General features: G+C 66.8%; 52 protein-coding genes and 1 pseudogene (1 of these 53 only partly in view). 21 read left to right on the top strand and 32 right to left on the bottom strand.

Going from position 1 to position 56348, the window contains the following annotated elements; all coding sequences use genetic code 11:
- Window positions 1-27 precede the first annotated feature (27 nt).
- From ACNA0R_RS07215 to ACNA0R_RS07230, 4 genes are all read left to right on the top strand, one after another.
- A complete protein-coding gene (locus tag ACNA0R_RS07215) occupies window positions 28-1098 on the top strand; it encodes a branched-chain amino acid ABC transporter permease (RefSeq protein WP_415825555.1) in 1071 nt (356 codons plus the stop codon).
- A complete protein-coding gene (locus tag ACNA0R_RS07220) occupies window positions 1091-1870 on the top strand; it encodes an ABC transporter ATP-binding protein (protein ID WP_415825271.1) in 780 nt (259 codons plus the stop codon). The genes ACNA0R_RS07215 and ACNA0R_RS07220 overlap by 8 nt, the downstream gene beginning before the upstream one ends.
- Window positions 1867-2583, top strand: coding sequence for an ABC transporter ATP-binding protein (locus ACNA0R_RS07225; protein ID WP_415825272.1), 717 nt, complete (start codon window positions 1867-1869; stop codon window positions 2581-2583). The genes ACNA0R_RS07220 and ACNA0R_RS07225 overlap by 4 nt, the downstream gene beginning before the upstream one ends.
- 438 nt (window positions 2584-3021) lie before the next feature.
- The gene (locus ACNA0R_RS07230; RefSeq protein ID WP_415825273.1) at window positions 3022-7473 is read left to right on the top strand and encodes an NEL-type E3 ubiquitin ligase domain-containing protein; all 4452 of its coding nucleotides are present in this window, start codon (window positions 3022-3024) and stop codon (window positions 7471-7473) included.
- A gap of 40 nt (window positions 7474-7513) precedes the next feature.
- On the opposite strand, the gene ACNA0R_RS07235 is transcribed toward ACNA0R_RS07230, so the two are convergent.
- From ACNA0R_RS07235 to fba, 8 genes are all read right to left on the bottom strand, one after another.
- Window positions 7514-8536 carry an amino acid ABC transporter substrate-binding protein gene (locus ACNA0R_RS07235; protein ID WP_415825274.1) on the bottom strand — a complete coding sequence of 341 codons (1023 nt, stop codon included), beginning with the start codon at window positions 8534-8536 and terminating at the stop codon, window positions 7514-7516.
- Between the two features lie 240 nt (window positions 8537-8776).
- Complete coding sequence (locus ACNA0R_RS07240) at window positions 8777-9814, bottom strand: L-threonylcarbamoyladenylate synthase (protein WP_415825275.1); 1038 nt, start codon at window positions 9812-9814, stop codon at window positions 8777-8779.
- Window positions 9815-9827: 13 nt separating this feature from the next.
- Entirely contained in the window at window positions 9828-11057 is a 1230-nt protein-coding gene (locus ACNA0R_RS07245) for a 5-(carboxyamino)imidazole ribonucleotide synthase (RefSeq protein WP_415825556.1), read from the bottom strand.
- Window positions 11057-11587 (bottom strand): 5-(carboxyamino)imidazole ribonucleotide mutase, encoded by a 531-nt coding sequence (gene purE, locus ACNA0R_RS07250; protein WP_415825276.1) that lies wholly within the window; start codon window positions 11585-11587, stop codon window positions 11057-11059. The genes ACNA0R_RS07245 and purE overlap by 1 nt, the downstream gene beginning before the upstream one ends.
- 144 nt (window positions 11588-11731) lie before the next feature.
- Window positions 11732-12304 carry a disulfide bond formation protein B gene (locus tag ACNA0R_RS07255; RefSeq protein WP_415825277.1) on the bottom strand — a complete coding sequence of 191 codons (573 nt, stop codon included), beginning with the start codon at window positions 12302-12304 and terminating at the stop codon, window positions 11732-11734.
- Between the two features lie 10 nt (window positions 12305-12314).
- Window positions 12315-12473 carry a DUF5993 family protein gene (locus tag ACNA0R_RS07260; protein WP_415825278.1) on the bottom strand — a complete coding sequence of 53 codons (159 nt, stop codon included), beginning with the start codon at window positions 12471-12473 and terminating at the stop codon, window positions 12315-12317.
- 114 nt (window positions 12474-12587) lie between these two features.
- Complete coding sequence (locus tag ACNA0R_RS07265) at window positions 12588-13469, bottom strand: phosphoribosylaminoimidazolesuccinocarboxamide synthase (protein WP_415825279.1); 882 nt, start codon at window positions 13467-13469, stop codon at window positions 12588-12590.
- A 92-nt stretch (window positions 13470-13561) separates the two neighbouring features.
- A complete protein-coding gene (gene fba, locus ACNA0R_RS07270; RefSeq protein ID WP_415825280.1) occupies window positions 13562-14626 on the bottom strand; it encodes a class II fructose-bisphosphate aldolase in 1065 nt (354 codons plus the stop codon).
- Between the two features lie 352 nt (window positions 14627-14978).
- On the opposite strand from fba, the gene ACNA0R_RS07275 reads away from it, so the two are divergent.
- Both ACNA0R_RS07275 and ACNA0R_RS07280 read left to right on the top strand, forming a co-directional pair.
- Window positions 14979-15290, top strand: a complete 312-nt coding sequence (locus ACNA0R_RS07275; RefSeq protein WP_415825281.1) for a hypothetical protein — start codon at window positions 14979-14981, stop codon at window positions 15288-15290.
- A gap of 154 nt (window positions 15291-15444) precedes the next feature.
- Window positions 15445-15903 (top strand): annotated as a pseudogene (locus tag ACNA0R_RS07280) (hypothetical protein); the annotation flags it as partial.
- 117 nt (window positions 15904-16020) lie between these two features.
- On the opposite strand, the gene ACNA0R_RS07285 reads toward ACNA0R_RS07280, so the two are convergent.
- A complete protein-coding gene (locus ACNA0R_RS07285) occupies window positions 16021-16458 on the bottom strand; it encodes a hypothetical protein (RefSeq protein ID WP_415825282.1) in 438 nt (145 codons plus the stop codon).
- 314 nt (window positions 16459-16772) lie between these two features.
- Here ACNA0R_RS07285 and ACNA0R_RS07290 point away from each other — a divergent pair, with 314 nt between their 5' ends.
- Genes ACNA0R_RS07290 through ACNA0R_RS07300 form a run of 3 tightly spaced genes read left to right on the top strand, consistent with a single transcriptional unit; the run spans window position 16773 to window position 19038 of the window.
- Window positions 16773-17207 carry a regulatory sequestration protein YfiR gene (locus tag ACNA0R_RS07290; RefSeq protein ID WP_415825283.1) on the top strand — a complete coding sequence of 145 codons (435 nt, stop codon included), beginning with the start codon at window positions 16773-16775 and terminating at the stop codon, window positions 17205-17207.
- Window positions 17204-18487: a diguanylate cyclase DgcN/YfiN gene (locus tag ACNA0R_RS07295; RefSeq protein ID WP_415825284.1), complete on the top strand. Its 1284-nt coding sequence runs from the start codon at window positions 17204-17206 to the stop codon at window positions 18485-18487. The genes ACNA0R_RS07290 and ACNA0R_RS07295 overlap by 4 nt, the downstream gene beginning before the upstream one ends.
- 20 nt (window positions 18488-18507) lie before the next feature.
- Window positions 18508-19038: an outer membrane lipoprotein YfiB gene (locus ACNA0R_RS07300; RefSeq protein WP_415825285.1), complete on the top strand. Its 531-nt coding sequence runs from the start codon at window positions 18508-18510 to the stop codon at window positions 19036-19038.
- Window positions 19039-19051: 13 nt separating this feature from the next.
- On the opposite strand, the gene ACNA0R_RS07305 is transcribed toward ACNA0R_RS07300, so the two are convergent.
- The 9 genes from ACNA0R_RS07305 to phnG form a co-directional block, all read right to left on the bottom strand.
- Entirely contained in the window at window positions 19052-22105 is a 3054-nt protein-coding gene (locus tag ACNA0R_RS07305) for a hypothetical protein (protein ID WP_415825286.1), read from the bottom strand.
- A 72-nt stretch (window positions 22106-22177) separates the two neighbouring features.
- The gene (locus tag ACNA0R_RS07310) at window positions 22178-24757 is read right to left on the bottom strand and encodes a hypothetical protein (RefSeq protein WP_415825287.1); all 2580 of its coding nucleotides are present in this window, start codon (window positions 24755-24757) and stop codon (window positions 22178-22180) included.
- Window positions 24758-25030: 273 nt separating this feature from the next.
- Complete coding sequence (locus ACNA0R_RS07315; protein WP_415825288.1) at window positions 25031-26233, bottom strand: alpha-D-ribose 1-methylphosphonate 5-triphosphate diphosphatase; 1203 nt, start codon at window positions 26231-26233, stop codon at window positions 25031-25033.
- 3 nt (window positions 26234-26236) lie between these two features.
- Window positions 26237-26950, bottom strand: coding sequence for a phosphonate C-P lyase system protein PhnL (gene phnL / locus ACNA0R_RS07320; protein ID WP_415825289.1), 714 nt, complete (start codon window positions 26948-26950; stop codon window positions 26237-26239).
- 136 nt (window positions 26951-27086) lie between these two features.
- Window positions 27087-27863, bottom strand: a complete 777-nt coding sequence (gene phnK, locus ACNA0R_RS07325) for a phosphonate C-P lyase system protein PhnK (protein WP_415825557.1) — start codon at window positions 27861-27863, stop codon at window positions 27087-27089.
- Complete coding sequence (locus tag ACNA0R_RS07330; protein WP_415825290.1) at window positions 27863-28783, bottom strand: alpha-D-ribose 1-methylphosphonate 5-phosphate C-P-lyase PhnJ; 921 nt, start codon at window positions 28781-28783, stop codon at window positions 27863-27865. Before ACNA0R_RS07330 ends, phnK begins: the two co-directional genes overlap by 1 nt.
- Window positions 28780-30006, bottom strand: a complete 1227-nt coding sequence (locus ACNA0R_RS07335) for a carbon-phosphorus lyase complex subunit (RefSeq protein WP_415825291.1) — start codon at window positions 30004-30006, stop codon at window positions 28780-28782. Before ACNA0R_RS07335 ends, ACNA0R_RS07330 begins: the two co-directional genes overlap by 4 nt.
- Window position 30007: 1 nt before the next feature.
- Window positions 30008-30697 (bottom strand): phosphonate C-P lyase system protein PhnH, encoded by a 690-nt coding sequence (gene phnH, locus ACNA0R_RS07340; protein WP_415825292.1) that lies wholly within the window; start codon window positions 30695-30697, stop codon window positions 30008-30010.
- A 1-nt stretch (window position 30698) separates the two neighbouring features.
- Window positions 30699-31166, bottom strand: coding sequence for a phosphonate C-P lyase system protein PhnG (phnG, locus tag ACNA0R_RS07345; protein WP_415825293.1), 468 nt, complete (start codon window positions 31164-31166; stop codon window positions 30699-30701).
- 124 nt (window positions 31167-31290) lie between these two features.
- On the opposite strand from phnG, the gene phnF reads away from it, so the two are divergent.
- From phnF to phnN, 4 genes are all read left to right on the top strand, one after another.
- Window positions 31291-32025: a phosphonate metabolism transcriptional regulator PhnF gene (gene phnF / locus ACNA0R_RS07350; RefSeq protein WP_415825294.1), complete on the top strand. Its 735-nt coding sequence runs from the start codon at window positions 31291-31293 to the stop codon at window positions 32023-32025.
- Between the two features lie 57 nt (window positions 32026-32082).
- The gene (locus ACNA0R_RS07355) at window positions 32083-33279 is read left to right on the top strand and encodes an alpha-D-ribose 1-methylphosphonate 5-triphosphate diphosphatase (protein ID WP_415825295.1); all 1197 of its coding nucleotides are present in this window, start codon (window positions 32083-32085) and stop codon (window positions 33277-33279) included.
- A gap of 62 nt (window positions 33280-33341) precedes the next feature.
- On the top strand, window positions 33342-34076 hold the full coding sequence (locus tag ACNA0R_RS07360; protein ID WP_415825296.1) for a DUF1045 domain-containing protein: 735 nt from the start codon (window positions 33342-33344) through the stop codon (window positions 34074-34076).
- The gene (phnN, locus tag ACNA0R_RS07365; protein ID WP_415825297.1) at window positions 34073-34636 is read left to right on the top strand and encodes a phosphonate metabolism protein/1,5-bisphosphokinase (PRPP-forming) PhnN; all 564 of its coding nucleotides are present in this window, start codon (window positions 34073-34075) and stop codon (window positions 34634-34636) included. The genes ACNA0R_RS07360 and phnN overlap by 4 nt, the downstream gene beginning before the upstream one ends.
- Window positions 34637-34742: 106 nt before the next feature.
- Here the strand turns inward: phnN and ACNA0R_RS07370 are convergent, their stop codons facing one another.
- A complete protein-coding gene (locus ACNA0R_RS07370) occupies window positions 34743-35696 on the bottom strand; it encodes a LysR family transcriptional regulator (RefSeq protein WP_415825298.1) in 954 nt (317 codons plus the stop codon).
- 153 nt (window positions 35697-35849) lie between these two features.
- On the opposite strand from ACNA0R_RS07370, the gene ACNA0R_RS07375 reads away from it, so the two are divergent.
- The gene (locus ACNA0R_RS07375) at window positions 35850-36734 is read left to right on the top strand and encodes a TauD/TfdA dioxygenase family protein (protein WP_415825299.1); all 885 of its coding nucleotides are present in this window, start codon (window positions 35850-35852) and stop codon (window positions 36732-36734) included.
- 258 nt (window positions 36735-36992) lie between these two features.
- On the opposite strand, the gene ACNA0R_RS07380 is transcribed toward ACNA0R_RS07375, so the two are convergent.
- Entirely contained in the window at window positions 36993-38492 is a 1500-nt protein-coding gene (locus tag ACNA0R_RS07380) for a S8 family serine peptidase (protein WP_415825558.1), read from the bottom strand.
- A 512-nt stretch (window positions 38493-39004) separates the two neighbouring features.
- Here ACNA0R_RS07380 and ACNA0R_RS07385 point away from each other — a divergent pair.
- Window positions 39005-39883, top strand: a complete 879-nt coding sequence (locus tag ACNA0R_RS07385; protein WP_415825300.1) for a TrmB family transcriptional regulator — start codon at window positions 39005-39007, stop codon at window positions 39881-39883.
- Here the strand turns inward: ACNA0R_RS07385 and ACNA0R_RS07390 are convergent.
- Complete coding sequence (locus tag ACNA0R_RS07390) at window positions 39880-40965, bottom strand: mandelate racemase/muconate lactonizing enzyme family protein (RefSeq protein ID WP_415825301.1); 1086 nt, start codon at window positions 40963-40965, stop codon at window positions 39880-39882. The two genes, ACNA0R_RS07385 and ACNA0R_RS07390, sit on opposite strands and share 4 nt — an antisense overlap.
- A 294-nt stretch (window positions 40966-41259) precedes the next feature.
- Here ACNA0R_RS07390 and ACNA0R_RS07395 point away from each other — a divergent pair, with 294 nt between their 5' ends.
- A complete protein-coding gene (locus tag ACNA0R_RS07395; protein ID WP_415825302.1) occupies window positions 41260-42315 on the top strand; it encodes a Bug family tripartite tricarboxylate transporter substrate binding protein in 1056 nt (351 codons plus the stop codon).
- A gap of 91 nt (window positions 42316-42406) precedes the next feature.
- On the opposite strand, the gene ACNA0R_RS07400 is transcribed toward ACNA0R_RS07395, so the two are convergent.
- The 5 genes from ACNA0R_RS07400 to phnC all read right to left on the bottom strand — a co-directional run bounded on the left by ACNA0R_RS07400 (window position 42407) and on the right by phnC (window position 46363).
- Complete coding sequence (locus ACNA0R_RS07400) at window positions 42407-42844, bottom strand: hypothetical protein (protein ID WP_415825303.1); 438 nt, start codon at window positions 42842-42844, stop codon at window positions 42407-42409.
- Window positions 42845-42976: 132 nt separating this feature from the next.
- Window positions 42977-43528, bottom strand: coding sequence for a phosphonate degradation HD-domain oxygenase (locus ACNA0R_RS07405; RefSeq protein WP_415825305.1), 552 nt, complete (start codon window positions 43526-43528; stop codon window positions 42977-42979).
- 10 nt (window positions 43529-43538) lie between these two features.
- Window positions 43539-44336 (bottom strand): phosphonate ABC transporter, permease protein PhnE, encoded by a 798-nt coding sequence (gene phnE, locus ACNA0R_RS07410; protein ID WP_415825306.1) that lies wholly within the window; start codon window positions 44334-44336, stop codon window positions 43539-43541.
- Between the two features lie 125 nt (window positions 44337-44461).
- Window positions 44462-45454 (bottom strand): phosphonate ABC transporter substrate-binding protein, encoded by a 993-nt coding sequence (gene phnD, locus ACNA0R_RS07415; RefSeq protein WP_415825307.1) that lies wholly within the window; start codon window positions 45452-45454, stop codon window positions 44462-44464.
- 36 nt (window positions 45455-45490) lie between these two features.
- On the bottom strand, window positions 45491-46363 hold the full coding sequence (gene phnC, locus ACNA0R_RS07420) for a phosphonate ABC transporter ATP-binding protein (protein WP_415825308.1): 873 nt from the start codon (window positions 46361-46363) through the stop codon (window positions 45491-45493).
- A 235-nt stretch (window positions 46364-46598) separates the two neighbouring features.
- On the opposite strand from phnC, the gene ACNA0R_RS07425 reads away from it, so the two are divergent.
- Entirely contained in the window at window positions 46599-47693 is a 1095-nt protein-coding gene (locus tag ACNA0R_RS07425; protein WP_415825309.1) for an acyltransferase family protein, read from the top strand.
- Here the strand turns inward: ACNA0R_RS07425 and mctP are convergent.
- Together mctP and ACNA0R_RS07435 are read right to left on the bottom strand one after the other, a co-directional pair.
- Window positions 47661-49163 carry a monocarboxylate uptake permease MctP gene (gene mctP / locus ACNA0R_RS07430; RefSeq protein WP_415825310.1) on the bottom strand — a complete coding sequence of 501 codons (1503 nt, stop codon included), beginning with the start codon at window positions 49161-49163 and terminating at the stop codon, window positions 47661-47663. The two genes, ACNA0R_RS07425 and mctP, sit on opposite strands and share 33 nt — an antisense overlap.
- Entirely contained in the window at window positions 49160-49339 is a 180-nt protein-coding gene (locus tag ACNA0R_RS07435; RefSeq protein WP_415825311.1) for a DUF3311 domain-containing protein, read from the bottom strand. The genes mctP and ACNA0R_RS07435 overlap by 4 nt, the downstream gene beginning before the upstream one ends.
- Before the next feature lie 522 nt (window positions 49340-49861).
- On the opposite strand from ACNA0R_RS07435, the gene infA reads away from it, so the two are divergent.
- Entirely contained in the window at window positions 49862-50125 is a 264-nt protein-coding gene (infA, locus tag ACNA0R_RS07440; RefSeq protein ID WP_415825312.1) for a translation initiation factor IF-1, read from the top strand.
- Between the two features lie 94 nt (window positions 50126-50219).
- Complete coding sequence (locus ACNA0R_RS07445) at window positions 50220-50609, top strand: hypothetical protein (RefSeq protein ID WP_415825313.1); 390 nt, start codon at window positions 50220-50222, stop codon at window positions 50607-50609.
- 20 nt (window positions 50610-50629) lie between these two features.
- Here ACNA0R_RS07445 and ACNA0R_RS07450 read toward each other — a convergent pair whose 3' ends face one another.
- From ACNA0R_RS07450 to ACNA0R_RS07460, 3 genes are all read right to left on the bottom strand, one after another.
- Window positions 50630-50968 carry a hypothetical protein gene (locus ACNA0R_RS07450; RefSeq protein ID WP_415825314.1) on the bottom strand — a complete coding sequence of 113 codons (339 nt, stop codon included), beginning with the start codon at window positions 50966-50968 and terminating at the stop codon, window positions 50630-50632.
- Window positions 50969-51085: 117 nt separating this feature from the next.
- Window positions 51086-51712 carry a molybdopterin adenylyltransferase gene (gene mog, locus ACNA0R_RS07455; protein ID WP_415825315.1) on the bottom strand — a complete coding sequence of 209 codons (627 nt, stop codon included), beginning with the start codon at window positions 51710-51712 and terminating at the stop codon, window positions 51086-51088.
- Between the two features lie 77 nt (window positions 51713-51789).
- The gene (locus ACNA0R_RS07460; RefSeq protein ID WP_415825316.1) at window positions 51790-52719 is read right to left on the bottom strand and encodes a DnaJ C-terminal domain-containing protein; all 930 of its coding nucleotides are present in this window, start codon (window positions 52717-52719) and stop codon (window positions 51790-51792) included.
- Window positions 52720-53002: 283 nt separating this feature from the next.
- On the opposite strand from ACNA0R_RS07460, the gene ACNA0R_RS07465 reads away from it, so the two are divergent.
- Window positions 53003-54706, top strand: coding sequence for a sensor domain-containing diguanylate cyclase (locus tag ACNA0R_RS07465; RefSeq protein ID WP_415825317.1), 1704 nt, complete (start codon window positions 53003-53005; stop codon window positions 54704-54706).
- A gap of 79 nt (window positions 54707-54785) precedes the next feature.
- Complete coding sequence (gene yfcF / locus ACNA0R_RS07470; protein ID WP_415825318.1) at window positions 54786-55415, top strand: glutathione transferase; 630 nt, start codon at window positions 54786-54788, stop codon at window positions 55413-55415.
- 54 nt (window positions 55416-55469) lie between these two features.
- On the opposite strand, the gene ACNA0R_RS07475 is transcribed toward yfcF, so the two are convergent.
- On the bottom strand, window positions 55470-56348 hold the 3' portion of the coding sequence (locus ACNA0R_RS07475; protein WP_415825319.1) for a phosphoglycerate kinase. The gene runs 315 nt beyond the window's last position; 879 of the gene's 1194 nt are visible here — the last part of the coding sequence; its start codon lies off the right edge, out of view; the stop codon is at window positions 55470-55472.

A 56348-nucleotide genomic window follows, 5' to 3' on the forward strand; every position in this document is an offset into this window, starting at 1 on the left:
GTGGATGAATACAGCGGGTGCGAACCGATGAAGATATCGGCTGCAAGCGTGGCCGCCATCGCCGCCCTGCTGGCGCTGGCCCTGCTGCCCTGGATAACGGGCGACTACTACACGGGCCTGGGCGCGCGCATCATGATCTACGCCGTCTTCGCCTTGAGCCTGCAACTGCTGGTGGGCGAAGCGGGACTGGTCAGCCTGGGCCACGCGGCGCCCTTCGGCATCGGCGCCTATGCGGCCGCGCTGCTGTCGCCCGCGTCCGCCGCCGGCCCGCTGCTGCCCCTGCTGGCGGCCGCCGTCGGCGGCGGCGCCCTCTATGCCATGGCGACGGGCGCGCTGGCGCTGCGCACGCGCGGCGTGTACTTCATCATGGTGACACTGGCCTTCGCGCAGATGGCGTACTACGTCTTCCATGACACCAAGCTGGGCGGCGGCAGCGACGGCGCCTACCTGTATTTCCGGCCCGAGCCGCGGCTGGGCGGCTGGATGCTCTTCGACCTGGCCGACGCGACGGTGTTTCATCTTTTCGTCGCCGCGTGCCTGGCGGCGGTGTGGGCGCTGCTGGTCCGGCTGCGCCGTTCGCCGTTCGGCGCCGCGCTGGCCGGCATACGCATCAACGAACAGCGCATGCGGGCGGCGGGCTATTCGACTTTCCCGTACAAGCTGGTGGCGTATACGCTGGGCGGCGGACTGGCGGGACTGGCGGGTTTCCTGTTCGCCTTGAAGGACGGCTTCGTCACGCCGGAACTATTCGCCTGGGAACAATCCGGCGCGGTCTTGCTGATGGTGATCCTGGGCGGCATGGCACGTCCCGGCGGCGCCGTGGCCGGCGCGGCCGCGCTGGTGCTGATGCAGGAACTGTTCCAATCCGAAGCCGTCTTCGGCGACTACGCGCGGCACTGGCATCTGCCCATGGGCATCGCGGTGATACTGCTGGTCGCATTGCTGCCGCGCGGACTCGCCGGCCTGGCGGACGGAGCAGCCGGCGGGCGCGCGCGCCCGCGCGGCGACACGCCGCCGCAAACCGAGGCGACAGGCAGGAGCCCAACGGCGCGATCGGCCGCGGCCGCCCTGGAACCTCGCGGAGAACCTCATGCCTGAGACGCTGATGCGGGCGCGCAACATCAGCCGCCGCTTCGGCGGCCTGACCGCGGTCAACGATGTATCGCTGGACCTGCGCCGCGGCAGCATCCATGCCGTCATCGGCACCAATGGCGCCGGCAAATCCACCCTGATCAATCTGTTGTCCGGCGACTTGCCGGCCAATGCCGGCACCGTGGAACTGGATGGCCGCGACATCAGCGCATGGCCGCAGCCGCGCCGCGCGCGCGCGGGATTGGGCCGCAGCTATCAGCGGTCCACCCTGTTCCCGTCCCTGAGCGTGCACGAAAACTGCCGGCTGGCGGCGCAGGCGGCCCGCCAGCGCTTCTGGCAATGGTGGCGGCACGCCGGCGCCTGCGCCCCGACCCGGGCGCTGGCCGACGATGCGCTGGCGCGCACCGGCCTCTCGGACGACGGCCACCGCCTGGCCGGCACGCTGCCGCATGGCCGCAAGCGCCAGCTGGAGATCGCCATGTGCCTGGCGATACGGCCCTCGGTGTTATTGCTCGATGAACCACTGGCAGGCATGGGCCCCGAGGAAACCGGGCGCATGCTCGAATTGCTGCAGGCGCTGAAATCCGAACACGCCATCCTGCTGGTGGAACACGACATGGACGCGGTGTTCCGTGTCGCCGATACCATTACCGTCATGGTGAACGGCAGCGTGATCGCCAGCGGCGACCCGGGCGCCATCCGCGCCGACGAAGCGGTACAGGCGGCCTATCTGGGCGTGGCCGGGGACGACGGACCTGAACCGGGAGCGCTTGCATGACGAACCAGGCGTGGATAGAGGCGCATGGCGTGCATGCGCACTACGGCGCCAGCCACGTGTTGCGCGGTGTCGACCTGCGCATCGGCCAAGGCGAGGCTGTCGGCCTGCTGGGCCGCAACGGCATGGGCAAGACCACGTTCATACGCGTGCTGACAGGCCACCTGGGATGCAGCGCCGGCCATGTGCGCATCGGCCGCAAGGACGGCACGCGGATGCCGCCGCATGCGCGTGCGCGGCTGGGCATCGCCTACGTACCGGAAGGGCGCGGCATCTTCCCCAACCTGTCCGTGCGCGAAAACCTGCTGGTGGCCGCGCGTGCCGGCCTGTCGGGCCGCCGCGACTGGGACTATGGCCGCATCATGGCGACCTTTCCCCGCCTGCGCGAGCGCGAACGCCATGGCGGCCAGCAGTTGTCCGGCGGCGAGCAGCAGATGCTGGCGATCGGCCGCGCCCTGATGACCAATCCCGAACTGCTCATTCTTGACGAAGCCACCGAGGGGCTGGCGCCGCTCATCGTCGCCGAGCTCTGGCGTGTCATCGCCGGCATACGGCGCACGGGCATATCCACGCTGATCGTCGATCGCAACTACCGCGCGGTCCTGGCGCACACCGACCGCTGCGTGGTCATGGAAAAAGGCATGCTGGCGCACCAGGATGCCAGCGCCGCGCTGGCCGCGCAGCCGCGGCTGCTAGAGCGCTATCTGGGCGTCTAGGCTGACCGGCCATGGCGGCTTGGATATCGATTGAACGTTTTTCCCGGCATTGGGTACTACCGCACATCGCGCGGCCACCCCGATTGCCATACGACCCGGCCGCCACGCAAGCGTGGAGAGAGCTCTATGTCTGTCGGCAGCCTGCCCGTCTTCGCAATCCGGTCCACCCCCATACAGCCAGGCGCCAGCGACGCGCCAGCTCGTGACCATGGCGATGGCCACGATGGCCATGGTCCGGCCATCGCTTGCGGCATGGCGGCCAGGTTCGCGCGCGCCGCCACCGGCGCAAGCGATAGCAGCGCGGCCGCGGCCATCGCGCCGGACCCGGCGGCCATATCGCCGACGTCAATGCCGGCCAAACCACCGCTGGCGCCCTTGCCGCCTATTCAGTCCCTTCAGCAGATGCCGCGGCTTCCGCCGCTTCAGCCGCTTCCCCCTTTGCCACCCCCGCATCCCTTGCCACCGGCCATGGTGGCGGCGCGCGGGCGGCAGAAGCTGGCATACAAGGTCGGTGCCGAAGTCGGCAGGCAACTGGGATGGAAGCGGAACAAGTACACCGTTGCCGAGCTGACCGAACTGGGCACGCAGCTCATCGCGGATCACGCCCTGCACGGCGACCCCGCGGCGCGCCTGCGATTGCTCGCCACGCTGACATCGGCATCCGGGACGCCACAGCCCCCGGCCAGCCCCGGGGCCCAGGCCGGAAGCCAGGGCCAGACCCAAGCAGCCCCGGCTGGCCCCCACGACAAGCTTGCCGGCCAGATCACGGACTTCCTGTTCAACGAGTTCCAGCATGAGTTCGCCGTCTCCCTTGCGGCCGAGGACCTTGCCGCGCTGCGCCGTCCGACCGACCCGGCCGACTTCGACCGCTATGCCCAGGCCGCGACAGACAAGACCGTCGCGCTTGTCGACAGATGGTTGTCCTGGATCGGGGAGAAAGTCGGCAGCGATCTCAAGCACACCCACATCGAGATCCAGGCCGCGAGACTGCAAGTCGTCCGGCGCGAAGTCGTGTTCACGATAAACAATACCTTCGTCAACGATGCCAGCGTGCAGGAGGAAGTCGCGGCGTCGGGCTATATCGCGACGATACGCGCGAACGGCGTCATGCAACGGTATTTCCTGTCCACCCTGGATGGCGGCATCCATCCGATACCCTACCTGGAATCGACGACCGGCTGGGCCGAGCGCTATCCGGACATCGTATTCGGCGTGCCCCGCGAGCACGCTGCACCCGGCGCCAGGACGAGCGCCAGGCGCAGCCGCATCGTGCTGCAGCCCTTCGCGCAGGGCGGGCGCGCCGAACTGCGCGCCTGGCTGACGCCCGAAGTCCTGGCGCGATTCAACCGCCTGCGGCCGGCAGGCGGCGCGCCGCGGGCAGAGGGCATCATCGATACCCTGCTCGACTTCGTGCCCTTCCGCCGCGCGATGCTGGCCATCCGCGATGGCGATTACGAAACCGCGGCGTTGAGCGGCGCGGTCGACATGATCACCCTTGCGATGCCCATGATAGGCGGCGGCTTCCGCGCGGCGGCCGACGCCGCCGCCGGCCTTGCCCCGGCCGTGCAGGCGATCGGCCGCGAACTCGCCGCCGAAGGCCTGGCCCGCGCCGGCGCCGCGGCCCTCTCGCGCCAGGAAATGCGTGCCGGCATCAAGGCCGTGCTGCAATCCCTGCACGGCAGCGGCGCCATGGCGCGCGGCTTGCGGCCGCTGGATATCGACGGCATGGCCGCGGCCTTGCGCGACCGTTGTCCGCGCATCGCCAACGCCTTACGGCGCGAGGCCGCGCGGACGCGCGACGAAGCCACGCAGGCGGGCTGGCGCCTGCCCGACGCGCAGGCGGCCCGCGCGGCAACCGACGACATCGCGCCGCTCAGCCCGATCGCGGCGCGCGGCCCCGACGGCGGCGTCATGACGCTGCTGACCTACGGCAGCGATGCCGCGCGCGCCTATACCCGCGCCCACCCGTCGGGCAAACGGACCGGCGCGGTGCTGCTGGCCGATCGCGACGGATGGCTGCATCCTTCGCTGCCGGCCGATACCCTGCGGCGCTACCGGGTCGCCGATCCGGCGCTGTTGCGATCGCTGGCCGCGTGCCGCGTCGAACCCGACGGCGTCATTTCGTCCGCGGGCAAGACCTACGCGCGCATCGCCGGGGATTACGTCGAGATCGTGCCCGAGCCCGCGTCCACGTCGACGCGGCCCGTGTGGCGTGTCGTGGCGCCCGGCGGTGTCCGGCGCGACATCGTTTTCCATCGGCTTGCCTACGACAGGGATAAGGCACTGTGGCTGCGCGCCGATCCTGGCGGACTGAAGGGCGGACAGGGCGGCGCGCTTTCGCCGGAACAGCCCAAACGCACCAGGCCGGAGGGCGGCGCGCCGCCGGACCAGGCAGGATCCTCCCGGCGGCAGCAGCCGGCTGGCGCGCCAGCCGGTACGCTGCCGGCGGCGGCTGCCATTCCCGCCGCCTTGCCGCCGATGGCGCCCGGGTCGCCGAAGCTGAATGCCTTCAAGCAGACACTGCTCTCCCGCATGACGGACACGTCGCCGGGCGCCACCGATGGCGTGCGGACACTACTGGACCGGATCCAGTCCGACCCGCGCGGCCGTACCTTGCTTGGCGCCATGTGCGCGCATCAGGACCTGATGGGCGGGACGGCGGACATCGTCCTGGTCGACGCCGAGGATCCGTCGCGGCCCAGGCCATCCCTGGCATTCCCGGTACGCGGCACGCGCTGGAACCTGAACCTGACCGCATTGAATGCCGGAACACTGGAAGCGGCCGTGAACGAACTGGCCGCGGTCTACAACAACCTGACCGGCCTGGCCCAGGGCGCCGACCCTTACGCGGCCATGCTGCGCAACGGCGGCCCGCCCTTGAGCGCCGTGGAGGAAGACGCCCTGGCGCGCTGGGTGGGCCGCGACAAGGGCTACTACACCGGAAACCCGGCTGCTTTCATGCCGTCGCCACGGCAGGCTGCCGCCGACAAGCTGCGCTCCCAGCTGCGGATCGCCCGCTGCCACGGCGGCGTCGACAAGACCACGCTGTTGCGCGCCATGCGCAACCATCCCGGTGCGCGGGTCCCCGGGCTAAGCCTGGACCTGTCCGGCCTGCGGCTTACCGAGATTCCCCCGCTGCCCGCCGATGTGCGCGGACTGCGGCTCGACAACAACCCCATCACGGACTGGAGCCGCCTGCCCGCCACGCTGGTATCGCTGAACGCCGCACAGACCAGCGCCACCGTGCTGGACCATTTGCCGCGCGATCTGCGCGATCTGGACATATCGGAGAACGCGCTGGAAACGATACCCGTGCACAAGCTGCCGCGCGGGCTCAAGAGCCTGACAGCCGAGGCCAACACGTTGACGCGGATTCCCGCGGACCTGCCCCACGCCCTGACGCATCTTTCCCTGACGGACAACGCCCTGGCCACCTGGCCGCCGGCATTGCCAGCAGGCTTGCGAGTGCTCAAGCTGTGCGGGAATCACCTGCGGCTGTTGCCCGATAACCTGCCACGCGGCCTGGAAACGCTGGAACTGTCGCAGAACCTTTTCTGGCGTATCCGCGACAACGCATTGCCGCCTCGCCTGAAGACCCTGGGATTGTCCGACAATCCCAACCTGGACCTGTTGCCGGCCCTGCCCGAGACCCTGACGACGCTGCACGTGGATGCCACCGCGCTGACGGCCCTGCCGGAGAATCTGCCGCGCGGCCTGCGGCAGCTCTATGCGAACGAACTGGGCCTGACGCGGCTGCCCGACGATCTGCCGCGCGGAATGACCGTGCTGGCGATCGGGCACAACCGATTGACGCATTTGCCGGCCACCATCACCGAACTCACCCGCTGCGATATCTATCTGGAGGAAAACCCGATAGACCCCGCGAACCTGCCTGCCCTTCCGGCGGGCCAGCACGGCCCCATCTTCCACATTCCCTCCGCCGCGCCCGAACCGCGCGCGGAGGCCTCCCGCACCGTGGCACAGGCCGTGCGGCACTGGCTGGCCGGAAGCCACGAGGATGCTGCCGCACGTTGGGAAATCCTGGGTGAAAGGCTGGAGAATTCGACGGCGCATCGCAGCGGCGCCGCGCAATTCCGCCAGTTGCTGGACAAGCTGCGCCGGACGCCGTTGCATGGCGGCGGCGATTCGCACGCCCATATCTGCGAATGGCTGGAAGAACTCGTCAAGCCCGAGCGCGAAGCGCTGCTGAACAGCACCCTGGCCATGTGCGATGGCGCCACCGAACGATGCGAGGACCGCGTCATGCTCAGCTGGAACGAACTGCGCAAGTCATGGGTGGAAGACGACATCCGCCTGGGCCGCTACGACGGGCGGACAGCCGACGCCTTGGCGGCCATGCTGCAGCTTTTCCGCGAGCAGAAACTGCAGGAGATCGCCCACCGCAAGATCGCCATTCAGACGGCGGCCGGCGAGGATCCCGACGATGTGGAGGTCTACCTGGCCTATATCGTCGGCCTGCGCGAACGGCTGAAGCTGTCCAAGGCCCCTGCGGAAATGGTGTTCTCCAATCTGTCCGGCGTGACCGACGCCGACCTGGCGCAGGCGCTGGACGAAGTGCGCAAGGCGGAAGATCGGGATTTCTACAAGAACCTGGTTGTCGACGACACCTGGAGCACGCTGATCAAGCGGGCGCTGCCCGAACGATATGCGCGGGCCGAAGCCCGCAAAAACGAACAAGCCGGCACGCCCTTGCGGGAAAAAATCCGCGCCGCGCTCCGCGCCGCCGGATTGAATCCCAACGACGAGGACGCCTATGGCAACATCGCGCCCGGTATCTGGCGCGACATGCTGTTCGACATACTGGAACCGCTGACACGCGACTATCTGCTGTCGGCGGGCGTGGCCTTGCCGGCCGGGGCGCGGCCATAGCCGCACCCCGGCGTGGGCTCCCCGGGACCGTGAAGCCGCGTCAGCGTATGGGCCACGGATACATGGCGCCACCCTGGTTCCACAGCGCGTTGACGCCGCGCTTAAGCCCCAGCTTGCTGCCGCCGCCGACGTTGCGCTCGAAGATTTCGCCGTAATTGCCCACGGCCTTGATGGCGTTATAGGCCCACTTTTCATCCAGGCCCATGTTTTTGCCGGCGCCGGGCGTCACGCCCAGGATGCGCAGGACATTGGGATTGCTGCTCTTGAGCATCTGGTCGACATTCTTCTGCGTAATGCCGTATTCCTCCGCTTCCAGCAGCGCGAACAGCGTCCAGCGCACGATGCCCAGCCAGTTTTCGTCGCCTTGCCGCACCATCGGTCCCAGCGGTTCCTTGGAAAGGCGCTCGGGCAGGATGTCGTAGTCATTGGGATTGGCCACTTGCGAGGCGCGCACCGCGGCCAGCTGGGAAGCGTCGTCCGTAAAGGCATCGCAGCGCCCCGATTCGAACGCGCGCACGACTTCGGTCACCTTGTCGATGACCACCGGCGTGAACTTGATATTGTTGGCGCGGAACCAGTCGGACAGATTGAGCTCCGTCGTCGTGCCCGGCTGCACGCATATCGTCGCGCCGTCCAGTTCCTTGGCGCTCTTCACGTTCAGCGACTTGCGTACCAGGATGCCCTGCCCATCGTAGAAGCTGGCCGCCACGGCCGCCAGGCCCAGCGATGTATCGCGCGTCTGCGTCAGCGTGACCGTGCGCAGCAGGACGTCCACTTCGCCCGATTGCAGCGCGGTGAAGCGCTGCTGCGTGGACAGGGCCGTGCCCTTGAACTTGCTGGCATCGCCCAGCGTGGCAGCCGCGATGGCGCGGCAGATGTCCACGTCCATGCCCGCCCATTCGCCCTTGCTGTCGGTCGCGCTGAAGCCGGTGACGCCGTCGCTCAGGCCGCATTGCACGAATCCTTTCTTTTTGACCGCATCCAGGGTCGGCCCCGCGACCGCGACGTGCGCGGCGCCCGCCAGCGCCAGGGCGCCCGCGGTCAAAGCAAGAAACTTCTTCATGGGTGTTCTCCTTGTGGGCGCTCGCCGGCCTTGTGAGCACGGCAAGCCGTATCGCCGGGCTAGCCGCCGGCCGATCTTGCATGTAGGCGGCGCAGCGTAAGCCGCGGCGGAGCGCGCGGCAATTAGGTGGAACACTTAGCGTGGGCGGCGGCGGGCGCCATGCCCCGCGCCGGGGTGCCGGAGTGCCCGAGTACCGGAGTACCGGGGCGCCGGGGCGCCGGGGCGCCGGGGCGCCGGAGATCAGAACTCGAACGCCGCCGCGGCGCGGCCGATGCGGTCGTTCACGGCCGCCCATTCCGGCGTCCGCGGCGGCGCTTCGACCAGAATGTGGCGATAGCCCATGCCGTCCAGTTCGCGCAGCACCGCGTACAGTGCCTGCGCGTAGCGGGCCGGGTCGGCGGCCACGGGCTGCCAGACCAGGCGGGGATCCATCTCCAGGGGCCGCGGCGTATAGGCAACCGCCACGACGCGGCCGTCTTCCGGCAGGCCGATTCCCACCGCGGCTGCTTCCAGCTGTTCCCGCGTAACCAGCGCCAGCGGCGTGTGCGGCGCGTAGTGGGCGCGCAGCGTGCCCGACGCGCGCGGCGCCGCCGCGTCAGGCAGCGCGGGCGGGCTGCCCAGCACACGGGCGATATCGTCGGCCGATATATGGCCGGGCCTGAGCAGCACCGGTCCCATCCCCTGGTCCACACGGGACAAATCCACGATGGTGGACTCGATGCCCACGGCGGAGGCCCCGCCCTGCAGCACCGGCATGCCCCGGGCGACCTCATCGGGAAATTCGGCGCGCACGTGCTCGGCGCGCGTGGGCGATACGTGGCCGAAACGATTGGCCGACGGGCCGGCGACTCCCCCTTGCCCACTGGGATTCAGGGCGGCGAAAGCGCGCAGCAGCCGCTGCGCCACCGGATGCGAGGGGCAGCGTACGCCCACGCTATCCTGGCCGCCGCTGACCGCCGGATCGATGCGCGGCGCGCGCTTAAGGATCAAGGTGAGCGGGCCCGGCCAGAAGGCATCGATCAAGGCCCGCGCCTGCGCGGGAATATCCGCCACCCAATACGACAGATCGGCCTCGGGCGCGAGGTGCACGATGACCGGATGACTGGAAGGACGGCCCTTGGCGGCGTAGATGCGCCCCACCGCCAGCGGGTTTTCCGCATCGGCGCCCAGCCCGTAGACGGTTTCGGTCGGAAACGCCACCAGCTGGCCCGCCGCCAGGACACGCGCGGCGTGCTCGATCTGCTCGTCGCTGGCTTCGATGTCGGTCGGCGGCGTCATGATGGGATCCTGCTCAGGGCGCCGGAATGCCCAGCGCCGACGCCACCCGGGCGGCGTCGCGCTTGGCCTGCGACATGGTGGGAGCGACGATGGTCACATGGCCCATCTTGCGAGCGCGGCGGGCGTCGTGCTTGCCATAGAGATGCAGCTTGGCGGTGGGCACGGACAGTGCCGCGACCCAATCGGGCTCGCGCTGCGCTGCGGCGGCCTGGCCTGGCGCTTCGTTGCCGCCGTCCGCGGGCGCGAACCAGATGTCGCCCAGGATATTCAGCATCACCGACGGCGCCAGCAGGTCCGTGGCGCCCAGCGGCAGGCCGGCCATGGCGCGCGCCTGCTGCTCGAACTGGCTGGTGACGCAGGCATCGATGGTGTAGTGGCCGCTGTTGTGCGGACGCGGCGCGATCTCGTTGACCAGCAGCGCCCCATCGCGCAAGACGAAGAACTCCACGCACAGCACGCCGTGATAATCCAGGCCGGCGGCGATGCGCAGGGCGGCGTCGCCGGCGGCGCGCTCCAGCGCCGCGTCGGGACCGGACAGCGCCGCGCGATCCACCGTCGATACGGCCAGGATGCCATCGCGATGCACGTTGCGGGCCACGGGAAACATGACGGTGGCGCCGTCGAAACCGCGCGCGATCACCACGGAAATCTCGTGGTCCAGCGGCAGCAGGGCTTCCAGCACGCAGGGCACGCGGCCGAAGGCCTCGAACGCCGCCAGCGCCTGCTCGCGGGTCTGCACGCGCGCCTGCCCTTTGCCGTCATAGCCCAGCCGGGCCACCTTCAGGATACCGGGGAACAGCGTATCGGCGGCATCGCGCAGGTCGGCGTCCTGGCGCACCGCGACGTGCGGCGCGACGGCGATGCCCTGCCCGGCGATGAAGGCCTTCTCGGCGATGCGGTCCTGCACCACGGCGACGGCGTCGGCGGACGGACTGACACGGCAGCGCGCCGCCAGGGCGCGCAGGCTGTCGGCGGGCACGTTTTCGAATTCGGTGGTCACGGCGCGGCAGGTACGCGCCAGCTCTTCCAGCCCCGCCGGATCGTCATAAGCGGCGTGGATGTGGCGGTCCGCCACCATCGCGGCCGGGCCGTCGGCGGCCGGATCCAGCACGGCGACCTTGTAGCCCAGGCTTTGCGCGGCATGGCAGAACATGCGGCCCAATTGTCCGCCGCCCAGCAGGCCCAGCCAGCCGCCGGGTTCGACGATCATGCCGGAAGCGGTCTTGGAATCGATCTGTGCCATCATGCCTGCGCTCCCGGGGGAGGTACTTGCATATCGCGGGCGGCCTGCGTCTGGCGCGCCCGGAACGCCACCAGCTTCGCATGCAGGCCATCGTCGGTCGTGGCCAGATTCGCGATGACGTGCAGGGCCGCGTTGGCGGCGCCGGCTTCGCCGATGGCGAATGTGGCCACGGGCACGCCCTTGGGCATTTGCACGATAGAAAGCAGCGAATCTTCGCCGCGCAGATATTTGGACGGCACCGGCACGCCGAACACGGGCACTTCGGTCAGCGCGGCCATCATGCCGGGCAGATGCGCCGCCCCGCCGGCGCCGGCGATGATGGCGCGCAGCCCGCGGCCGCGCGCCGCCGCGCCGTAGTCCGCCATATCCAGCGGCATGCGGTGCGCGGAAATCACGCGTGCTTCGCAGGCAACGCCGAAGTCGTCCAGCATGGCGACGGCGTGCTTCATGACTTCCCAGTCGCTGGAAGAACCCATGATGACGCCGACCAGAGGCGTCGGCGCGGGCGTAGAGGTGGATTTGGCGGTCATAGGGTGGTTAAAGGCAGTGCGGTAAGCAGCGCCGCGCCAATGCGCATGCGCGGCCCCCCGGGGGCCGAACGGCGCCGGCGGCGCGATCGACGCCGCCGGTCCGCGACGAGGAAAGTTCTCGATTTTACCCGCCCTGGCGGGCCGTCATCCGCCGACCGCGGGCAGCCACTGATACGTGGTGGGATTATCCGGACAAGGCCCCAGGCCGCATTCCAGGGTCGTGCTGGCGGCATGCACCAGGACAATCAGGAAAAACAGCCACATGACGGCCCCGGCCACGATGCCGGCGCGCCGCGGCTGGCCGCTGTCTCCCGCCCGGCGGTCCAGGGCCAGCATCACGGCGCAATAGGCGATCAGCGCCACAAAAGCCACCAGCGCCCAGGTATAGAAATGCATGCCGAGCAGTGTCGAGCCGTAGCCCGGATCGCCGGGCGCCTGGTGCAACATCATCTGGCGCGCGGCCACGATGGCGCCGGCCAGCGCCGCGGCGATGACCATGGCGTAATGCGCCGGCGATGCGCCGAAGCGCAGGTTCAGCAGCAGCCCCGCGCCCGCCAGCACCAGCGCCAGCCGTTGCAACAGGCACAGCGGACACGGCAATTCGTTGAAGAAGATCTGCCAGCCGAAGGCCAGGACCAGCGCGCCGGTGATGGCCAGCAGCGCCAGCGCATTCAGCAGGGCCGAGGCGGGATGCGAGGCCCGGGAAGCGAATTGCATGGTCGTCGTCCTAGAGCGACAGCCGCAGGGCGTCGGTCATGTGGTGGTTCGCCCAGGCGGCGAAGACCATCAGGGTCACGATCCAAAGCGCGAAGCAGGCGGATCGCCTGCCCCGGATACCGAACCACACCGCCAGCGTGCCGAGTACAAACGGCAGCATCATGATCATGTCAGCGCCACTCCCTTGCTTGTCGCCCCCCACCCGGGGCGCGGCTGCGCGGCACTATATATGATCCTCGACGGAAAGACGACTTCATGCCGCCCGGCGCGACCGGTCAGGCGGTCAGGCGGTCAGCCGGTCCAGCGCCTCGCGGTACTTTTCCGCGGTCTTGCGGATGACCTCGGCGGGCAGCCGGGGCGCGGGCGGGGTCTTGTCCCAGGGCTGCGTTTCGAGCCAGTCGCGCACGAACTGCTTGTCGAAGGAAGGCGGGCTGATGCCGACGGCATAGCTGTCGGCGGGCCAGAACCGCGACGAATCCGGCGTCAGCACTTCGTCCATCAGATGCAGGGCGCCGTCGCCGTCCAGCCCGAACTCGAACTTGGTATCGGCGATGATGATGCCCTTGGTCGTCGCGAACGCGGACGCCTCGGCGTACAAGGCGAGCGTCACTTCGCGGATGCGCTCGGCCATCTGCCGGCCGACCTCGCGCACCACGTGGTCGAAATCGACGTTTTCGTCGTGGGTCCCGAACTCCGCCTTGGCGGCCGGCGTGAAGATGGGCTGGGGCAGCTTTTCCGCCTGCCGCAGGCCCGCCGGCAGCGCGATGCCGCATACCGCCCCGGTGGCCTGGTAGTCCTTCCAGCCGGAACCGATCAGATACCCGCGCGCGACGGCCTCGACCAGGATGGGCTTGAGCCGCTTGACGACCACCGCCCTGCCCTTGACCTGTTCGACTTCGTCCGGCGCCACCACGTCCTCCGGCGCGATACCGGTGGAATGGTTGGGAATGACGTGCCCGAGCCTGGACAGCCAGAACTCGGTCAGCGCCGTGAGCACCTGGCCCTTGCCGGGGATGGGATCGTCAAGAATGACGTCGAAGGCGGATATACGATCCGTCGCGACGATAAGCAGCTTGTCGTCGCCGACAGCGTACATGTCGCGTACCTTGCCGCGCCCGAGCAGGGGCAGCGATCGGATACTGGATTGATGCAGGGCTGATGTCACGGGAGGCCTATGGCGGAAATGAAACATTCCCGCGGGACGCGCGGTCCGGCGGGAATGTCCGAAGAAAATAAATGCCGACGGATGCGCGCAGTTTACTGCACGACCTGCGCCAGCTTGCCGCCCGCGTACTGCTGGGCCATTTCCTGGAGCGGCACCGCCTTGATCTTGCTGGCGTTGCCGGCGGTCCCGAACTCCGTGTAGCGCTGTACACAGATGGCCTTGGCGGCGGCGCGCGCCGGCTTCAGGTATTCGCGGGGGTCGAACTTGGAGGGATTCTCGGCGAAGAAGCGGCGGATCGCGCCCGTCATGGCCAGGCGGATATCGGTATCGATATTGACCTTGCGCACGCCGTACTTGATGGCTTCCTGGATTTCCTCGACCGGCACGCCGTAGGTTTCCTTCATGTCGCCGCCGAATTCGCGGATTTCGGCCAGCAGGTCCTGCGGCACGCTGGAGCTGCCGTGCATCACCAGATGGGTATTGGGCAGGCGGCGGTGGATTTCCTTGATGCGGGAAATGGACAGGATGTCGCCGGTGGGCTTGCGGGTGAACTTGTAGGCGCCATGGCTGGTACCGATGGCGATGGCCAGGGCGTCCAGCTGGGTCTTGCGGACGAAGTCGGCGGCCTGCTCCGGGTCGGTCAGCAGCTGCTCGCGGGTCATGGTGCCCTCGGCGCCGTGGCCGTCTTCCTTGTCACCCTTCATGGTTTCCAGCGAGCCCAGGCAGCCCAGCTCCCCTTCGACCGTCACGCCCACTTTGTGGGCAATTTCGACGACCTTGCGGGTGACTTCGACGTTGTAGTCGTAGTCGGCGATGGTCTTGCCGTCTTCCTTCAGCGAGCCGTCCATCATGACGCTGGAAAAGCCCAGGTCGATGGCGCCCTGGCAGATCTTGGGCGACTGGCCGTGGTCCTGGTGCATGACCACGGGAATGTGCGGGTAGGACTCGACGGCCGCCTGGATCAGGTACTTCAGGAAGCCTTCGCCGGCGTATTTGCGGGCGCCGGCCGAGGCCTGCATGATCACCGGGCTGTTGGTTTCGTCGGCAGCCTCCATGATGGCCTGGACCTGTTCCAGATTGTTGACGTTGAACGCCGGGATGCCGTAACCGTTTTCGGCGGCGTGATCGAGCAGCTGGCGCATGGAAACTAGGGCCATGAGGTCCTCCTGGTAGGCGATGATTGAGTAATGATGAATTTTGGCGGCGGTCGGCCGAACCGGGCGATTTTAACGGGGCTGAAAGGAAAGGTCTTGGGACGAAGGCCCTAGCCCGCGCGCGCGATTGTTTCCGGGCATTACCCCAGGTCCTGGCCGGCCATACCCGGGCCATGCTCCGGCGCTCCCCGGGGCGATCCATGAACCTGGCGGCGACCACGGTGTCTTACGCCTGTTAAGCTCGGGCAAGACCCTTGCGATACGGTTTACCCTGGCGGGCCGGCCACCGGCCCCACTACGGCCCACCTCGTCCGGCGCATGCCGGCGCATCCCAGAGGACAGCATGAATACACGCGTGAGATCCGCGATCGCAATCGCCCTGATGTGGGCCGCCGCCGGCGCGGCCTCGGCCCAGACCACGCAGGAACAGCAGTTTCCCGGCCATGATGGCAGCCTGTCGCCCCCTTCCACCCTGCGCATGACCGTGACGCCGCAAGCGCCCGCCGTGCCCCCGCCGCCGCCCGTGCGGGACACGCCGGAAAGCCTGCGCCTGTACACCCAATGCCGCAACGACGCCGACCGCGAAGCCACCTCGGCGGAGAAAATGCGGCAGGCGGTCGGCGTCTGCCTGGATCAACTGAACCAGCGCCGCGCGCAAGGGCAATAAGTCCGCGGCGGCGCCGCGGCGGGGGCCACATCGGGGGCCACATCGTAAGCAAGCCGCGACGCCACGCGGGCTCGATCCCGGGTAAACTCCCGCGCGTCCGCGCCGGGAGCACCCGCGCCATCGTGCCCCCTCGGGCCGGCCCTTTTCTTACGCCATGACGCAGAATTTCACATCCGCTCCGCCCACCGTTTTCCTCTACACCGAGGAAAAACGCGGCAACCAATGGGTCGAATCCATCATCGTCGGCCAGTTGGGCGATTTTTCCGGCTCGGAAAAATTCATCGTGATCCAGGATCCCCACACGCAGATCAACTTCGTGTACCGGATCGACAGCATGAGCAACAATCTGGACGCGATATCGATGACCACCCTGACGGAGGCGGACTTCGCCGCGCGGAAGACGACCACCATCAGCGGCGCCACGTTCAAGCTGGGCCCGGCTGAAGACGCCGTCAGGCTGCTGCGCGGCAAGACGCAATGGATTCAGGACAAAGGGGCGATCCTGTCCGTCCTGCTACAGGGGGCCGCCACCAAAAAGGTCGGCTTCGTGTCGTCGCGCATCCAGCGCGACCGCGTCACGCAGGTGAATCCGGGTGTCCCGGTGGAATATCTGCGGGACCGCACCCGACCCAATGCCGAAGAGGAGGCCGCCGGCACATCGCCGGCCGCATCGACCGCGGCGACCGCCGCGACGGGCGGCACGCCGTCCGGCGCCGGGCAGTGACCCCGGCTATTCGTTGATCGTACAGGCGACCGCTTCGCCGCCCTCGAATTCGACGTCGTAGGTATGTTCCTGGTCCCACGGCACCGTGAACCACAGCTCGTAGTCCTCGCCGCTTTCGTCGAAGAGCCATAGCGCCCGCAGCACCGCCACCTCCGCCATGGCCTCCGGCGTGTCCTTGCGCGGCAGCCGCGCCAGGTCTACGCCCATTTTTTCGCATTCCTCGCGCGAGTACTGCTCCAGCAGCAACTCGGCGGCCTCCAGGACTTTCTCGTTCAAACCGTCCAGCAGGGCGAGCAGCACTTTCTGGCACTCGCGGGACGGCGTTTCGCCGTCCGTCTGCACCATAACGTGTATGGGAGGACGATCCACCGCATACATGACGTTTTCCACCGCCCAGAGTTCTGGCTCTTCGGGGTCCTGGCTGAATTTCAGGAGCGCCATCATGCATCCTCCACCGGAATTGAAGTCCGGTCGCCATGGTAACGCGTGATGCCGGACAGGGATACGTCGGCGCGAACCACCGGCAGGCACGCGCGACGTTTTCGCGCATCGTGCCGCCGGCCGGGGCGATCTGACGGCTCTTGACAAAAAATAACCAAACTAATCTACACTCCGACGGTTTACCCGGATCCTCTCCCATTGCCGCTCCCATGAAAGGCCGCCACGCATGGCGCTTCTGGTTGCCTGCGCTGTTGGCGGTCTCACATGCGACCGCGGGCGCCGCCCCCTCGCCGACCGACGCGGATGCTCGCACCGCCATGGTAGGTCAGGTGGTCATGGGGATTCTGGGCTATGCACGCTGGCCTGTGCAGCCTGAAGCGATACGCGTGTGCGTGGCGGGACAGCCGGCGTACGCGGCCGGCCTGTTCGACGAAGAGGCACGGCCGCCCGCGCTGGTTGTACAGGCGCGGCGCATGGCCGCGGACGATCCCGCGCTGGCGCGGGACTGCGACGCGGTCTACATGGGCGGCTTGAGCAATGAGGCGCGGCAGCAGGTTCTGCGGCGTATCGTCGGCCATCCCGTAGTCAGCATCGTCGAGGACGACGCCGAGTGCGCCGTCGGCGGCATGTTCTGTCTGGACGTCCAGTCCGATCAAGTCGGATTCCAGATCAATCTTGATTCTGTGGCGCGCAGCGGTGTTCGCATCAACCCCAGCGTGCTTCAGCTTTCGCGTCGCAGGTCATCTCCATGAAGAAGAACGCGCGCCCCGACTACAACCGCCCTACCCTGCGCCAGGCGCTGCGCAGATTGCACTTCGCCGTGACCCTGTTCGCCGTGGGGCTGGCCGGCATCGTCGTCACCGTGATGGGTCTGTTCGCCCTGCGAACCTATAGCGACCATCACCAGAAGCTGATCGCTCGATCCATCGTATACACCGTGGAGGCGGCCACCGTATTCCACGACCGCCAGGCAGCCACGGAAATCCTGGGCGCCATTGCCGCCAAGGAAGATCTCCAATCCGCCGTCGTCTTCGATGCCCGGGATGAGATCCTGGCCGAATGGCACCACCCGCCGCGGGAAAATCTGCTTTGGGCACGCCAACAGGTGGCGCGGCTGTTCAATCCGCCGCCCGTCTATACGCCCATCGCGCACCAGGGACAGGTCGTGGGGCATCTGCTGCTGGTGGGCCGGGGCGCGAATCTATTCGATTTCCTGTTGAAGGGCCTGGGCGGCGTGCTGGCGTGCGTGCTCGTCACCGGACTGATCGCCAGCTGGCTTTCGCGGCGGACGTCGCGCGAAATCGTGCGGCCGCTACGCGCCCTGGCCGACGTCGCCCACGCCGTACGCAACGAACGCGCCTTCGCCCGCCGGGTGCCGCCGGCGCGCATCCGCGAATTGCACGCGCTGGGCGAGGACTTCAATGCCCTGCTCGACGAACTGGAGGCGTGGCAAACGCAATGGCTGCACGAAAACGCGTCGCTGGCGCACAAGGCGGCGCACGATAGCCTGACGGGTCTGCCGAATCGCGCGCACTTCGAAGAACAGCTGGACCGCGCGATTCACGACGCGGCCGTGCTGAACCGGCGGGTGGCGATCATGTTCCTGGACAGCGACCGCTTCAAGGAAATCAACGACGGCATGGGCCACGCCGCCGGCGATGCCGTCCTGATCAATATCGCCGCGCGCGTGCGCGGCCAGCTGCGCGAAGGCGACGTCGTCGCCCGCCTGGGCGGCGACGAATTCGCCGTCATGCTGTCGCCGCTGCGCGAGTTGAGCGATGCGCAACGCATCGCCGACGACATTCTGCTGGGCATGCGCGCGCCCATCCGGCTTCCCAACGGCGAGGACATCATCTGTTCGCTGAGCATCGGGATCGCCGTGTATCCCGACCACGCCGGCAATGCCGCCGACCTGTTCGACGCGGCGGACGGCGCGATGTACCGCGCGAAACGCCGTGGCGGGGGCACGCAGTCGACGGCGGGCCGGCGCGGGGGGCGGCCGGCGCGCGAAATCTATACCGCCTACAACTAACAACGCAGAGGAGTCCTTGAGTGTCCGCAATCCATCTATCCGGCCCCTGCCGTTTACCCGCCGTGCTCGGCGCCTGCCTGCGCTGGATCGCATTGCTGGCCTGCGCGGGACTGGTGCTTGCCGGCTGCCAGACCGTGCAGAAAGGCCTGACGCCAGCCCAGATCGCCGTGCTCAAGCAGGAAGGCTTCAAGCAGACCGACGAGGGCTGGGAACTCGGGCTGTCCGACAAAGTGCTGTTCGACTTCGACGCCTACGTCGTCAAACCGGAAGCCAGCCAGAACCTGCAGCGCCTGGCCGGCAACCTGCTGCGAGTCGGCCTTGACCGCATGCGCCTGGACGGCCATACGGACAATGTCGGCGCGGCCGACTACAACCAGCAATTGTCGCTGCGGCGCGCCCAGGCCGTGGCCGACGTCGTGAAAAGCGCCGGCATGCCCGCCGCCAACGTCCAGGTGCGTGGGCTGGGCGCCAGCCGGCCCGTGGCCGACAACGGCAATGCGGCCGGCCGCGCGGAAAACCGCCGCGTCGCGATCGTGATCACGGTGGAATAAGGACGCGCGGCAGTCACCCCATCCACTCCTGCAGGCGCAGGCTGATCCGCTGGAACAAACCCGGCTGCGCCGGCCGGCTATTGATATAGAACGTCAGCCACTGGTCCACCTTGGCCTCCCATGCCGACAAGGGCGCCGGCTGACCGGCGTCCGGCAAGGACGCCAGCGTGCGCCCCGTGGCGGATCGGCCGGCTCTCGCACTGAGCCGACTGATGGCCTTGCCTATATACGGTTCGAGGCGGCTGTCCACCAGGATCGCGCGATAGGCGTCTATCGCCGGCTGGTGGCGGTCTTGCACCGCCAGTGGCAATCCGCTCATGCCCGATACCTCGCGCTTGATCAGCAGCATGGGCAGGATGTGCTGTATTTCCGGCAGGATTTTCCGGTCCACCAGCATCGCGTGATAAGCCTTGAGCGCATCCGCATGTCCGGCTCCCAGGGCTTGCGCCAGGCCGGAGGCCTCTCCCACCGGCCGCGCCTTCAGCAGGTCCGGCAGACCGGCGCGGATACATGGCCAGATGGCGTCGTCCACCAGCATCGCATGATAGGACGCGACGGCGCGGGCGCGGCCGTTGCGCGCCGCGACGGCCAATCCGGGCGCTCCCCATCTATCCTCGGCTTTCATTAATGCGGGCAGCACGTCCTGGAGGTGCGGCACGATATCCGGATGCGCCACGAAGGCGTGATAGGCATCGATGGCCTCCGGGAAACCCTTGTCCAGCGCGATATGCAGCGCGGTCGTACGACCGGTCGGATCCAGGCCCGTGACCACGGCCGGCAGATGGTTCTTCATGCATCCCAGCACGGGCGCCTGCGTCAATACCCGCCGGTAGGCGCCGACGGCGCCGGCGTGCCCCTTGTTCATGGCCCACCACAAAGGCGACTGGTGATACGTGCGCGCCCTGCTGCCCGCCCGCGCGCCGCGGACGCCGAACAGCTTGGGCATACCCTTGCGTATCTTCGGCAGGATGGCGGGGTGCACCAGCAACTCGCCGTACGCCTCGATGGCAGCCACGCTGCCGCCGTCCATTGCGTACATCAGCGCATTGGCGCGATGCGCCATTGCCAGGAACCGCGAACCGGTGCCGTCCAGCAACCCGACCAGTTGGCCGCGGATATCCTCCAACAGCCGCTCGTCGGTCAGCATCGCGCCAAAGGCGACAACGGACCGCGCGCGGTTCTGGTGCATCGCCTCGGATAGGGCGGAAACACCGGCCTGCCGGTCGGCGGCCAGCAGATCCGGCAACATGGTCTTGACGTAGGGCAACACAACGGACGAACACAGCAGTTGGTGCCACGCGCTTATGCCGGCCGCATCGTCGCGCACCATGGCTTCGTACAACATCGGCGTTTGGTCGCTTCCGCGCATCAGCAGGTACAGCTGACGGGTTTTCCTGGGCGGGCATATCGCGCCGCCCCAGCCGTTTTCCGCCAGGGTGCGGACGGCGTCGATGGCGGCGGGGTTGCGTTGCGACATCCAGCACTGCAATCGCGTCGGACCGCCATCGCTTGCCGTCTCGCTCAGCAAGGCATACATGTCCGGATACCAGTTGCACGCCAGCAGGGCGGCGGCGTCCCCCCGGTGCATCGCGCCATCGATGAAAGCCGCCCGCTGGGCGCGCGGAAAACGGTCGATAAAGTGGCCCACGTGCGTCGCCAGATAGCGGCTTGCCCGCTCATCGCCCAGGCGAGCCAGCAGCAGGAGCGCGGTATCGGCGTCCATCAGCCATTCGGGCGGCGTGGCGGCCAGCGCCTCGGGCTCGTCGGCCCTGATCGCGGCCCGCAGGACGGTCGCGGGGACGCCGCCGCCCGGCGGGTCATATACCGTCTTCCATCGGCGCAGGTCCTCTATCGTGAGCAGGTCCGGCGCGCTCTCCCTGCCGTTCCAGGCCGGGCGTACTTCCGCCTGTCCGACCGGCGTGGATCGCCATACCAGGGAACCGTGCACCAGCATCGCCGCGCGCTGGCCGTCATCGTCCAGCCACTCGCCGCCGTACTGGGGCAGGTGGTCCATCAGTCCTTGCGCATGGATCGCATCCAGCAGCGCCACCGCGACCAGCGTGGGGTCGGTTCTCAATCTGTAGCGCTGGCCGAGCTCGTCCAGCCGCACGAAGGCATGGAGCGTCAATGTATCCGCGCCCAGACGAAGGTCCAGCAGGATGCTGTCCAGGGCGCTATCGAACCATGCCGGAATGCCCTCGCCGTAGGGCGCGGTGCGGCCGCCCGCCGGCGCGGAGGCCATGAATGAGGCCAGGCATTCTTCGGCAAGCCGCGTGGCCAGGTTCTCCGGGGTAAGCGCGCGCAGCAGGCGGCCGCGGCACAGACTCAGGAACGCCATATCCCCCATCACCAAACCTTCGGCGCCGGGGTCGTTCATCGGCTCCAGGCCGAATTCGCCCGATAGCAGGTTCCAGGCGGCGTTGACGTAATGCACTTCGGCGGTGATGTATTCCTTGCGGGCGTGGAATTTCTCGTGCGCGGTCTCCAGCAGCACCGCGCGGGCGCAGTCGTCCTTGGTCCTCCACAGCCTGGCGCGTATGCCGCCGGCGGACATCATCAAGTCGCGCTGCGCGATCACCAGATTGGTCAGCGTGCCGCCTTGGCACACGTTCAGGTTCTCGGAAAGGTTGTGCGCCGCGGCCTTCCGCACGGCCAGCGGGATCGATGCGTCGCCGATCAGCGTGCAGATGCTTTCCAGCGTCCGCTTGCCCGGACCATCGATCAATTCGGCATAGCGCTCGACGTACGGTGTGTGAAAGCGCCGCTCGTATAGCTGATTGAAACCGTCGGCGATGGCCGCCCGCATATCCACCGGCATGCCGTCATGGACGGTGAACGCGGTCAAGGTATCCAACAGCGTTCGGACTTCGTCGCGATATTGCGGGAACACCGGACTTTCGCAGAACTCCCGATTGGAGCCGTGCAGTTCCCGCCGATAGCTGATTCCCGTGTCGGCCGGCGCCGCGCTATCCGGCGTTGCATCCGGCCTGGACTGATAGGGCAGAAAGAACTCGGACCGAAAGCTGGATACCGCGCAGCCGCCCTGTCCTGCCGTAGGTGCATGCATGGCACATCCCACAAAAACGCCTTATGTGGCGCTTCAGGGGAATGGTTCCTGGCCCTGGCCGCGGCCTTGAAATCAGCGCGCGAACCGGTGATGCGTTATCCAGAAACGCAATCGCAGCCCTATTCGTTCGATGAGCCCGGCCGGCGATAAGCGGCTCTCGATATAGAACGCCAGCCATTGATCCACCCGCGCCTCCCACGCCGCCGGGTCCAATCGCGACCAGTCCGAATCCGGCCCTGAAGCGAGCGGCCGACCGGCGGCGGACCGCATGGAGGTCAGCATGCGCTGCCTGATCGCATCGGCGATATGCGGCCCGACCGCGGGATGGACCAGTATCCCGCGATACGCGGCGAGCGCGCCGTGGTGCGCCGCATCCCTGGCCGCGACCACGCCTTTGATCCCGGACGTTCTCCGGTTGATCAATAGTTCCGGCAATCGGTCCCGAATCAGCGGCGCGATATACGCATGGTTGATCAGCACGCGATATGCATCGATGGCGTCGGAGAGTCCCTTGGCCAAGGCAGTGTGCAAAGCGGTTTCCCCCCTTGGGCCTCGGCCCGCGATCAGGTCGGGCATATGGGCTCTCAGGCGTTCCCTGACCAGCGGTTCGGTCAGGATACGACCATAGGCCTCGATGGCGCCGAGATGCCCCTTGGCCATTGCGTACCACAAGGGCGATCGCTGGCGGGCGCGGCCGCCCATGCCGCCCTTGCCGCCGCGGATACCGAACAGCTCGGGCAAATCGCGATAGATCTCCTTGAGGATAAGGGGATCCGCCACTATGTTGCCGTAGGCGGCGAGCGTGGAAGAACATCCCCCGTCCATGCCATACATCAGCGCGGTCACGCCTTTCAATGCCGAAGGAAAACGCGCGCCCGTACTGCTCAATAAGACCATGAGGCACTTGCGGACCAGGGGCAGGATCGCGGGATCGGTCAACGCATGGTGGAATTCCAGCACGGCCCTGGCGCATCTGCCGTTCATCGCCGCCGATAGCGCGCCGACGCCGTCTTTGCGCGGGGCCAGCATAAGCTCGGTCATTTGGCCGCTTATATGCGGCAGCACCTGGTCGGACGCGAGCAGCCGCCGCCACGCGGCGATGCCCAGGTGGTTGTCCTTGGCCATCGCCTCGTACAGTATGGGCCGGTCCGGATTCCCTCGCAGCAGCCTGAAGAAGGCCAGCCCCTGCCGGGAAGGCCGCTGCGCGCCGCCCCAACCGTTATCGGCAAGATCGCGCGCGATGTCGATGGCGGAGGCATTGCGTTGATCGACCCACCGTTGCAGACGCGTCATGCCGCCGGCCTTCGGCCTTTCGTTCAACAAGGCATACAGGTCGGGGTACCAGCCGCATGCCAATGCCGCGGCGGCCCGTCCCAGGCCCATGGCGCCATCGATGAAAGCCGGCCGTTCATCGTGCGGAAAACGGTCACGGAAATAGGCCGCATGCATGTCCAGATAGCGATCCGCCTCGCTGTCGCCCAGGCGCGCCATCAGCAACAGCGCGGTTTCCGCATCCGCCAGCCACTCCGGGGGCATATCGATCAGCGCCTTGGCGTCATGCGATTGGATGACCGCGCGCAGCTCGATCGGGCCCCTATCCGCCGCGCGCGGCCCGAGCGTCGCCCGCCACCTTCGCAGGTCTTCCATTCCGAGCACCTCCGGGCTGGCGTACCGGGCATCCCAGCCGGTCCCGGCCAGTGCCCCGTCCACCAGCGGCGATCGCCACGCCAGGGAACCATAGGTCCAGGCGACCGTGGCCGCACCTTCGTGATCCTGCCATTCGCCGCGGTGGACCGGCGATCCTTCTATCAGGCCTTCCGCATGCATGGTTTCCAGCAGCGCCACCGCGACCGGCGTGGGGTCCGTTCTGATCCGGTAGCGTTGGCCGGCCTCGTCCAGTTGCACGAAAGCATGCAAGGTCAGGCGATCCACGCCCAACCCGAGCTCCAGCAGGATCCCGTCCAGCGCGCTATCGAACCAGGGCGGTATCCCGACGCCGTAAGGCACTTCCAGCGCTCCGTCAGGCGCACCCGCCCTGAAGGCGGCCAGGCACTGTTCAGCCAGCCGCATCGCCAGCTTGTCCGGCGTGATGGCGGCACGCGCCTTTCGCCGGCACTCGTCCAGGAAGCGCGGGTCGAACGGGCGGATTTGTGTCGCACGCGGATCGGGCACGGCCTCCAGGCCGAACTCGTCGGCCAGATGATTCCATACCGCATTGACGTAGTGAACCTCACGTCCGACGTAGCTTGCCCGGCCGCTGAACTTCTGATGAACGGCTTCGTGCAGAAGAGCGCGTATGCTGTCTTCCTTCATTTTCCAGAAGCGGGCCCGGACGCCGCCGGACGACATGATCAGCGCGCGCTGCGCCGCCAGCAGATTCGAAAGCGTACCGCCCTCGCAGGCACCCAGGCCTTCGGACAGATTGCCGACCACCGCATGGCGGACATGCCGCGGGATGGCTTCGTCGTCGATCATCGCGCATATGGCTTCCAGCGCGCGCTTTCCCGGGCCATCGATGAGCTCGGCATAGTCCTCGTCGTAATCCGCGCGAAAACGCCTTTCGTACAGACGGTCCAGGCCGTGAAGAATCCTGAGCCTGTTCCGCGCCGACGCGCAGCCGGCCGCGGCGAAGCCGCCCAGACGGTCCAGCAAGGCTCGGACTTCATCACGATATTGCGGGAATAGCGGCCCGTCGCAGAAGTCCCTGTTGCACCCATGCTGCTCGCGTGTGTAGCTGATACCGGATGTCCGCGGCGCCACCTCGGATGAGGCACGGGGGGATGCCTGCGACACCGGGGGATAGGGTTGAAAGAACCCAGGCCGAAATCCGACCGCGTCCGTATGCCGCAGCATGGGAACCTCCCGCAAAACCGCTTATGTGGCGGCTGCGGGATATGGTTCCGAACGTGGTCTGGCGCTGGCGCGCTATGCCGCCAACACCGCGCTGCCCTGGCTTGCGGGCGCCGCATGATGGGCCGGGACCGGATAGCCGGCCGAGAACACCAGCCGTCCGGCGCTCCAGGTGTGGCTGACCAAAGGCTGCCCCCCGACCATGGCCACCGCGGTCAGGTCGGCGCGCAGGCCCGCCTGGATACGGCCGCGATCGCGCAGGCCGGCGGCATCCGCGGGATTGGATGTGACCAGCGCCAGCGCCCGCGGCAGCGGCAGGGAAGCCTGACGGGCCGCGAGGAAAGCCGCGGCGATCAGGGTGGACGGCTGGTAATCGGAGCACAGGCAGCTGGCCACACCCGCGCGTATCGCATCGATGGCGCGTATCGATCCGCTCTGGCTCTGGCCGCGCAGCACGTTGGGCGCGCCAAGTATGGTCGGAAGTCCGCAGGATACGGCCGCCTTGGCAGTGTCCAGGGTAATGGGGAATTCGCTCATTGCCACGCCCAGCGCGCGCATCGCGGCAATGCGGTGCACGGAATCGTCATCGTGGCTGGCCGTCGGGATGCCGTGGCGGCGCGCGCACGCCAGCAGATGCTCGACCCGGCCGACCGCGCCATCCTGCGCCGCCGTCTTGGCGTGCGCGGCTTCTTCCGCCTGCTCACGGCTCATACCGTGATTGCCCATCATGTATTCCAGATAGGCATCCAGCGTCTTGAACTGGCCCTGGCCGGGGGAATGATCCATGACCGACAGCAGGTGCACCACGCCTTCGTCCATCAGACTGCTCAATATGGGCACCGCGTAAGGATCGGTGACTTCATAGCGGCAATGCACACGGTTGTCCACCAGGCTGTGCGGGCGGAATGCATGCACCATGCGGATCACCTGCGCGGCGGTGTCGTTGTTGCGCACGCCCCATTCGCGATTGGCGAAGGACACCGCATGGTAAGGCGTGGTGATGCCGGCCGCGGCGTTGCGGCGGTCCACCTGGGCCACCGCGAACTCCAGCGGAAACAGCACGCGGGCACGCGGCTCGGCTTCCTTTTCGATGGCGTCGCAGTGCAGATCGATCAGGCCCGGCGTCAGCGTGTGGCCCCGCAGATCGACGACGTGATCAGGCCGCGCATTGACGGGATCCACCGCGGCGATGCGGTCGTCTTCGATCAGCAGCGCGGCGTTTTCCAGTATGTCGTCGGCCAGCACGATGCGGGCATGGGTCAGCAGTGTGGTCGGCATGGATTACTCCTGCAGGGCCGCGGCGGCCGGTTCCAGGGCGAGGATGCGCGTCGCCACGGCATCGCGCACCGCATCGTCATGGAATATGCCGATGACGCAGCGGCCCTGGGCCACCGCGTCGCGGATCAATGCCACGACGACCTCGCGGTTGCCCGCGTCCAGCGAGGCGGTCGGTTCGTCCAGCAGCAGCAGCGGATGCCCGCCGATGAATCCGCGGGCAATGTTCACGCGCTGCTGTTCGCCGCCGGAGAAGGTGGCGGGCGGCAGGTCCCACAAGCGCCGGGGCAGGCGCAGCCGTTCCAGCAGCCCGGCGGCACGCTCGCGGGCCTGGACGACGTCGACGCCACGCTGGCGCAACGGCTCGGCCACCACGTCCAGCGTGGCCACGCGCGGGATGGCGCGCAGGAACTGGCTGACATAACCGATCACGTCGCGGCGCAATTGCAGAATGCGCTGTTCGGGCGCATGGGTCAGGTCCACCCAGTCGTCGCCGTCGCGCACCCGGATGCTGCCCGACGTGGCCAGGTAGTTGCCGTAGAGGCAGCGCAGCAAGGTGCTTTTTCCGGTGCCGGAGGGCCCGGCCAGCACCAGGCATTCGCCGCGCGCCGCGTCGAACGAAACGTCGCGCAGCACGGGCAGCGTAATGCCGCCCTGGTTGTGCAGCGTGAACAGCTTGGACAGCCCGCGCGCTTCTATCATGATGTGTCTTTGGGTCATTTCAATAATCCATGTTGCTTTGCACCGCTCCCGTCGCACACAACTGCCGCCACGCCCACCGTGGAGCCGGCTCCCCGGTCCACGGGCGTCGCCCCTTGAAGGGGAAGCGCGATAGCGCTTCCGGGTGGGCCCGCGTTCAGCTCTGCAGGATAGAGGACACCAGTAGCTGTGTGTACGGATGCTGGGGATCGTCCAGGATCTGGTCGGTCAAGCCGCTTTCCACGACGTAGCCACCGCGCATCACCAGCGTGCGGTGCGCGAGCAGGCGCGCCACCGCCAGGTCGTGCGTGACCACGATGGCGGCCAGGCCCAGGTCGGATACCAGCTGGCGCAGCAGGTCCAGCAGCCGCGCCTGCACCGACACATCCAGCGACGCGGTGGGCTCATCCATGAACACCATGCGCGGATGCGTGACCAGATTGCGGGCGATCTGCAGCCGCTGCTGCATGCCCCCGGAAAACGAGGCCGGCCGATCGTCCAGCCGCCCCACGTCGATCTCCATCTTGTGCAGCCAGTTGCCGGCGACTTCGCGCAGCCCGCCATAATGCCGCTGCCCCACCGCCATCAACCGTTCGGCGATGTTCGCGCCGGCGCTGACCTGCATGCGCAAGCCATCGCGCGGGTTCTGGCGCACGAAGCCCCAGTCGGTGCGCGCCAGCAATCGCAGGCGCGCATCGGAAAGCGTAGCCAGATCGGTCAGGCCTGCTTCGCGCAGGTCGTAGCGCACGCTGCCGGACTGCGGCGCCACCTGGCGGGATACCGCCTGCAGCAAGGTACTCTTGCCGGAGCCGGACTCGCCCACCACGCACAGCACTTCGCCGGGGTACAGGTCGAAATCGATATCGCGGCAGCCATGGAGGCCGTCCCAGGTGTGCGTCATACCGCGCACGGAAAGCAAGGGGGTCGATGCCATCATGCCGCGCTCCATTCGGCGTCGGGGCCGCGATGTCCGGCGGACTGGCGGTCCGCGCAATATTCGGTATCGGAGCAAACGAATTGCCGTCCGCCCTTGTCGTCCAGAATGATCTCGTCCAGATAGCTATCGCGCGACCCGCACAGCGCGCAGCAGTCCTGCCACTTCTCCACCGTGAACGGATGGTCCTCGAAGTCCAGGCTCTTGACGCGGGTATAGGGCGGCACCGCATACACGCGCTTCTCGCGGCCCGCGCCGAACAGCATCAGCGCCGGATTGCCGTCCAGCTTGGGATTGTCGAACTTCGGGATAGGCGACGGCCGCATCATGTAGCGATCGTTGACCACCACGGGATAGTCGTAGGTGGTGGCGATATGGCCATGCTGCGCGATGTCTTCGTACAGCTTGACATGCATGCCGCCGTACTCGGCCAGCGCATGCATGGTGCGCGTTTCGGTTTCGCTGGGTTCCAGCCAGCGCAGCGGTTCGGGAATGGGCACCTGGAACACCATGATCTGCCCTTCGCGCAGGGGCGTTTCGGGAATCCGGTGGCGCGTCTGGACGATGGAGGCCTCGCGCGTGGATTCGGTGGTGCGCACGCCGGTCACGCGGGCGAAAAAGCGGCGGATGTTGATGGCGTTGGTCGTGTCGTCCGAGCCCTGGTCGATCACTTTCAGCGTATCGCCGGCGCCGATGATGGCGGCCGTCACCTGTATGCCGCCGGTGCCCCAGCCGTAAGGCAACGGCATTTCGCGGCTGCCGAACGGGACCTGGTAGCCCGGAATCGCCACGGCCTTCAGCAACGCGCGGCGCAGCATGCGCTTGGTGGATTCGTCCAGGTAGGCGAAGTTGTAGTGGGGGTCGCGCATGACTTCGGCCTGCGTGGCGCTGGCGAAGGACGGCGTGGTGGTATTGGTCATGATGCAATGGCCTCGTCCAGGGAGGCGCCGGCGGCGTCCGGCGCGGATGCTTGCGCCGGGTGTCCCGCGGGATGCCGGTTGGCGTGTGACGTGGATTCCGGTGCGGGCTCGTGGCCGGCGTCTCGCTGCGCGGCCCGCGCCGCTTCGGCAGCCTGGGCGGCGAGCTCCGCGCGCATGCGCCGCACCAGCTCCAGATTTGCCTGGAAGTCCACATAGTGCGGCAACTTCAAATGCTGGACGAAGCCGGACGCCTCCACATTGTCGCTGTGATACAGCACGAACTCATGATCGTTGGCCGGGGAATCGCCGGCTTCGCCAAGTTCCTTCGCGCGCAGCGCGCGGTCCACCAGTGCCATGGACATGGCCTTGCGCTCACCGTAGCCGAACACCAGCCCATAACCGCGGGTGAAGCGCGGCCCTTCCTGCGGGCTGCCGGCGAACTGGCTGACCATCTGGCATTCGGTGACGTCGATCTCGCCGAGCGTGACCGAGAAGCCGAGCTCCTCGACGAACATCTCCACCTCCACGGTGCCGTAGCGGATCTCCGCCGCGAAGGGATGGGTGTTGCCATAGCCGCGCTGCGTCGAATAGCCCATGGACAGCAGATAGCCTTCATCGGCCCGCGCCAGATTCTGCAGGCGCGCCGGGCGCGAGGCGGGAAAGGTCAGCGGCTGCCGCGTCAGGTCGAAAGGCGCCGGGTCGCCGGCCGGAACGGCTTCCCCTTCTATGAGCGATTCGTGGCGCAGCAGGTCCGTAACGCGCGGCATCTCCGATGCGACGGGTACGTCCGCGGGCGGCAGCGGGCTTGCCGGTGCATCGTCTTCCAGGCTGAAGTCCAGCAGGCGCTGCGTATAGTCGTAGGTGGGCCCCAGCACCTGGCCGCCGGGCACATCCTTGAACGTCGCCGATATGCGCCGTTGCAGGCCCATGCGGGCCGTGTCCAGCGGCTGCGTGTAGCCAAAGCGCGGCAGCGTGGTGCGGTAGGCGCGCAGCAGGAAAATCGCTTCTATCGTGTCGCCCGCCGCCTGCTTCAGCGCCAGCGCCGCCAGATGGGGGTCGTACAGCGAGCCTTCGGCCATGACGCGCGAGACGGCCAACGGCATCTGTTCGCGTATCTGGGCCAGGGTCAAGGCTGGCACCGTGGGGTCGCCGCGGCGATAGCTGTCCAGCATGCGATATGAATTCAGGATGGCGCGTTCGCCACCCTTCACGGCAACGTACATATCAGTTCTCCATCCGCGTCGTGCGCGGCAGACCGCAGAGCCGGTCGTCTTGCGTCAGGAAGACGTCGACGCCCAGCGGGAACAGCGCGTGATTGGCCGCCCATTGCGCCTGGAAGCCGTCCGGCAGTCCCGCCACCGACAGGTCGCGCGAACCCGGGATACCGGGACCGGAAAGCGTCAGCGGGATGCCGGCGCCGAATGCGCCGACTTCGAGCAGCACGGTGGCGGAGCGATCGGGAAAGGCCGGATCGCCGGCGTTGCATTGCGCCAGCGCGGGCATGGCGTGGCCGGCGGGCACGGCGACGAAGCGCGCCCGCGCCGGGTCGTCCACCAGCGGGCAGGCGCAATGAAAGCGCAGGAATCCGCGCACCGCGTCGTCAACGCCGGCCGGCAGCCACACGGGCGCATCGATGTCCGCCAAGGCCAGCAGCATGGCGGTCATGGCCGGCGACAGGCCGGCGGGCACGCCGCAGGCTTTTTCCAGGACCTGTATCCGCCCGGGATTTGCCAGCGCCTGCAGCGCCGCGCGGAACGCGGCCTGCGCGCCGCCGACGGGATCCTCGAAGCCGGGCAACAGGGTTGCGGCGCCGGCGCCGCCGGCGGCGGTGCGGGCCCCCGACAGGGTGCCGGCACCTTGTCCTGCGACGGCCGCGCTGAACGGCGAAACGGGCACAGTCTGATGGGTCGCCATATCAGTTATCCCCTCGCACCATGGTGAAGAAATCGACGCGTGTCTGCGCCGCCACCGCCGCGCGCGCGGCGGCCTTGTCGGCGTGGGCGCGGGCCAGGGGCTCGATGACGCTATCGCGCACGCGCTGGTGCCACGCTTCCATTTGCAGCAGGCCATCCAGCACGGCAGCCTGCTCGGCATGGCGATGCGCGCGGCCACGTACATAGGCAGTGCCGACCACGCCGTTGTCGTCGAAGGCCACCGCGCAGCGGGTGACCGAGACCTCGCCCAGGTTGAACTGGGCGCCGGTGCCGCCGGCACGCCCGCGCACCATCGCCATTCCGGTCTCCGGCGCGCGCAGGCTGCGATAGCCGGGCAGGTCGCCCAGGGCCGCGTAGGCGCGCGCCAGCGCATCCGGTTCCGCCAACGCCATTACGCGCATCCAGGCGGCACGCGCGGCGTGCTGCTGGTCACCGCTCTGCGTCATCATGATTACCTCTAAACGTCTATACGAGTAGATGTAGTATGATGCCTTGCGCGGCAAAGTTCAACCGCAGTGGACCACGATCTTGGTGAACTTTTTATGACGACGCCTGCATAACGGGAAGAACATCATGGTGGAACGAGGATCAGGCATTGCCGTGTGGCGCCAGATAGGCGAAGCCTTGGCGACGGACATACGCAACAAGCGCTACGCGCCCGGTGAACAACTGCCGCCGGAGCCGGAACTGGCGGCGAAGTTCTCCGTCAACCGGCACACCATCCGCCGGGCAATGGGCGCGCTCGAACAAGGTGGCCTGGTGCGCATCGAACAGGGCCGCGGCACATTCGTGCAGGAACATGCCATCGATTACGCCATCGGCAAGCGCACGCGCTTTTCGGAGAACCTGGGCAGCCAGGGCGTACTGGGCCATGCACAGGTCATCGAGAGCGAAGTCCTGAAATCCGCCGATATCGCTTTGCATCTGGGCCTGCCGCGCAACGCGGCGCTGCTGCACGTGAAGCTGATAGGCAAGACGGAAAACCGCACCATCAGCGTGGCGGAACATTACTTCGATGAAAAGCGCTTTCCCGGCTTCGTGGACAAGCTGAACGCCACCCGCTCGATTTCCAAGACCTATCGGCAGTTCGGCATCGCCGACTACACGCGCAAGTGGTCGCGCATTACCGCCACGCTGCCCAGCGACGAAGTCGCGCGCCTGCTGGGCCAGCCCAAGACGCGGCCGATCCTGAAAGTGGAAGCGCTGAACGTCGACCAGGATCGGGCGCCGCTCCAGTACAGCATCACCCACTTTTCCGGCGATTGGGTGCAGTTGATGGTCAACGACGACGAAAGTCCGGACATCTAGACATCTGTTCGTCATCAAACAGGCTTAAGCTCTCGCGTTCGAACAGGGTGGACCCTCATGCACACAGACAACACGCCTCCTCTTTTCCTGCGCGGCATCAGCGGTCGCCGGGTACTGACCGCCCAGGGACTGGGGCCGGCCAGCCTGTCCTTCGAACAGGACCGCATCAGCGATGCCCGTATCGGCGCCGATCCCGCGGAGGCGGAATTCGACGCCGGCAATCTGCTGGTATTGCCTGGCATCGTGGATCTGCATGGCGACGCGTTCGAACGCGCGATCATGCCCCGTCCCGGCGTAACGTTTCCGTATGACAGCGCCCTGCTCGACGTCGATCGGCAATTGCTGGCCAATGGCATCACCACCGAGTTCCATGGCGTGACGCTGTCCTGGGAAGGCGGCCTGCGCGGCGAGCCTTATGCGCTGCGGATGTTCGACGCGCTGGAACGCATGCAGCGCCTGCTGGGCGCGCGCCATTACGTGCACCTTCGCTTCGAAACGCACCACGTGGCCGGCGTCGAAGCCGCGCAAGCATGGATCCGCGCGGGCAAGGTGCGCTTCCTGGCCTTGAACGACCATCTGCCCAGCATGACCAAGCGGCTGGGAGACGACCGCAAGCTGCTGCAGTATGCGGAGCGCGCCGAATGCGACCTGGACACCTTCCAGGACAGGATCCGCGCCGCCATGCGGTCGGCCGACGCCGTCGCAGGCGCCATGCGCGAGCTGACCGATTGCGCGCGCGCAGCCGGCCTGGAAGTCGCCTCGCATGACGACCGCGATCCCGCGACGCGGCGCTACTACCATCAACTGGGCTGCAAGGTAGCGGAATTCCCCCTGACGATCGATGCCGCGCAAGTGGCGCGTTCGCTGGGTGATTCGATCGTCTTCGGGGCGCCCAATGTCGTGCGCGGCGGCAGCCACACGAATGCGCCGGACGCCACCGAGATGATCCGCGCCGGCCTGTGCGATATCCTCGCCTCCGACTATTACTATCCCGCGCAGTTGAACGCGGTCATGAAGCTGGCCGGCCGCGGCATCCTGCCGCTGGAACAGGCCTGGGCGCTGGTATCGCGCAATCCGGCCCGCGCCGCCGGCCTGCACGATCGCGGCGCGCTGGACAGCGGCATGATGGCCGACGCCATCGTGCTGGACGACAGCGTGCCGGGCGTGCCGCGCGTGTGCGCCGCCATCGTAGGCGGCCGCCTGCGCTATGCCGCGCGCCATTTCGACAACCGCCTGGCTCGCGCCGCCGCCTGAGACCTGCCGCTGGACAACCACCCGAAGCCCGACGCTGAAAACCGACGCAGAGATTCGACGCTATGCCGCGAGCCCACCGCTACGCTGTTTATCTGGCCCCGGTCGGCGCCTGGCGTGAGTTCGGCGCCGCCTGGCTGGGCCGCGACGAGGAAACCGGCCAGCGCCTGCCGCGCGCGCGGGACGACGACCCGCGCCTGGATGCCTGGACCGAAGCGCCCCGCCACTACGGCTTGCACGCCACGCTGAAACCGCCTTTTCACCTGCGCAACGGCACGACGGCGGCCGCCCTGGATGAGGCGGTGCGCACGCTGGCGCGCACGCGCACGCCGTTCAGCATCGCCTTGACCCTGCGCGCGCTGCGCGGCTTCCTGGCCTGGTGCCTGCCGGAGGACGCCGCCACGCACGCCCGCGTGCGCGAACTGGCGGACCGCGTGGTACGCGACCTGGACCCGTTTCGCGCTCCGCCCACGCCTGCGGAGATCGCGCGCCGCCGCCCGGACCAGCTGACCTTGCCGCAGCAGCGCATGCTGGCCGAATGGGGCTACCCCTATGTCTTCGACACCTTCACGTTCCACATCACGTTGACCGGCCAGCTTGGCGCCACCGATCTGGACCACGCCCAGGAACTGTTGCGGGCGCGCGCCGGACGGGCGCTGGATGGCGCGATGCCCGTCGCGGCGGTCAGCGTATATGTGCAGCCTCGCGCCGACGAACCCTTCGTCGTGGCGCGGCACTATGGCTTCGACGGCACGGTGCGCGACGCGGCCGGCGCACGCTATATGGACGACGCGCCATGAATACCGCGACGATGCCGCTGATCTACGTCATGGGTGCATCGGGCAGCGGCAAGGACACGCTGTTGCGCCATGTGCGGGCGATGAGCGCGCCGCAGGACCGCCTGCTGGTCGCGCATCGCTACATCACTCGGCCCAGCAGCGCCGACGAGGCCTCGGTGGCGCTGACCGAAGAGGAATTCATGCGCCGTGAAAGCCTGGGCTGCTTCGCGCTGTCCTGGCGCAGCCATGGCCTGGCCTATGGCATAGGCGTGGAAATCGACGCCTGGATGGCCGCCGGCGTGACCGTGCTGGTCAATGGCTCGCGCGCCCATCTTCCCGCGGCATGCGCGCGCTACCCGGGCTTGTGCGCAGTGGAAATCACGGTCGATGCGCAGGCGCTGAAGCAGCGACTGGCCGGGCGGGGCCGCGAAAGCGGCCAGGCCGTCGAACAGCGCCTGGCGCGCGCCAGCGTGGCCTTCGATGTACCCGCGGGTTGCGAACGCCTGACGATAGACAACAACGGCGCGCCGGAACAGGCCGCCGCAAGGCTGCTGGACATCGCGCGGCACCGCCACGCATGACCTGTTTCCCGGCCGGCATTAAGGCCGGAAGCAGGGCTGGCATTATCGGCGTGCGGCCGGACGGCCGGGTCCACAGCAGCGCATCCGCGCCGTCCGGCCGACGGTGTCATCGCATGCGGGCGGCTTCCACGACATAGCCATGGAAGCGATGCAATAAGGGATCTTCCAGCGACAGCCGGTGGTACGCCAGCATCACCGGATTGACGGGCAGCGCGCGCCGCACCTTGACGATGCGCAGCACGCCGAAGCCGACGTGCCGGCGCACGATGGATTCGGGCGCGATGGACACCAGCCGCGACGCGGCGACCAGCGCCAGATTGGCCTCGAACGAGCGGGTTTCCATCAACGGCCTGATCGCCGTCAGCCCTTGCTGCGTCCAGAACGCGTCGAAGGCCCCGCGCGAGGTGGTGCCGCGTTCCGGCAGGGTCCAGCCCAATGCGGCAAGACGCGGCAGGGATACCTGGCCCCGCGGAATATCCGGATGATCGGCGGCACAGTAGATTACGGTGCGTTCGTCGAAAAGACGTTCGATGACCCATTCGTCGTCACATTGGTCGCCGATGTCCCGCACATTGCCGCGCAGGATGGAAAAGTCCAGATCGCCGGTGACCAGGGCGTCGAACAGGTCCATGGAGTTGCCTTCGCGAACCTCGAAGCGCATGCCCTCGGCACTGGCGTCGGCGCTGGCGTCGGCCGCCGCACCGCGCGCCGGATAAACGCGCTCCAGCAGACGCGGCAGCACCGTATGCATCGCACGCGGGATGCAACCCAGGCGGATGGGCGGGGTGTCGCCGGCCGTCAGATCACTCAGGCGCTCCATGCTGCGCAATGCAAAACGGGCGCGCGGCAGGATCAGGCGGCCTTGCGCGGTGGGCACGCTGCCGTGGCTGGAGCGTTCGAACAATCGCGCGCCGATCAGCGCTTCCGCCTCGCCCAGCAGGCGGGACAGCACGGGTTGCTGCACGCCCAGCTCGCGCGCGGCGCGATGCACCGACCGGCTTTCCGCCACGGCGACCAGGGCTTCGATATGGCGGCGCTGCAAGGTTTTTTTCTTCGGCATGGATGGAAGGTGTCGCGGCGCGAGCACGTCACGGGGATACTGATCCAGTATAACGATATGCCTTATATATATCATTTACGGCATTACCCTCGATTGCTATATTGGGTTCCAGCCGCCCGGCCCTCGACATCACGAACCGCAGAGGTCGACATCATGTCCTCGATTACCGTTACCCCCCTCGCGCCGGCGCTCGGCGCTGAGATTTCCGGCGTCGACCTGCGCGCGCCACTGGCCGCCGACGAGCTGGAGGCGATCAAGCGCGCGTGGGCCGACCATCTGGTCCTGCGCTTTCGCGGCCAATTGCTCAGCGATCCCGAACTGCTGTCGCTGAGCCGCGCCTTCGGCGATCTGGACCCTCCCGGTCCCAACCCCTACGGCAAGCCTTTCCTGACGGAGTTTCCCGAGATCAATGTGATCTCCAATGTGAAGAAAGACGGCGTGCCCATCGGCAACCTGGGCGACGGCGAAGCGGTATGGCACTGCGACATGACCTATATCGACACGCCGCCCATGGCCGCAATGCTGCATGCGCTGGACGTGCCGCCCAGCGGCGGGGATACCTACTGGGCCAATATGTACACGGCCTATGAGACGCTGCCCGCGCATCTCAAGCAGGCCATCGCCGGCCGGCGCGCCATCCACGACGCCACCTACAACAGCGCCGGCATGATGCGCAAGGGCATGAAGGAAATTACCGACCCGCGCGAAGCGCCGGGCGCGCATCATCCGCTGGTGGTACGGCATCCGGAAACGGGCCGCGCCGCCCTGTATCTGGGGCGCCGCCGCAACAGCTACGTCCTGGGCCTGTCGCTGGACGAAAGCAATGCCTTGCTCGACCAACTGTGGGCGCACGCCACGCAGCCTGCATTCACCTTCCGCCAGCAGTGGCAGCCGCACGACCTGATTCTGTGGGACAACCGCTGCACGCTGCATCGCCGCGACGCCTTCGATCCCAGCGTCAGCCGGATCATGCACCGCACGCAGATCAAAGGCATTGCGACGATACCCTACGAACAGGAAAGCGCCATGACGGCCTGACACGGGTCATCACCGCGCCAAATACCGGCATCGCCATGTTGGTAGCACAGGCGGCCCAGGCCCATGGGCTGCTGGAAACGGGCGGCAGCTTGGGGAAAACGTCATGGGCGGCGGACCCCGCGTAGCCCAGCAGGGACAGGCCGGCGCTGAACCCGCCGACGCCCAGCAGCAGGGCGGCGGCCAGGCGCTTGCACAACCTGATGCAGGAACGCAGGCGCCCTCGCCTGACCCGCCTACGCCGCGCGCGAGCCATGCGCGTCAATGCCCAAGTACGCGCAGTTCCCACGACAGGATGCTGCTGGACGGCGCGGGATCTTTGGCATCGACGACCTGCAGGGTCCATGTACCGCGCGCGGACTCGTCCAGGAAGGCATTGGAGGCGGCCAGGTCGATGGAGAACGTATCCTGGCCGGGCATCAGGGCCAGCAGAGTGTGCGCGGGCAGTATGATGCTGCGTGTACCCGACGGCGATGTCAGCACGATGTGCAGTTGGCCCGGCGGATTCTCATGATTCGTGCGCAGGCGCAATTGGACGGTTTCGATCTTGATGTCCTGGTCGACCGTGATATGCGATCCGCTCGCGGGAGCACTCTTCGCGACGATGGGCACATTGCTTTCCGTGGTGGCCAGCCAGCCCGTATTGCGCAGCGGGCCCAGGGGCACGTGGCGTTGCGCGGCCCGCACGGCGGCGGTGGCATCGACCAGCCCGAAACCATACCAGGTACTGAATGAGCGGCCCGCCGCGTTGGTCACCCAGCCGTCGTCCAGCACCAGGCCCTGCCAGGCCAGTCGCGGCCGGTCCGCATCGACCTTGCGCGCGGTGGTCGCCAGAATGTATTTGATATCCCGCCAGCCCAGCTCTGGATTGGCCTGCAGCAGCAGCGCGGCGACGCCGGTTACCGTGGGCGTTGCCGCCGATGTCCCGTTGGCGCGGGCGGTGTAATTGCCGCTGGGGTCTATGCTGGACATGCTGCCGCTATCCAGGGCATTGAACCGCGGATTGCCGGGCGCGTCGCGATTCAACCCGCTGGCCACGCCCATGGTATCGGCGGCCACCAGGGCCGGCGCGTACAGATGATCGTCCGCGATGCGCGACTTTGTTCCGTGGGCGCCGGACTCCGCCAACCGGGAAGATTCCACGGATTCGCCGGACTCCACGGTGTACTTCCGCTCCTGGCCGAACTCGCCCCCCAAGCCGGACACCCAGAGCGCCGAACCGGTATTGGAGTACGAAGACTTGACGCCCTGCGCGTTCACCGCGGCGACCGTCACCGTCTGTGCCATTGAGTTCAGCCGCTCCGCCGTCGTGGTCAGGCAACTGACGCCCGTGCCGGAGGTCTCTTCACGGCACATCTCTTCGCTGATGCCTACCTTGTATGGCTTGAAGAACTCATTTCCCCCTGCCTTGATGACGAGCGAACCCTTGCCTTCCGCGATTTCCATATCCGGGTATTCGGTTGTCGAGTAAGGCTCGAAGATGAAGGAGGAAGCCCCGCCGCTGATATTGCGTATCGGGGGAACTGGAAAGCTACGCGCGCCGGGCGCGAGCATGTCCAGCACTTTGGCTTCGGGAGCGATGCTGCCGCCGCCTTTGCCATTGTTCTGCACGGCGGCGATGATGCTCGCGGTAGCCGTGGCATGGGCCACGTCGTGGTCATTGAGGGCGGCGGGACCCAGCGGCTCGCGCACCAGCAGGTTCGGCGCCAGATCCTCATGGTCCACATCGATGCGACTCTGCTCGTGTACGCCCACCACCACGCCTTTGCCGGTGATGCCCTGCCGATGCAGCGTCCCCAGGTTCAGATCGATGCCGGGCTTGGGACGGGTGTCCGCGAATGCGTACTGGCCCGTATTCTTCAGATGCCACTGATACGGGTAAAGCGGGTCGTCCGGGACGGCATTTTCGAAGGCTCGCGCGGCGCGGCCGGCGGCGTCGGACGCCGCGGNGGCGCGCGGCGCGGGNGCGGGCGCGGGCGCGNGCAGCAGATTGATATCGGGTGAAGTTACCGTAACGACGGTGGCAGGCATGGACTGGATCCTCTTGAAGCGCCAGAGAGACAGGCCGCCATGGGTGGCGCGGCACCCGCGCCCTGATCCGCCCGCCACGGAAAAGCGAAGGCCCACATAACTTCGCCGTTTTACGTTGTCGTTTCGAAGACTACGAAAATCACCAAGACTGGTTCATAGCGGTTTGATCCGAGCATGGCGTCCGCGATCCCGGCAAAAAGGGGCTCTGCTAAACTCGCACGGTTTTCGATGGGGTACCCCCTATGAGCGTCAAGCATGTGGCCAGGGACGACACATCCGTGGACAACATTTCCGGCGATTTGAAACGCCTTGGCTTCACGGAATACGAAGCCAAGGTTTATGTGCAACTGCTGGGAATGCCGCCATCGACGGCATACGAAATATCGAAACAGGCCGGCGTGCCGCGGCCCAACACCTATAGCGCCCTGGACAGCCTGGCGCGCCGGGGCGCGGTACTGCCGGTGCGCGAAAACCCCACCTGCTATGTCGCCGCGCGCCCTCGCGAACTACTCGACGCGATTGCGCGGCAGACGCGTTCCCTATGCACCGGGCTGACGGAACGGCTGGAAGCCGTGACACCGCGAACGGACGACCAGTATGTGTGGACCCTGCGCGGCGATTCGGCGGTGCACGAGCATATCGACATGCTGATCGAACGCAGCAGCGAAACGGTGTGGATCAAGGCGGCGGACCATGTGCTGCGGCGCCATGCCGCCGGCTTGCGCGAAGCTGCCGTCACGCGTGGCGTCCGGCTATTGATCGTGCTGTTCGGAACGAACGCCGATGAGTTCCGGTATACCGAAAAATGCCACGTCTATATCCATGAGAACAACGGCGTGCGCATGGGCACGGCCGACAATCTATTCACATTAGCGGTCGATTATCGGGAAATGCTGACGGCCAATGTCGAAGGCGACGTCATCGCGGCGCATTCCAAGAATATGCCCATCGTCACCATGGCCTTGTCGCTGATCCGCCATGATTACTACATGGCGGAGATCTTCGCCCGGTTCGGCGACCAGATCGACGAGGCCTTCGGGCCGTATTTGCGCGATCTGCGCTTGCCCAGTTTCACGCCCGAGCAGGTTGCCTCGTTCAAGAAGAATACCGGCCTGGGCTAGCGGGTATCGCCGGGAAAGTCGCGCCGCTCTATCGTCAGAGCATCGATGGCGGCGTGATCCAGTTCGGGCCGATAGCCCGCCGGCATGGTCACCGCGCCGTTCTCGAAGCCCAGCGGCTGGCGAAAGAGCTTGGCCGGGTGCTTCAGGAAACCATTGAATTCGCCGGCATTATCGATCGTCGTGCGCGCCACGCAGGCTTCCATCCAGTTGTGGATTTCGCTGCCGAGCCCGTCGCCCAGGACCGGCCGCATGCCGTTGGCGCGGACCCGGTTCAGGCCTTCCGCCAGGCGTTCCATGCTGCCGAAGCGTTTCAGCTTGAGCTTGCAGTAGCCGACGTTGCGCAGCGTGGCGGCGCGATCGATATCCGCCAGGGCGCAAATGGGTTCGTCCAGCATCAAAGGCACGGGGCTGGCGCCGGCCACCGCCGCATTGGCGTCCCAATCGTCAGCGTCGCAGGGCTGCTCGAATAGATCGATACCCGCCGGATCCAACTTGCCGACGAACGCGATGGCGTCATCGCGGCTGTAGGCGCGGTTGGCGTCCAGGCGCAGCGTGGCGCGGCCCGCGGCCGCCTGCTGGATGACGCGGACGCGCTCGAGGTCGGCGCCCACGTCCTTGCCGACCTTTACCTTGAACACGCGGAAGCCGGCGGCGATACGGCGCTCTATTTCCTCCGCGATGGCGGCGGGCTCCAGCGCGCCGACGGGCACCAGCAAGGGCAGCACCGTGTCCCGCGCGACATCCAGGAACGGCGAACCTTCCAGCGCCTCTATCGCGCAAACCATGGCGGTCACCGCGACCTTGCTGTCCTCGAACCTGTCCAGCAGCGCCTGCTTGGCCTGCGCGGTATCGCGGCCGAGCAGCGTGGCCAATTGCTCCAGGCAGAAGGCCCATGCGCCTTCGCGCGTCTCGCTGCTCGAGCCTGGCGACACATGGCCATCGGCGTAGGCCTGCCGCCCCGTGTCGTCCTCCAGCTCCACCAGGTAGGGCTCGAACTCGGTGAATGTGCGGTAGGACAGCCGATACGGGCTGGACAGGGGCAGGCGCAGTCGGCGCAGGGTGATCTTGCGTATGGTGCTCATGCAGTCTCGTGCGAAAAACCGTCGTGAATGCGCCGGGCGGACAGGTGTCCGCGGCTTCTTGTTATGGTCGTTGCGTACACTACTACGATAATCAGGCACCTGCAACGCAAACGACATTCTGCTGCACCGCAAGGAACCTGGCACGTATATGCATATGCGTTTTTGCCCGATTGACGGGTTTGTTCCCTCCGCATCACAATCGCCAAATTAGTAGTTGTATCGGCGACAACGATATTGGGCCGTATCGGCTGCTGGGACCGCCCGGCCCCATGCCGGGCGGCAAGGGAGGCAGGAATGCAGGACCACGATAACGAGGGCGGCGGACAGCGGCACAGGCCGGCCGCGACGTACCGCGCAAGCAGGAGACTCTTCGCGCGCCGCTGGCTCGCGCTGGCCGCCACCGGCATCGCCGCTTGTGCGGCGCTGGCGGCCGCCCCGGCGCGGGCCGCCGACGACTGGCCCAGCAAGCCACTGACGATGCTGATCCCCTACGCGCCCGGGGGCACGACCGACATCATCGGCCGTATTCTCGCGGACAAGGTCGGGCGTATCCTCGGGCAAACGGTCGTCGCCGATAACCGCGGCGGCGCGGGCGGGACGATCGCCGGCACCATGCTGGCCCGCTCCAATCCGGACGGCTACACCTTCATGCTGGAGCACATCGGTTTCGCGTTCAATGCGACGCTGTATCCGCACCTGAGCTACGAGCCGCTGAAGGACATCACGCCGGTCGCCTATGTCGGCCAGACGCCGAACGTGCTGGTGGTCACCAACGCCATGCCCGTGCGCAACGTCAAGGAGTTCCTCGACTACGCGCGCACCCACCCCGGCGCGGTCAACTATGGATCGGGCGGCGTGGGCAGCGCCGGGCACCTGCCCATGGCATGGCTGCAGTCCAAGGAAAACCTGACGCTGACGCATATTCCCTACAAGGGATCCGGACCGGCCATCACGGACCTGATCTCCGGCCGCATCGAGGCCATGCTGTTGACCATCCCGGCGGTGCTGCCGTACATCCGCAGCGGCCAGGTGCGGCCGCTGGCCACGTCCGGCGCGGCGCGGGCCGCTTCGCTACCGGATCTGCCCACCATGCAGGAGGCCGGCATCAAAGGCTTCGATTACGAACCCTGGTACGGCGTCTTCGTGCGCGCCGGCACGCCGCCGGACATCGTCGCCAGGTTGCACGACGCCATCAACAAGGCGCTGACGGATCCCGAAACCCAAAAGAAAATGCTGGAACAAGGCCTGGCCGTGCAGACCTGGACGCAGCAGAAGTTCCAGCAAACGGTACGCGCCGACACCGAAAAATGGCACGGCATCATCACGTCGCTGAACATCAGGATGAATTGATTCGTGCCGGCGGCGGGCCGCGGACGATACACCTCGCGGCCGGCCGCCGCCGCGGAATATGCCACCCGCGCGCCAGTCGAAAACCCGAATGCTAGTTGATCGGGATGATCGTGAACAAAGTCGGATTGTTCGTGCTTCCGCTTTGGACCTTGCCCAACGCTATGCCGTCGTTGAACACCTTGCGCAGGGTCCAGTATTCGTCCGGACGCGGCTTCAGCCGGACGTTGCCTTTGTACACGCCGTTCACCACGCTGCCATCGGTGCCGACGACGTATTCGTAGAACTGCGGCGGGAGCTTTGTACCGGCCGTCAACACTGGCGTCGGCGTGGCGGAGCCGCCTTGATACAGGTATAGGCCGGTCGCTTCCGACTGTATGCTGCCGTCCGTGTACCAGACAAATCTGCATGACAGCGACGCCGTCGCTGCGCTCGCGGTGACTGGGCCGCCGCCCTTCGGGACGTCCAGGTATAGCCCATTGGGCCCCTGTATCGTGCAGTTCCACAGGACGTCTTTATTCGATCCGCTCATATCACGCTCCCGGCGCCCGCCGAAGGCGGCGCCCATGCTGGCAAACGCCACATGGCGTTCGTCCCGATGGGATACTAGGAGCGTCCCGGGCGCGAAGCTTTTACTTCGCGGCGGATTCTTTTGATTCCTGGTTCAGGCCGGATCGCCCACCGCCGCCACCGTCTCCAGCATGTCCAGGTAATGGCGTAGCGGCGGCGTGGCCGCGCCCGGCACCTTGGCCAGGTCGTCGTATCTGCGCAGGCGCACGGCTTCGCCGAAATACGGCAGGCGTTCGAATGCCCGCACCTCTTGTGCGGTGAACGGGCCGCCCTGGAGTACCAGGGTATCCTTGGACGCCTGGGACAGCGTGGCCCAATAGGCCGTGTCGACGGCGCACAGATAGCGCTTGGCGGGTACATGCAGCCGCACCGGCGCGATCACGCTCTCGCCCACCAAACCCAGCAAGGCGCGGGCACCGATGTCCTGGTGCCGCTTGTCTTCCATCGTGCTCTCGGCCATGACCAGATGGCCGATGTCGTGCAGCAGGCTGGCGACGATGGTGGCCGGGGTTTCGCCCGCCTGCTCCGCCAGCGCCGCGCACTGCAGCGCGTGTTCGGTCTGCGTGATGGCCTCGCCGCCGTAATAGGCGCTGCCGTAACCGGCAAACAGGCTTTCGATACGCGAGAGTGTCAGGGTTTCGGACATGGCGGTTTCCTCAGATGAAGACTTTGCGGATGCGCGACGACAGCACATCGATGGCCGTCACGAAGACGATGATGATGATCATCACCGCGCAGGTCTGGGCGTACTGGAAGCTGCGGATGATCTCCCACAGCACCATGCCGATGCCGCCGGCGCCGACGATGCCCACCACCGACGCCGAGCGCACGTTCGATTCGAAACGGTATAGCGAATAGGAAATCCACAAGGGCAGGACCTGCGGGATCACGCCGAAGACGATCTCCTCGATGGCGCCGGCGCCGGTGGCGCGCACGCCTTCGACGGGCCGGGGGTCGATGGCTTCGACGGCTTCGGAGAACAGCTTGGCCAGCACGCCCAGCGTATGCACCCACAAGGCCAGCACCCCGGCGAAGGGACCCAGGCCCACCGCCACGATGAACAGCATGGCGAAGACCATTTCATTGATGGCGCGGCAGGCATCCATCAGGCGGCGCACGGGCTGGTACACCCAGGCCGGCACGATGTTGGACGAGCACAGCAGGCTCATCGGCACGGCCAGCACGATCGCCAGGAACGTGCCCCAGACGGCGATCTGCACCGTGACCAGCATCTCTTCCAGGTACATGCGCCAGTCGCGGAAGTTCGGCGGGAAGAAATCCCGCGCGAACTGCGACATGTTGCCCGAGTCGCGGAACAGATCCATGGGACGCATATCGGCGCCCTGCCAGGACGCGGCCAGCACCGCGATGACGATGGCCCAAACCAGCATGGTGGACAGAGAGCCCTTGACGGGCGTAGGCGCGGGGCGCGCCGGAGTAAGGGTGGCGCTCATGGGGACACTCATGGGTTCGTACTGCGGGTCTCGTACTGCATTCCGTGCGGATCACCGCGGGTTCGATGCGCGGAATCGCCACGCAAGAACGCCGCGCGACAGTGCGCGCGGCGCTGCGGACAGGCTTACTGCGCTTTGGCCGCGGCGACCTGCCTGGACAGCTCGGCCAGCTTGGCATCCATCTCGGCCAGCTTCTGCTGCTTTTCCTGGGCGCTGAGCGTCGTATCGTGCTCGACCTTGGCGCGCTGGCCGGCCAGGCTGATCTGGCGGATCGGCAGCAGCTGGCCGTTGTCGGAAGCGACGAAGCCCTTATAGGTCAGCGCCTGCAGGTTCTTCAATTCCTGCGCGGCGTTGGGGCCGCTCTTGCCGTAGTTGACGAAGAAGGCCTGGATCTTCTTCTTCAGGTCTGCCGGCAGGTCGGCGCGCCACACCAGCGGATCGGCCGGAATCAGCGGCGACTTCCACAGCACGCGCACCGAATCTTCGGGCGATTTTCCGGTATTGATCTTGTAGCGCTCCATGGCTTCCGTGTTGGTGATCGCCACGTCCACCTGGCCGTTCATCGCCGACAGCAGGTTGGTCTCATGGTTGGCGATACGGAAGTTCTTGAAGAAGGTCTTGGGGTCGATCTTGTTGGCGGCCCACAGGTAGTAGCCGGGAACGGCCGTGCCGGACGTGGAGTTGGGATCGCCGGCGCCGTAGCTCATGGTCTTGCCGTTCTTCAGCACGTCGTCCAGCGACGCGATCTTGCCGTTCTTCGCCGTGACCAGCACCGACCAGTAGCCCGGATTGCCGTCCTTGTCGATGACGTGGGCGAAGACTTCGCCTTGCGAGCGGTCCACGGCTTCGATCGCCGACAGGTTGCCGTACCAGGCCATCTGCACCTTGTTGAAGCGCATGCCTTCGATGATGCCGGCGTAGTCGGAAGCGAAGAAAGGCTTGACCTGAACGCCAAGCGCCTTGCTCAGATCATCGATGACGGGCTGCCAGCCGCTGCGCAGATTGGACGACGATTCCGTCGAAATAATGCCGAAATTCAGGGTCTTCGCGTCCTGGGCGAACGCCGGGGCGGTCAGGGCAGCGGTCGCGATCAAGGCGCAAAAAGTTCTGCGAAGCATGAGGGTAACTCCGTGTCTTGCGTAGGAAGGAAAAAACTAGGCGGCCGCCAGCTGCGGACGCCCAAGGGGATGTTGCGGCGCGGCGCCATCGGGCACATCGCCGTCGGCCGCGGCGCCATCCTGCTGCTGCGCCACCGGCATCAGTTCGTCGAGCTCGGCGCCGTACAGATCGCGCAGCATCCGCGCGGTCAACTGCGCGGACGGACCGTCGTAAACGACCTTGCCGTGCCGCAGCGCGATCACGCGCGGGCAATAGCGCATGGCCACGTCGACCTGGTGCAGCGATACCACGACCGCGACGCCGCGGCTGCGGTTGATCTGCGCCAGCGTGTCCATGACGCGGCGCGACGATTCCGGGTCCAGCGAAGCGATAGGCTCGTCGGCCAGGATGGTGCGGGCGTTCTGCACCAGCGTGCGGGCAATGGCCGCGCGCTGCTGCTGGCCGCCGGACAAATTGGAGGCGCGTTGGAAGGCATGGCTTTCTATGCCCACCTGCGCCAGCGCGTCCAGTCCGACCTGCACTTCAGACCGCAGGAACCAGCGCAACAGGCTGCGATACAGCGGCACGCGCGGCAGCATGCCGGCCAGCACATTGGTGATCACCGGCAGGCGGCCCACCAGGTTGAACTGCTGGAACACGAAACCGATGCCGGCGCGCGCGCGGCGCACGTCGCGGCTGATGCGGCCATTGCGCTGGATCAGGTCGCCATTGACGCGGATCTCCCCCGCGCCGGCGTCGCCCGCGACGAAGCCCGCCAGATGCCGCAGCAGCGTGGACTTCCCCGAACCGGACGCGCCCAGCAGCGCCACCATTTCACCGTTGCGCACCTGCAGGGTCACATCGTCCAGGGCCTTTTGTCCGGCGCGGAAGGACTTGCTGAGTCCGCGCACGTCGATTGCATAAGTCATAGCCGTAGGTCCGCATTCATAAGATGCGGGTAGTCTGGACAGGCCCGGTGACAGGAGCATGACGATGTAATAAAACATTCAGGTCGTCTTTGGTGACGATATGTTTGTTCGTCATCAGATTGAAATGCCGCCAGTGCAGGCATACAACCAAAGCATATGGATCATCTCCGGTCCATATGGAGGACGCAGCGATCGCGACCGACGCGCAGAATCGAGACATGTATGGAGACTGCACATGGGTTTGCTGAGGACGCTGTTCGCACTGTCGGTGGTGCTGGACCACTCCCCTTTCAACGACGGCAACATGCTGGTCGGGGGCCGGCTGGCGGTGCAACTCTTCTACGTCATATCCGGCTTCCTGATCTCCTACATCCTGACCACCAACGATGCCTATCGCAGCACCGCGCGCTTCTACGAAAACCGCCTGCTGCGGCTGTTCCCCACCTACTTCGCGGTGGCCGTCGTGGCGCTCGCCTTGAACGTCGTGGCGCATCCGGAATTCATGGACGTGTACCGCCGCAGCCCGAATAGCGCGGACCTGTTCCTGGTGCTGGCCAACCTGTTCATCTTCGGGCAGGACTGGCTGATGTTCTTCGGCATCAAGGGCGGCGAACTGGTGCTGACGGGCAGCTATGCCGACAGCGACGTGCCGCTATACGAGGGCCTGCTCATACCGCAGGCATGGACCCTGGGCGTCGAGCTCAGCTTCTACCTGATCGCGCCTTTCATTCTGCGTTCAATGCGCTGGGTGGTCGCGCTGTTCCTGGCCTCGCTCGCGCTGCGCGCCGTGCTGCTGCACGTCGGCGTGGCGCAGTCGGATCCGTGGAGCTATCGCTTCTTTCCGCTGGAACTGGCGCTGTTCCTGGCCGGCGCGCTATCGCATCGCCTGCTGCTGCCGATGTGGCAGAGATGGAGCGACCGCATCCACTACCTGCCCGAACTGGCCACCGGGCTGTTCGTGGTCTACGCGCTGTTCCATTTCTCGGTGACGATCAACCACAATGTGCGCGATGCGCTGGCGCTGGCCGCCTTCACCGGCATACTGCCGCTGACCTTCATCTACCAGGCGCGGCACCGGCTGGACAAAAAAATCGGGCAGCTGAGCTACCCGATCTATATCTCGCATTCGGTGGCCATCCTGCTGGTGCATCAGGCGACCAGCTGGATGGGGTTGACCGATGCCTTGCTCATTTCCACCTTGAACGTCCTGCTGTCGCTGGTGCTGGCCGCCTTGCTGTGGACCATGATCGACAGCAGGATCGACAAGGTGCGTGAACGCGTCAAGAGCGGCGCGCCGTCAGGCGCTCCGGCGCGCGCCCTGCGGGCCTGAGAACGCGCTGAGCAGTCCTTGCGCGATCACCGCGACGCCGATGTTCACCGCCAGGGCCACCAGGCCGGTGTAGATGCCATAGGTATCGCCGCCCACGACGAATGCATGCACCGGCTTGATGCCGTCCATGTATGCCAGGCTGGTGCCGGTGGCCAGGCCGACCAGCCAGCCCAGCAGCAGCGGGCCGCCACGGAACCAGCCGAAGAACAGGCCGAACACCACGGCGGGGAAGGTCTGCAGTATCCACACGCCGCCCAGCAGTTGCAGATCCAGCGCGTACTGCGTGGGCACGAAGACGATGAAGACCAGCGCGCCGACCTTGACCACCAGCGACACGATCTTGGCGACCTTGGCCTCGCCTTCCGAGCTCACGGCCGGGTTGACGTAGGCCTTCCAGAAGTTGCGCGTGAACAGATTCGCCGCGCCGATCGACATCACCGCCGCCGGCACCAGCGCGCCGATGGCGATGGCGGCGAAGGCGAAACCCGCGAACCAGCTGGGGAACAAGGTATTGAAGAGCGCCGGCACCACGTCATTGGCCGTCTTCGGATGCAGATTGGCCGCGTAGGCCATATAGCCCAGCAGCGCGATCAGGCCCAGCAGCAGCGTATAGGCCGGCAGGAAAATCGCGTTCTTGCGTATCGTATCGGCGCTCCTGGCCGCGAAAATGCCCGTCAGCGTATGCGGGTACATGAAAGCCGCCAGGGCCGACCCCAGCGCCAGCGTGGCATAGGGCAGGAACTGCGAGGCTTTCAGCGTCAGCCCGGTCGCGCCCCCTTTCGCGGCAAAGCCGGCGGCCGCCGAAGAGAACACCGCGCCGTAGCCGCCCAGCTTGACCGGCACCAGCACGATCGCGACCAGCACCACGATATAGATCATCAGGTCCTTGACGAAGGCGATCAGCGCGGGCGCGCGCAGGCCGGCGGAATAGGTATACAGCGCCAGGATCACGAAGGCGGCGGCCAGCGGCAATTCACCTTGCAGGCCCAGTGCCTTGATGACGACTTCCATGCCGACCAATTGCAGCGCGATATAAGGCATGGTCGCCAGCACGCCGGTGACCGCGATGGCCAGCTCCAGCGGCCGCGACTGGAAGCGCGCATAGACCACGTCGGCCGACGTGACGTGCCCGCCTTTATGCGCCACCCGCCACAGGCGCGGCATGATGGTGAAGACGATGGGATAGACCAGAATGGTGTAGGGCAGCGCGAAGAAGCCATAGGCGCCGACGGCATAGACCAGGGCCGGGACGGCGATGACGGTATACGCGGTATAGAAATCGCCGCCCACCAGGAACCAGGTGATCCAGGTGCCGAAGCGGCGTCCGCCCAGGCCCCACTCATCCAGGTGCGAGGCCGCGTCGCCACGCTGCCAGCGCGAAGCCGCGAAACCCATGACGGTGACCAGCACGAAAAAGAAAATGAACACGCTCAAGGCGGTCCAGTTGATCTTGGCGAGATCACCCATCATTCGTCTCCCCGATTGCGCTGGCTACGGTAGACGATCCACGTCAGGAACGCGGTAATCGGCACCCACAGAAGCTGGTACCAGTAGAAAAACGGAAAGCCGAACAGCTCGGGCAGGGTCTCGTTATAAAAGGGTACCCAGAGCAAGCCGATGAACGGCAGCAATAGCAGAATCCACATGCCTAGACTCGTTGTAAGAAGGTTGTCTCTCGATCTCGCCGCGATGGTTGGTCGCGGGGCGGACATGACGCCGCTCGGGCGAGGTAGCGCTCCGAAGGCGACGCGCAGGATACTCCCGTCCGGGAGCCAGCGCGGAAATGACCATTCGGCCGGTAGGGACCCGTGGATCAGGGTTTACACCAGGGTAAAATTAGACTACACTCTATTGCTTGTTGATCTTCGATAGATTGGCTTTGCGTCCAGCGGTACTGACTGGATGCCGTGAGCCTTCTCGAAGTCGGATCGGCCTGGGTGGATCTCCGGCCATTTTGCGGCTCCGCCGCTTCACCAGCTTCTTCCAGCGCGCCGGCCCGGCCGCTGCGACCAAGCGCCCGCCCTGGCGGGTTCAGCGGCCTCGACGGCCAGCGTCCTTGTCCTTATTCCGCGCGTCCCCCGACGCACCGGTCCCCGTGGTCCCAGGCCGCGCCCGCCCAGGCGCGTCGGCCCGAGGCCACGGCCCCCGTTCTTTTCTGGAGACTTGTCATGGCGAAAGAAGAATTGATTGAACTCGACGGCATCGTCGATGAAGTACTGCCCGACGCCCGCTATCGCGTCACGCTGGACAATGGCGTGGAAGTGGGCGCCTATGCGTCCGGCCGGCTGCGCAAGCACCGCATCCGCATCCTGGCGGGCGATCGTGTCACCCTGGAAATGTCGCCCTACGACCTGACCAAGGGACGCATCAATTTCCGTCACAAGGATGCCACCCCGGTGGCTCGCCAGGGCGCGCCTTCCTACAGGCGCTGAGGAACAGCCCTCGTTTCGGCCTGATTTCGATCGAATGCCGCGCCCGCGCTTGCGTTAATGTTGCGGCTTTTGCGGAATCACCCGGCCAGCAGCCATGGCTACCGAACAGGAATTGCGCGCCGCGGCGGCGCGCGTCGCCGAAGTCCAGAAACAGCTCGCCCTGGCCGACCGGGGCTGGCAGTTGCTGGGCCGGTCGCGGGCGGCGTTCATCAGCAGCTTGCGCCACACCGGGCTTTCCTACGCCCACGCGCAAATCAAATTCGACGACTTCGTGGAAGAGCAGCGGCGCCTGTACGAGCACCTGACACAGGCGCTGGAGGCGGCGCAGGCTCACTACGCGCGCCTGACGGCGAGTACCGGCGAACCGGCCCTGGAAGCCGGTCGGGTGGCCGGCGCTTCGATGGCGCGCGGCCCGGCGCACGGTGACCCGGCGGCCAGTGCCGTGGCCGTCGGCCTGGCGCCAGCCAAGACCGCGCGGCCTTGAAGGCCGGCTGCGACCCAGCCCTACATGCAGAGATTGGCGGTCTGCACCAGGTTCTGCGCGCCGTACGCCGAGCGCGACACCATGCGAATATCGACGTTGCCGTTGGCATACTGCAGGACGCGCAGCGCGGAGCTCAGCCCGACGGCGCCATCCTGCAGGACGTCGTAGCCATTGCTGATGGCGACCATCCTGACCTTCTCCCCCTGCCCGCGCCATCCATCCGCCACGCACTGGGCGTAGGCCTGCGGCGATTTGGTCGTATGACCGAAGAACACCGGGTCTTTCTTGAACAAATCATCGGGTGACGTGCAAGCCACCAGGACCAGCACGGCCGCTGCGGCGCCTAAGCGACGGATCATCGGGACATCCTTGAAGATCGGAAACGATCCGGGACTATAGCGCAGGACCCGTCGCGCGGTACGGTTGCTCAGCCGCCCGCCAGTCAGCCGCCCGACCGCAGGCCGCCGGGCGCGGCCCTAACCCCGCACCGCGGACTTCGGGCGAAAGGCCTTCACCACGTCCGGGCGCGTTTCCATATAGGGGCCGCCGATCAGATCGATGCAGTACGGCACGGCCGCGAAAATCCCCGGCACCGACACGACGCCATCCTGGCCGCGCAATCCTTCCAGGGTTTCCTTGATGGCCTTGGGCTGGCCCGGCAGGTTGATGATCAGCGCCGCATGGTCCGCGGTTTCCCGCAGCACCGCCACCTGCCGCGACAGTATGGCCGTGGGCACGAACTTCAGGCTTATCTGCCGCATCTGCTCGCCGAAGCCGGGCATTTCCCGCGTGGCGACCGCCAGCGTCGCCTCCGGCGTCACGTCGCGGCGGGCGGGACCGGTGCCGCCGGTCGTCAGCACCAGGTCGCACCCCGCCTGGTCCACCAGCTCGATCAAGGTGGCGGAAATCCCGTCCCGTTCATCGGGGATCAGGCGGTCCACCGCCTGCCACGGCGATGCCAGGGCCTGCCCCAGCCATTCGCGCAGCGCCGGGATGCCCTGGTCCTGATAGGCGCCTTGCGACGCCCGGTCGGACACGGATACCAGGCCCACGATCAGTTCATCGGGATGACGGCGCGCAAGCCGCGTGACGGAATTGCTCATAAAGGACACCTGACGGGACAAGTTAGACGCTTCGCGCACTATACCGTCCGCCGGCGCCCCCTCCGGCGCCAACCCGGTCACCAGCCCAGATTGGCCCGCGGATCGAAGGGCGCCTGGCGCTGCAGGTTGCGGTAGGCTTCCTGCGCCGCCGGCGTATTGGCGGGCGGCAGGACCACTTCCAATTCCAGGTACAAATCACCCGGCGGCTTGCCCGGCAAACCGCGGCCCTTCAGGCGCAGCTTGCCGCCATTACGCGACCCCGCGGGGATCGCGACTTCGACGGGACCGCCCGGTGTCGGCGCCGTCACGGTGGCGCCCAGCGCCGCTTCCCAGGGCGCCACCGGCAGCGTCAAGGCCAGATCCCGCCCGTCCACGCGGTACAGGCGATGCGGCTTGAGCCGCACCTCCAGATAAAGATCGCCGGCGCCGCCACCCGCGTAGCCGGCCATGCCCTGCCCGGCCAGGCGGATCCGCTGGCCTTCGCGTATGCCCTGCGGAATCTTCACCCTGAGTTTGCGCTCCTGCAGCCGCGGCCGGCCCTGGTCGTCCATTTTCATCGAGCGCAGGCTGATCTCCCGTTCGGCGCCATGCAGCGCGTCTTCCAGCTCCACTTCGATGGTGGCGTGGTGGTCCTCGCCGCGCGCGCGAAATCCGCGCGTGCGCTTGCGCGTCGCGTTGCCGAACAGCGACGAGAAGAACTCGCTGAAGTCGGCGTCCTCGGCGCCGTTGGTCGAGGTGAACTCGAAGCCCTGGTCCCAGCCAGGCGGAGGCCGATGCCCGCCGCCCGCCGACACGCCGGCCGCCAGATCATCGTAGGCGGCCCGCTTTTCCGCATCGCGGAGAACGTCATAGGCTTCGTTGATATCGCGCATGCGCGCCTCGGCGTTGGGCTCGGTACTGACGTCGGGATGATATTGCCGCGCCAGCTTGCGATAGGCGCGGCGCAGGTCCTCGTCGCTAGCGCCGCGTTCCACACCCAGGATGTCGTAATAGTCTTTGAACTCCATATTGCCCGCTCCCGGAGACCGGGTCACAAACTTTCAGATAGTGGATATATCGGGGTGGATGGCCTATTTTCAACGTAAGGCTGCCGCATGGCTACCCGAAAGCTACACCGGGCGCAGCGGTCCGGCGATCAGCCGTTCGGCGGATTGCGGCGGGCGCCGGCGCGGCCGGCGCAATGCTTCGGATGCCGACCGGCGCGCCTGGCCGGGGACCGCGTCCGCGGCCAGGCGCGCCGAGATACAGGAAGGGAACAATATGTAGCGCGAGGACGGGCTTTGCGACAGAATGAGTGCCGTTCATATCAGCCAGGCAGCAGGATTGTTCCGTCGCCAAACACTCACGATCCAACAGCAGATCCTACTGCTGGCCGGCACCCTGTGTCTGGCCCTCGTGGCGGCGGCGGCCGGCGGCGCCGCCTACATGGGCCAGCGCCAGACTCGTGACCTGATCGAGCAGCACGTCGCCGACATCGCCAGCGCCATGGCGCGTACGCTGGACCGCGACATGTTCGAGCGCTTCCGGGAGATCCGCAATCTGGCCGAAGCGCCGACCACCCGCCTCATGGACCCCGCCGCGCTGCGCGGCGTGCTTACCGGCCGCCAGCAATCGATGATGGACTATGCCTGGATAGGCGTCACCGACCCGGCCGGCACCGTCATCGCATCCACCCAGGGCAAGCTGGAAGGCCATTCCGTGGCCGACCGCATTTGGTTCAAGCGCGGCCGCGAGGCGCCCAACATCGGCGACGTCCGCGAATCCAACATGCTGAACGAGCTGCTGGAGCGCCCGCGGGGCAAGGGCTTTCGCTTCGTGGAGATCTCCGCCCCCATCGTCGACCAGGGCCAGGTCATCGGCGTCCTGGGCGCGCATCTCAGCTGGACCTGGGCCGCCGACGTCCGGCGCGCCATGTTGGAGGCCGACGCGTCGGGCGGCGTCCGCGACCTCTGGATATTGTCCTCGGACGGCACCATGCTGCTGGGACCGCGCCTGGGCAGCCGGCCTTTCTCCGACGAGCAGATCGCGCATATGCACAGCTCCCGCCAGGGCTACTTCGAGTTGCAGACCGACCAGGGCGAAATGCTGACAGGCTACGCGCTGGCGTCCGGCTATCGCGACTATCCCGGCCGCAACTGGATCATCGTCGCGCAACAGCCGGCCCGCGACGCCTACGCCGCGGTGCGGCGTCTGGAGTGGCGCGTGCTGATCCTGAGCGTGCTGATCAGCATCGTCGGGGTGGCCTTGCTGTGGACCATCGCCAAGCGCATCGCGCGGCCGCTGCGCGCCCTGACCGAGGCGGCCAGCCGCATGGGCCGCGACGAGTCGGTCACCATGCTGCCGCGCCTAGCCGGCGCGCGCGAGATCGTCGATCTTTCCGCCGCGCTGCGGTCGCTGATGCGGCGCCTGGACGTCGAGCAGGCGCGCGCCGAACATGCCCAGCGCCGCGCCCAGATCGAGGAACAGCGCTACGTGCAGGAAATCAGCGAGCTGCGCAGGGCCGCCGGCATCGACCCGTTGTCCGGACTGCTGAACCGCCGATCCTTCCTGTACGCCGCCGCCATGCTGATGGCCGAACAGAGTTCGCGCATGGGCCAGGTCGCCGTCATCATGGCCGATATCGATTTCTTCAAGCTGGTGAATGACAACCATGGCCACGGCGCCGGCGACGCCACCATCCGCAAGGTCGGCGAAATCCTGACCGGATCCGTCAGGGAACACGATCTGGTGGCGCGTTTCGGCGGCGAAGAATTCGTGATCCTGCTGGCGGGCGCATCTCCCAATGCCGTGCTGGCCACCGCCGAGCGCATGCGCCGGAATGTGCAGGAAACGCCCATCGAATACCACCACGTGACCATACGCATCACCATCAGCCTGGGCATCGCCGTGGCCAGCGCCCGCGACGCGGACATCCAGGCCATCATCGAAAGCGCCGACCATGCGCTGTACCGCGCCAAGCAGCGCGGCCGCAACCGCGCGGTGCTGTCCGCCTGAACGCGCCGCGCTGATAGTATCTGTATTTGCGCGCCGGATTCCGGCTGGCAGAACCGCGCCGATCCAACTGGAGGAGACCGTGGCCGTACCGCTGACCCTATATGTCGACGCCCAATTCCTGAGCCCCTACGCCCTGTCGGCGTATGTCGCACTGGAAGAAAAAGGCCTGGATTTCGAGGTCAGGCAGATCGACCTGGAACAGGGCGACCAGCGCGCCGCGCCTTTCCTGCACCGCTCGCCGATCGGCAAGGTACCGGTGCTGGCGCATCTGGATTTCTACCTGAGCGAATCCAGCGCCATAGCCGAATACCTGGAGCAGGCATTTCCGTCGCCCGACTACGCGGCCCTGTATCCGGCCGACCCGCGTCCGCGCGCACAGGCGCGCCAGGTGCAATCCTGGCTGCGCAGCGACCTGCAGGCCCTGCGCCGGGAACGTCCCACGGAAGTCATTTTCGAAGGCGCGCGCCCGGCGCCCTTGAGCGACGCCGGCCACTGTGACGCGGCGCGTCTGATAAGGGTGGCCAGCGCCATGCTGTCACCGGGGCAAGCCCACCTGTTCGGCGCCTGGTCGCTGGCCGATCTGGACCTGGCGGTGATGCTCAATCGCCTGGCGATTCCCGGCGATGAGCTGCCCGGACCGCTGCGCGACTACGCGCAGGCCCAGTGGAATCACCCCGGCGTTCGCCACTGGCTGGCCAGCCGGGGTTAGGGGCATCCGGAAACCACGGGAAGGCGCGCGCCATTGCGCGCCGGTTCCCGCCGTCTATCCGGCGCGCTGCTGCAGGATCTCCACGGCGGGCAGCGTCTTGCCCTCCAGGAATTCCAGGAAGGCGCCGCCGCCGGTGGAGATATAGCCCACCTTGTCGGTGATGCCGAACTTGGCGATCGCGGCCAGGGTATCGCCGCCGCCGGCGATCGAGAAACCCGACGATTCGGCGATCGCGCGCGCGATCACTTCGGTCCCGTGCGAGAACTGCTCGAACTCGAACACGCCCACCGGCCCGTTCCAGACGATGGTTCCGGCCTTCTTCAGGATGCCCGCCAGCGCCTGCGCGGTCTGCGGGCCGATGTCTAGCACCATGTCGTCCGCGCCGATCGCATCGGCCGACTTCACCGTGGCCGGGGCGTCCGCGCCGAAAGACGGCGCGCAGACGACGTCGGTCGGGATAGGCACATCGGCGCCGCGCTTGCGCATGATATCGATCACGGCCACGGCTTCGTCCTTCTGGTCCGGCTCCGCCAGCGATTTGCCGATGGACTTGCCGGCGGCCAGCATGAAGGTATTGGCGATGCCGCCGCCAACCACCAGTTGATCCACCTTGCCCGCCAGCGACTGCAGGATGCTGAGCTTGGTCGACACCTTGGAGCCGCCCACGATCGCGACCAGCGGGCGCTTGGGTTCGTGCAGCGCGCGGCCCAGCGCGTCCAGTTCCGCTTCCAGCAGCGGACCGGCGCATGCCACGGGCGCGAAGCGGGCCATGCCATGGGTGGTCGCTTCGGCGCGATGCGCCGTGCCGAAGGCATCGTTCACATAGACGTCGCACAGCGCCGCCATCTTGCGCGACAGGGTTTCGTCGTTTTTCTTTTCGCCGGGATTCACGCGGCAATTTTCCAGCAGCACGACCTGGCCGGGCTGGACCTG

This window comes from Bordetella sputigena (assembly GCF_965137885.1).
Lineage (GTDB): Bacteria > Pseudomonadota > Gammaproteobacteria > Burkholderiales > Burkholderiaceae_B > Bordetella_C > Bordetella_C sputigena.

Coding starts and splice junctions, on each gene's coding strand:
- ACNA0R_RS07215 (WP_415825555.1), top strand. CDS start 28: ATGAAGATATCGGCTGCAAGCGTGGCCGCCATCGCCGCCCTGCTGGCG.
- ACNA0R_RS07220 (WP_415825271.1), top strand. CDS start 1,091: ATGCCTGAGACGCTGATGCGGGCGCGCAACATCAGCCGCCGCTTCGGC.
- ACNA0R_RS07225 (WP_415825272.1), top strand. CDS start 1,867: ATGACGAACCAGGCGTGGATAGAGGCGCATGGCGTGCATGCGCACTAC.
- ACNA0R_RS07235 (WP_415825274.1), bottom strand. CDS start 8,536: ATGAAGAAGTTTCTTGCTTTGACCGCGGGCGCCCTGGCGCTGGCGGGC.
- ACNA0R_RS07240 (WP_415825275.1), bottom strand. CDS start 9,814: ATGACGCCGCCGACCGACATCGAAGCCAGCGACGAGCAGATCGAGCAC.
- ACNA0R_RS07245 (WP_415825556.1), bottom strand. CDS start 11,057: ATGGCACAGATCGATTCCAAGACCGCTTCCGGCATGATCGTCGAACCC.
- purE (WP_415825276.1), bottom strand. CDS start 11,587: ATGACCGCCAAATCCACCTCTACGCCCGCGCCGACGCCTCTGGTCGGC.
- ACNA0R_RS07255 (WP_415825277.1), bottom strand. CDS start 12,304: ATGCAATTCGCTTCCCGGGCCTCGCATCCCGCCTCGGCCCTGCTGAAT.
- ACNA0R_RS07260 (WP_415825278.1), bottom strand. CDS start 12,473: ATGATCATGATGCTGCCGTTTGTACTCGGCACGCTGGCGGTGTGGTTC.
- fba (WP_415825280.1), bottom strand. CDS start 14,626: ATGGCCCTAGTTTCCATGCGCCAGCTGCTCGATCACGCCGCCGAAAAC.
- ACNA0R_RS07285 (WP_415825282.1), bottom strand. CDS start 16,458: ATGATGGCGCTCCTGAAATTCAGCCAGGACCCCGAAGAGCCAGAACTC.
- ACNA0R_RS07290 (WP_415825283.1), top strand. CDS start 16,773: ATGGTAGGTCAGGTGGTCATGGGGATTCTGGGCTATGCACGCTGGCCT.
- ACNA0R_RS07295 (WP_415825284.1), top strand. CDS start 17,204: ATGAAGAAGAACGCGCGCCCCGACTACAACCGCCCTACCCTGCGCCAG.
- ACNA0R_RS07305 (WP_415825286.1), bottom strand. CDS start 22,105: ATGCATGCACCTACGGCAGGACAGGGCGGCTGCGCGGTATCCAGCTTT.
- ACNA0R_RS07315 (WP_415825288.1), bottom strand. CDS start 26,233: ATGCCGACCACACTGCTGACCCATGCCCGCATCGTGCTGGCCGACGAC.
- phnL (WP_415825289.1), bottom strand. CDS start 26,950: ATGACCCAAAGACACATCATGATAGAAGCGCGCGGGCTGTCCAAGCTG.
- phnK (WP_415825557.1), bottom strand. CDS start 27,863: ATGGCATCGACCCCCTTGCTTTCCGTGCGCGGTATGACGCACACCTGG.
- ACNA0R_RS07330 (WP_415825290.1), bottom strand. CDS start 28,783: ATGACCAATACCACCACGCCGTCCTTCGCCAGCGCCACGCAGGCCGAA.
- ACNA0R_RS07335 (WP_415825291.1), bottom strand. CDS start 30,006: ATGTACGTTGCCGTGAAGGGTGGCGAACGCGCCATCCTGAATTCATAT.
- phnH (WP_415825292.1), bottom strand. CDS start 30,697: ATGGCGACCCATCAGACTGTGCCCGTTTCGCCGTTCAGCGCGGCCGTC.
- phnG (WP_415825293.1), bottom strand. CDS start 31,166: ATGATGACGCAGAGCGGTGACCAGCAGCACGCCGCGCGTGCCGCCTGG.
- phnF (WP_415825294.1), top strand. CDS start 31,291: ATGGTGGAACGAGGATCAGGCATTGCCGTGTGGCGCCAGATAGGCGAA.
- ACNA0R_RS07355 (WP_415825295.1), top strand. CDS start 32,083: ATGCACACAGACAACACGCCTCCTCTTTTCCTGCGCGGCATCAGCGGT.
- ACNA0R_RS07360 (WP_415825296.1), top strand. CDS start 33,342: ATGCCGCGAGCCCACCGCTACGCTGTTTATCTGGCCCCGGTCGGCGCC.
- phnN (WP_415825297.1), top strand. CDS start 34,073: ATGAATACCGCGACGATGCCGCTGATCTACGTCATGGGTGCATCGGGC.
- ACNA0R_RS07370 (WP_415825298.1), bottom strand. CDS start 35,696: ATGCCGAAGAAAAAAACCTTGCAGCGCCGCCATATCGAAGCCCTGGTC.
- ACNA0R_RS07375 (WP_415825299.1), top strand. CDS start 35,850: ATGTCCTCGATTACCGTTACCCCCCTCGCGCCGGCGCTCGGCGCTGAG.
- ACNA0R_RS07385 (WP_415825300.1), top strand. CDS start 39,005: ATGAGCGTCAAGCATGTGGCCAGGGACGACACATCCGTGGACAACATT.
- ACNA0R_RS07390 (WP_415825301.1), bottom strand. CDS start 40,965: ATGAGCACCATACGCAAGATCACCCTGCGCCGACTGCGCCTGCCCCTG.
- ACNA0R_RS07395 (WP_415825302.1), top strand. CDS start 41,260: ATGCAGGACCACGATAACGAGGGCGGCGGACAGCGGCACAGGCCGGCC.
- ACNA0R_RS07400 (WP_415825303.1), bottom strand. CDS start 42,844: ATGAGCGGATCGAATAAAGACGTCCTGTGGAACTGCACGATACAGGGG.
- ACNA0R_RS07405 (WP_415825305.1), bottom strand. CDS start 43,528: ATGTCCGAAACCCTGACACTCTCGCGTATCGAAAGCCTGTTTGCCGGT.
- phnE (WP_415825306.1), bottom strand. CDS start 44,336: ATGAGCGCCACCCTTACTCCGGCGCGCCCCGCGCCTACGCCCGTCAAG.
- phnD (WP_415825307.1), bottom strand. CDS start 45,454: ATGCTTCGCAGAACTTTTTGCGCCTTGATCGCGACCGCTGCCCTGACC.
- phnC (WP_415825308.1), bottom strand. CDS start 46,363: ATGACTTATGCAATCGACGTGCGCGGACTCAGCAAGTCCTTCCGCGCC.
- ACNA0R_RS07425 (WP_415825309.1), top strand. CDS start 46,599: ATGGGTTTGCTGAGGACGCTGTTCGCACTGTCGGTGGTGCTGGACCAC.
- mctP (WP_415825310.1), bottom strand. CDS start 49,163: ATGATGGGTGATCTCGCCAAGATCAACTGGACCGCCTTGAGCGTGTTC.
- ACNA0R_RS07435 (WP_415825311.1), bottom strand. CDS start 49,339: ATGTGGATTCTGCTATTGCTGCCGTTCATCGGCTTGCTCTGGGTACCC.
- infA (WP_415825312.1), top strand. CDS start 49,862: ATGGCGAAAGAAGAATTGATTGAACTCGACGGCATCGTCGATGAAGTA.
- ACNA0R_RS07445 (WP_415825313.1), top strand. CDS start 50,220: ATGGCTACCGAACAGGAATTGCGCGCCGCGGCGGCGCGCGTCGCCGAA.
- ACNA0R_RS07450 (WP_415825314.1), bottom strand. CDS start 50,968: ATGATCCGTCGCTTAGGCGCCGCAGCGGCCGTGCTGGTCCTGGTGGCT.
- mog (WP_415825315.1), bottom strand. CDS start 51,712: ATGAGCAATTCCGTCACGCGGCTTGCGCGCCGTCATCCCGATGAACTG.
- ACNA0R_RS07460 (WP_415825316.1), bottom strand. CDS start 52,719: ATGGAGTTCAAAGACTATTACGACATCCTGGGTGTGGAACGCGGCGCT.
- ACNA0R_RS07465 (WP_415825317.1), top strand. CDS start 53,003: ATGAGTGCCGTTCATATCAGCCAGGCAGCAGGATTGTTCCGTCGCCAA.